General features: G+C 58.5%; 54 protein-coding genes (2 of these 54 only partly in view). 30 read left to right on the top strand and 24 right to left on the bottom strand.

All coding sequences use genetic code 11. The annotated features are described in order from the left end of the window. Positions 1-852, bottom strand: the 5' portion of a protein-coding gene (argH, locus tag AABE20_RS02465) for an argininosuccinate lyase (RefSeq protein ID WP_338331654.1). It extends 597 nt beyond the left edge of the window; 852 of the gene's 1,449 nt are visible here — the first part of the coding sequence; the start codon lies at positions 850-852; the stop codon falls past the left edge of the window. A 245-nt stretch (positions 853-1,097) separates the two neighbouring features. Here argH and AABE20_RS02460 point away from each other — a divergent pair, with 245 nt between their 5' ends. The 6 genes from AABE20_RS02460 (at position 1,098) to AABE20_RS02435 (ending at position 5,003) form a co-directional block, all read left to right on the top strand. Then, positions 1,098-1,406 (top strand): hypothetical protein, encoded by a 309-nt coding sequence (locus AABE20_RS02460; RefSeq protein WP_338331653.1) that lies wholly within the window; start codon positions 1,098-1,100, stop codon positions 1,404-1,406. A 76-nt stretch (positions 1,407-1,482) separates the two neighbouring features. After that, positions 1,483-2,253, top strand: a complete 771-nt coding sequence (locus AABE20_RS02455; RefSeq protein WP_338331652.1) for an N-formylglutamate amidohydrolase — start codon at positions 1,483-1,485, stop codon at positions 2,251-2,253. Continuing rightward, positions 2,250-3,119, top strand: a complete 870-nt coding sequence (locus tag AABE20_RS02450; RefSeq protein WP_338331651.1) for a shikimate dehydrogenase — start codon at positions 2,250-2,252, stop codon at positions 3,117-3,119. The genes AABE20_RS02455 and AABE20_RS02450 overlap by 4 nt, the downstream gene beginning before the upstream one ends. 39 nt (positions 3,120-3,158) lie before the next feature. Beyond that, a complete protein-coding gene (gene coaE / locus AABE20_RS02445) occupies positions 3,159-3,746 on the top strand; it encodes a dephospho-CoA kinase (protein ID WP_338331650.1) in 588 nt (195 codons plus the stop codon). After that, a complete protein-coding gene (dnaQ, locus tag AABE20_RS02440; RefSeq protein ID WP_338331649.1) occupies positions 3,743-4,417 on the top strand; it encodes a DNA polymerase III subunit epsilon in 675 nt (224 codons plus the stop codon). Before coaE ends, dnaQ begins: the two co-directional genes overlap by 4 nt. Before the next feature lie 97 nt (positions 4,418-4,514). Further along, positions 4,515-5,003, top strand: coding sequence for a hypothetical protein (locus AABE20_RS02435; protein ID WP_338331648.1), 489 nt, complete (start codon positions 4,515-4,517; stop codon positions 5,001-5,003). A 246-nt stretch (positions 5,004-5,249) separates the two neighbouring features. Here AABE20_RS02435 and AABE20_RS02430 read toward each other — a convergent pair whose 3' ends face one another. The 5 genes from AABE20_RS02430 to purM form a co-directional block, all read right to left on the bottom strand. After that, a complete protein-coding gene (locus AABE20_RS02430; protein ID WP_338331647.1) occupies positions 5,250-7,139 on the bottom strand; it encodes a heparinase II/III family protein in 1,890 nt (629 codons plus the stop codon). A 101-nt stretch (positions 7,140-7,240) separates the two neighbouring features. Beyond that, positions 7,241-7,903 carry a ribulose-phosphate 3-epimerase gene (gene rpe, locus AABE20_RS02425; protein WP_338331646.1) on the bottom strand — a complete coding sequence of 221 codons (663 nt, stop codon included), beginning with the start codon at positions 7,901-7,903 and terminating at the stop codon, positions 7,241-7,243. Positions 7,904-7,997: 94 nt separating this feature from the next. After that, a complete protein-coding gene (locus tag AABE20_RS02420) occupies positions 7,998-9,320 on the bottom strand; it encodes an RsmB/NOP family class I SAM-dependent RNA methyltransferase (RefSeq protein ID WP_338331645.1) in 1,323 nt (440 codons plus the stop codon). A 40-nt stretch (positions 9,321-9,360) separates the two neighbouring features. Continuing rightward, complete coding sequence (gene purN / locus AABE20_RS02415; RefSeq protein WP_338331644.1) at positions 9,361-9,984, bottom strand: phosphoribosylglycinamide formyltransferase; 624 nt, start codon at positions 9,982-9,984, stop codon at positions 9,361-9,363. Then, positions 9,981-11,063, bottom strand: a complete 1,083-nt coding sequence (purM, locus tag AABE20_RS02410; protein ID WP_338331643.1) for a phosphoribosylformylglycinamidine cyclo-ligase — start codon at positions 11,061-11,063, stop codon at positions 9,981-9,983. The genes purN and purM overlap by 4 nt, the downstream gene beginning before the upstream one ends. 107 nt (positions 11,064-11,170) lie before the next feature. Here purM and AABE20_RS02405 point away from each other — a divergent pair, with 107 nt between their 5' ends. From AABE20_RS02405 to AABE20_RS02370, 8 genes are all read left to right on the top strand, one after another. Further along, positions 11,171-11,947 (top strand): P-loop NTPase family protein, encoded by a 777-nt coding sequence (locus AABE20_RS02405; protein WP_338331642.1) that lies wholly within the window; start codon positions 11,171-11,173, stop codon positions 11,945-11,947. A gap of 161 nt (positions 11,948-12,108) precedes the next feature. Beyond that, the gene (locus AABE20_RS02400) at positions 12,109-14,394 is read left to right on the top strand and encodes an RNA degradosome polyphosphate kinase (RefSeq protein WP_338331641.1); all 2,286 of its coding nucleotides are present in this window, start codon (positions 12,109-12,111) and stop codon (positions 14,392-14,394) included. A 90-nt stretch (positions 14,395-14,484) separates the two neighbouring features. Beyond that, positions 14,485-15,975 (top strand): Ppx/GppA phosphatase family protein, encoded by a 1,491-nt coding sequence (locus tag AABE20_RS02395; RefSeq protein WP_338331640.1) that lies wholly within the window; start codon positions 14,485-14,487, stop codon positions 15,973-15,975. Positions 15,976-16,147: 172 nt separating this feature from the next. Beyond that, the gene (locus tag AABE20_RS02390; protein ID WP_338331639.1) at positions 16,148-18,466 is read left to right on the top strand and encodes an adenylate/guanylate cyclase domain-containing protein; all 2,319 of its coding nucleotides are present in this window, start codon (positions 16,148-16,150) and stop codon (positions 18,464-18,466) included. Next, positions 18,463-19,362 carry an MlaE family ABC transporter permease gene (locus AABE20_RS02385; protein WP_338331638.1) on the top strand — a complete coding sequence of 300 codons (900 nt, stop codon included), beginning with the start codon at positions 18,463-18,465 and terminating at the stop codon, positions 19,360-19,362. The genes AABE20_RS02390 and AABE20_RS02385 overlap by 4 nt, the downstream gene beginning before the upstream one ends. A gap of 1 nt (position 19,363) precedes the next feature. Then, positions 19,364-20,065 (top strand): P-loop NTPase family protein, encoded by a 702-nt coding sequence (locus AABE20_RS02380; protein ID WP_338331637.1) that lies wholly within the window; start codon positions 19,364-19,366, stop codon positions 20,063-20,065. Continuing rightward, positions 20,065-21,015, top strand: coding sequence for an MlaD family protein (locus tag AABE20_RS02375; protein ID WP_338331636.1), 951 nt, complete (start codon positions 20,065-20,067; stop codon positions 21,013-21,015). Before AABE20_RS02380 ends, AABE20_RS02375 begins: the two co-directional genes overlap by 1 nt. Continuing rightward, positions 21,012-21,947 carry a hypothetical protein gene (locus tag AABE20_RS02370; RefSeq protein ID WP_338331635.1) on the top strand — a complete coding sequence of 312 codons (936 nt, stop codon included), beginning with the start codon at positions 21,012-21,014 and terminating at the stop codon, positions 21,945-21,947. Before AABE20_RS02375 ends, AABE20_RS02370 begins: the two co-directional genes overlap by 4 nt. Positions 21,948-22,078: 131 nt before the next feature. Here the strand turns inward: AABE20_RS02370 and AABE20_RS02365 are convergent, their stop codons facing one another. Beyond that, a complete protein-coding gene (locus tag AABE20_RS02365; protein WP_338331634.1) occupies positions 22,079-23,542 on the bottom strand; it encodes a hypothetical protein in 1,464 nt (487 codons plus the stop codon). A gap of 437 nt (positions 23,543-23,979) precedes the next feature. Then, entirely contained in the window at positions 23,980-24,300 is a 321-nt protein-coding gene (locus AABE20_RS14360) for a GtrA family protein (protein ID WP_408740582.1), read from the bottom strand. Here AABE20_RS14360 and AABE20_RS02360 point away from each other — a divergent pair. Then, entirely contained in the window at positions 24,283-25,320 is a 1,038-nt protein-coding gene (locus tag AABE20_RS02360) for a glycosyltransferase family 2 protein (protein WP_338331633.1), read from the top strand. The genes AABE20_RS14360 and AABE20_RS02360 overlap by 18 nt on opposite strands. Positions 25,321-25,379: 59 nt before the next feature. Here AABE20_RS02360 and AABE20_RS02355 read toward each other — a convergent pair whose 3' ends face one another. Beyond that, positions 25,380-26,849: a glucosyltransferase domain-containing protein gene (locus AABE20_RS02355; RefSeq protein ID WP_338331632.1), complete on the bottom strand. Its 1,470-nt coding sequence runs from the start codon at positions 26,847-26,849 to the stop codon at positions 25,380-25,382. Between the two features lie 465 nt (positions 26,850-27,314). Here AABE20_RS02355 and AABE20_RS02350 point away from each other — a divergent pair, with 465 nt between their 5' ends. Next, positions 27,315-28,322, top strand: coding sequence for an ion channel (locus AABE20_RS02350; RefSeq protein WP_338331631.1), 1,008 nt, complete (start codon positions 27,315-27,317; stop codon positions 28,320-28,322). A 79-nt stretch (positions 28,323-28,401) separates the two neighbouring features. On the opposite strand, the gene AABE20_RS02345 is transcribed toward AABE20_RS02350, so the two are convergent. Further along, positions 28,402-30,585, bottom strand: a complete 2,184-nt coding sequence (locus AABE20_RS02345) for an FUSC family protein (RefSeq protein WP_338331630.1) — start codon at positions 30,583-30,585, stop codon at positions 28,402-28,404. Positions 30,586-30,826: 241 nt separating this feature from the next. Between AABE20_RS02345 and AABE20_RS02340 the strand changes: the two genes are divergently transcribed. Further along, positions 30,827-31,198, top strand: a complete 372-nt coding sequence (locus AABE20_RS02340; protein WP_198912024.1) for a YidB family protein — start codon at positions 30,827-30,829, stop codon at positions 31,196-31,198. Between the two features lie 76 nt (positions 31,199-31,274). After that, positions 31,275-31,805 carry a hypothetical protein gene (locus AABE20_RS02335; protein WP_338331629.1) on the top strand — a complete coding sequence of 177 codons (531 nt, stop codon included), beginning with the start codon at positions 31,275-31,277 and terminating at the stop codon, positions 31,803-31,805. A gap of 25 nt (positions 31,806-31,830) precedes the next feature. Here the strand turns inward: AABE20_RS02335 and ccmI are convergent, their stop codons facing one another. Genes ccmI through AABE20_RS02300 form a run of 7 tightly spaced genes read right to left on the bottom strand, consistent with a single transcriptional unit; the run spans position 31,831 to position 37,090 of the window. Then, positions 31,831-32,562, bottom strand: coding sequence for a c-type cytochrome biogenesis protein CcmI (gene ccmI, locus AABE20_RS02330; RefSeq protein ID WP_338331628.1), 732 nt, complete (start codon positions 32,560-32,562; stop codon positions 31,831-31,833). Between the two features lie 4 nt (positions 32,563-32,566). After that, positions 32,567-33,040 (bottom strand): cytochrome c-type biogenesis protein, encoded by a 474-nt coding sequence (locus tag AABE20_RS02325; RefSeq protein ID WP_338331627.1) that lies wholly within the window; start codon positions 33,038-33,040, stop codon positions 32,567-32,569. Continuing rightward, positions 33,037-33,612, bottom strand: a complete 576-nt coding sequence (locus tag AABE20_RS02320) for a DsbE family thiol:disulfide interchange protein (RefSeq protein ID WP_338331626.1) — start codon at positions 33,610-33,612, stop codon at positions 33,037-33,039. The genes AABE20_RS02325 and AABE20_RS02320 overlap by 4 nt, the downstream gene beginning before the upstream one ends. Next, positions 33,609-35,594, bottom strand: coding sequence for a heme lyase CcmF/NrfE family subunit (locus AABE20_RS02315; protein ID WP_338331625.1), 1,986 nt, complete (start codon positions 35,592-35,594; stop codon positions 33,609-33,611). The genes AABE20_RS02320 and AABE20_RS02315 overlap by 4 nt, the downstream gene beginning before the upstream one ends. A gap of 37 nt (positions 35,595-35,631) precedes the next feature. Beyond that, on the bottom strand, positions 35,632-36,162 hold the full coding sequence (gene ccmE, locus AABE20_RS02310; protein WP_165990658.1) for a cytochrome c maturation protein CcmE: 531 nt from the start codon (positions 36,160-36,162) through the stop codon (positions 35,632-35,634). Next, positions 36,159-36,320: a hypothetical protein gene (locus tag AABE20_RS02305; RefSeq protein WP_338331624.1), complete on the bottom strand. Its 162-nt coding sequence runs from the start codon at positions 36,318-36,320 to the stop codon at positions 36,159-36,161. Before AABE20_RS02305 ends, ccmE begins: the two co-directional genes overlap by 4 nt. Next, positions 36,317-37,090 (bottom strand): heme ABC transporter permease, encoded by a 774-nt coding sequence (locus AABE20_RS02300; RefSeq protein ID WP_338331623.1) that lies wholly within the window; start codon positions 37,088-37,090, stop codon positions 36,317-36,319. The genes AABE20_RS02305 and AABE20_RS02300 overlap by 4 nt, the downstream gene beginning before the upstream one ends. 180 nt (positions 37,091-37,270) lie before the next feature. Between AABE20_RS02300 and AABE20_RS02295 the strand changes: the two genes are divergently transcribed. Further along, positions 37,271-37,564 (top strand): YciI family protein, encoded by a 294-nt coding sequence (locus tag AABE20_RS02295; RefSeq protein WP_338331622.1) that lies wholly within the window; start codon positions 37,271-37,273, stop codon positions 37,562-37,564. A 1-nt stretch (position 37,565) separates the two neighbouring features. Continuing rightward, positions 37,566-37,985 (top strand): EVE domain-containing protein, encoded by a 420-nt coding sequence (locus tag AABE20_RS02290; protein WP_338331621.1) that lies wholly within the window; start codon positions 37,566-37,568, stop codon positions 37,983-37,985. A gap of 88 nt (positions 37,986-38,073) precedes the next feature. On the opposite strand, the gene AABE20_RS02285 is transcribed toward AABE20_RS02290, so the two are convergent. Continuing rightward, complete coding sequence (locus AABE20_RS02285; protein ID WP_338331620.1) at positions 38,074-38,409, bottom strand: protein tyrosine phosphatase family protein; 336 nt, start codon at positions 38,407-38,409, stop codon at positions 38,074-38,076. Between the two features lie 107 nt (positions 38,410-38,516). After that, on the bottom strand, positions 38,517-39,215 hold the full coding sequence (locus AABE20_RS02280) for a hypothetical protein (RefSeq protein ID WP_338331619.1): 699 nt from the start codon (positions 39,213-39,215) through the stop codon (positions 38,517-38,519). Between the two features lie 247 nt (positions 39,216-39,462). Here AABE20_RS02280 and AABE20_RS02275 point away from each other — a divergent pair, with 247 nt between their 5' ends. Beyond that, entirely contained in the window at positions 39,463-40,287 is an 825-nt protein-coding gene (locus AABE20_RS02275) for an EcsC family protein (RefSeq protein WP_338331859.1), read from the top strand. Positions 40,288-40,355: 68 nt separating this feature from the next. Here AABE20_RS02275 and AABE20_RS02270 read toward each other — a convergent pair whose 3' ends face one another. Both AABE20_RS02270 and AABE20_RS02265 read right to left on the bottom strand, forming a co-directional pair. Further along, positions 40,356-40,526, bottom strand: coding sequence for a hypothetical protein (locus AABE20_RS02270; RefSeq protein ID WP_338331618.1), 171 nt, complete (start codon positions 40,524-40,526; stop codon positions 40,356-40,358). Between the two features lie 26 nt (positions 40,527-40,552). Next, positions 40,553-41,527 carry a 2-hydroxyacid dehydrogenase gene (locus tag AABE20_RS02265; protein WP_338331617.1) on the bottom strand — a complete coding sequence of 325 codons (975 nt, stop codon included), beginning with the start codon at positions 41,525-41,527 and terminating at the stop codon, positions 40,553-40,555. Positions 41,528-41,704: 177 nt separating this feature from the next. On the opposite strand from AABE20_RS02265, the gene aat reads away from it, so the two are divergent. The 4 genes from aat (at position 41,705) to AABE20_RS02245 (ending at position 44,530) form a co-directional block, all read left to right on the top strand. Then, positions 41,705-42,346 (top strand): leucyl/phenylalanyl-tRNA--protein transferase, encoded by a 642-nt coding sequence (gene aat, locus AABE20_RS02260; RefSeq protein ID WP_338331616.1) that lies wholly within the window; start codon positions 41,705-41,707, stop codon positions 42,344-42,346. A gap of 75 nt (positions 42,347-42,421) precedes the next feature. Further along, positions 42,422-43,216, top strand: coding sequence for a DUF4412 domain-containing protein (locus AABE20_RS02255; RefSeq protein ID WP_408740576.1), 795 nt, complete (start codon positions 42,422-42,424; stop codon positions 43,214-43,216). Beyond that, entirely contained in the window at positions 43,216-43,884 is a 669-nt protein-coding gene (locus AABE20_RS02250) for a hypothetical protein (RefSeq protein ID WP_338331615.1), read from the top strand. The genes AABE20_RS02255 and AABE20_RS02250 overlap by 1 nt, the downstream gene beginning before the upstream one ends. 46 nt (positions 43,885-43,930) lie before the next feature. Then, entirely contained in the window at positions 43,931-44,530 is a 600-nt protein-coding gene (locus AABE20_RS02245; RefSeq protein ID WP_338331614.1) for a hypothetical protein, read from the top strand. Positions 44,531-44,605: 75 nt separating this feature from the next. Here the strand turns inward: AABE20_RS02245 and AABE20_RS02240 are convergent, their stop codons facing one another. Continuing rightward, entirely contained in the window at positions 44,606-47,869 is a 3,264-nt protein-coding gene (locus AABE20_RS02240; protein ID WP_338331613.1) for an AsmA-like C-terminal region-containing protein, read from the bottom strand. A gap of 38 nt (positions 47,870-47,907) precedes the next feature. On the opposite strand from AABE20_RS02240, the gene AABE20_RS02235 reads away from it, so the two are divergent. Continuing rightward, entirely contained in the window at positions 47,908-51,039 is a 3,132-nt protein-coding gene (locus AABE20_RS02235; RefSeq protein ID WP_338331612.1) for a bifunctional [glutamine synthetase] adenylyltransferase/[glutamine synthetase]-adenylyl-L-tyrosine phosphorylase, read from the top strand. Positions 51,040-51,064: 25 nt separating this feature from the next. Then, positions 51,065-51,553 (top strand): thioredoxin-dependent thiol peroxidase, encoded by a 489-nt coding sequence (bcp, locus tag AABE20_RS02230; RefSeq protein WP_338331611.1) that lies wholly within the window; start codon positions 51,065-51,067, stop codon positions 51,551-51,553. A 49-nt stretch (positions 51,554-51,602) separates the two neighbouring features. On the opposite strand, the gene AABE20_RS02225 is transcribed toward bcp, so the two are convergent. After that, positions 51,603-51,989, bottom strand: a complete 387-nt coding sequence (locus tag AABE20_RS02225; protein ID WP_338331610.1) for a hypothetical protein — start codon at positions 51,987-51,989, stop codon at positions 51,603-51,605. A gap of 127 nt (positions 51,990-52,116) precedes the next feature. After that, positions 52,117-53,385, bottom strand: a complete 1,269-nt coding sequence (locus tag AABE20_RS02220) for an MFS transporter (RefSeq protein WP_338331609.1) — start codon at positions 53,383-53,385, stop codon at positions 52,117-52,119. Between the two features lie 193 nt (positions 53,386-53,578). On the opposite strand from AABE20_RS02220, the gene AABE20_RS02215 reads away from it, so the two are divergent. The 3 genes in view from AABE20_RS02215 to AABE20_RS02205 are tightly spaced (at most 21 nt apart) and all read left to right on the top strand, a layout consistent with a single transcriptional unit that may run on beyond the window. Continuing rightward, positions 53,579-54,850, top strand: coding sequence for a DNA recombination protein RmuC (locus AABE20_RS02215; RefSeq protein WP_338331608.1), 1,272 nt, complete (start codon positions 53,579-53,581; stop codon positions 54,848-54,850). Positions 54,851-54,871: 21 nt separating this feature from the next. Beyond that, on the top strand, positions 54,872-55,585 hold the full coding sequence (locus AABE20_RS02210; RefSeq protein ID WP_338331607.1) for a response regulator transcription factor: 714 nt from the start codon (positions 54,872-54,874) through the stop codon (positions 55,583-55,585). Further along, positions 55,572-56,528 carry the 5' portion of a sensor histidine kinase gene (locus tag AABE20_RS02205; RefSeq protein WP_338331606.1) on the top strand. The gene runs 417 nt beyond the window's last position, so only the first 957 of its 1,374 coding nucleotides appear in the window; the start codon lies at positions 55,572-55,574; its stop codon lies beyond the right edge, outside the window. Before AABE20_RS02210 ends, AABE20_RS02205 begins: the two co-directional genes overlap by 14 nt.

The raw sequence follows: 56,528 nt of genomic DNA, 5'->3' as shown, positions 1-56,528 counted from the left end.
CCGGATGAAGGAAAAGGGGGAGGAACACCAGATCACAATTTCTTCGGCCATGCGGGAGAGGTGCATGGCCATGATGGACAGGGCGGACAGGTATTCAAGCGCAAAATCCCGGTCGGAGACCGCATCGAGCGAATTGGCCGTCGGACGGTCAAAGTGCAGCAAGGTGGCCGTCATCTTCCGGTCAATGGGGAAGGACGTGCCAGCAAGGGCGGCCGAACCAAGGGGGCATTCGTTCAGGCGGCGGCGCGTGTCGGCCAGACGGCCACGGTCGCGGGCCAGCATTTCCACATAGGCCATAAGGTGGTGGCCAAATGTGACCGGCTGCGCGGTTTGCAGGTGCGTAAAGCCGGGCATGGGGTCGGCGGCATGGTCGCGCGCGCGCTCGGCCAGTGCGCGCATGAGGGATGCAACCTGCTGGTCCAGCCCGTCTATGGCGTCGCGCACCCACAGGCGGAAGTCGGTTGCCACCTGATCATTGCGCGAGCGCGCGGTGTGCAGGCGTTTGCCAGCCTCGCCAATCCGTTCGGACAGGCGGGCTTCGATATTCATGTGAATGTCTTCCAGCGCTTCGGAAAAAGCAAAGTCGCCTGCTGCAATTTCCGCGCCAATTTCGGTCAGTCCCTTGCGGATTGCCGCTTCATCCTCGCGGGAGATGATGCCAACATGCGCCAGCATGGCCGCATGGGCCAGAGATCCTGCAATATCCTGCTGCCACAGAGCTTTATCAAAGCTGATGGAGGCGTTGATGGCCTGCATGATGTCCGAAGGTCCACCCGCAAATCGTCCGCCCCACTGCGCATTGGCATTGGCTGTGGTGGCTGCTTGGGCCGGGGGCTGGTTCTTCAAAGACATGGTTGGCTGACCTGTTCGTTTGCATGTATTGTTGAGCCGCAGCCATAATACCGCAGAGGGCTGAATGCAAAGCCCATCCTACCGGCGCATGCCTTGGTGCGTAAACCACCATTCGTGCGTCAGATCATGCCAGTGCTGCGGTGTGGGCGGGCTTTTTATGCCCGATGGGGGGTGCGTGGGGGTGGCTGCATGCCCATTTCTCTGCTTATAAAGTGTGTAAATTACAAAGGGTTCAGGAAAAAACCATGGCTCACGAACTTGCAACTTTTGGAGTGATCGACCCCGCAGCCAATGTGCTGCTCGAAGTGATCAGGGCAGAAAACCCGGTGACCGCCGTGCGCCGGCTGGAAGAAAAGATGCGTGGGCCAGAATACGTGGCCGCCCGCAGCTACAGCGAAGGTGGCGAAGAATCGCTCGATGGCACGGACCCGGCCTATCTGGTCTACGCGCTGGATGGCAGCGGTCTGGACGCGGAAGGTCTGGGTGGTGAGGACGCAGGCCGCGTAAGGGCAGAGGCCGATCTGGCGGCTGTTATTGTGTCTTCCGCCCAATAAGGCGCTTTTTTTTTGGACTTTGGATGGGGTGCGGGCATGCCCCCATCTGACCAGACTGGCAAATGCCTGAGACCAGATGACAGAAACATTGGCTGAGAGCTTCAGGGTTTACGGGCGCGATTCAGGCCAGCCTTTTGTGCTGGTGAGTGACCATGCGGGGCAGGCCATCCCCCCCGCACTGGAGGGGCTGGGCCTGAGCGCGGATGAGCGTGCGCGCCATATCGGGTGGGATATCGGCATAGATGGTGTGGGCCGCAAATTGGCCGATGCCCTGCCTGCCGTGCTGATCGAGCAGGTCTATTCCCGTCTGGTTATTGACTGCAACCGCGCGCCCGGCCACCCAACCTCCATTGTCACGCAAAGCGATGGCACACTGGTCCCGCGGAACCAGATGTTGAGCGCGCAGGATGCAGCATGGCGCGAACAGGCCATTTTGCACCCCTACCACCAGCGGATCACGCAGGAAATTGACGCCCGGCTGGCCCAAAACCGCCCCGTGGTGGTGGTGGCCCTGCACAGCTTTACCCCCGTCATGCGTGGGCAGGAGCGCCCGTGGCATGCTGGCCTGCTGCATAACCACGACCCGCGCCTTGCGCATATCATGATCGATCTGCTCCGGGCGGAGGGGCTGGTTGTGGGGGATAATGAACCCTACGCCCTGACCGATACATCGGATTACACCATTCCCCTGCACGGCGAACAACGCGCATTGCCGCATATTGAAATTGAAATCCGTCAGGACCTGATTGCCCACCCCGCCGGTCAGGCGGAATGGGCCACCCGGCTGGCCTGCCTGCTCCCCAGAGCATGGCAGATTTTTTGCACAAGGTACGAACAGCGGCCATGACCACATCTTTACCCACCTCCGCGCCACAGATCATTACCGGCAAGGCCAGACTGGCCGGGGTGCTGGGCTGGCCGGTCGAACATTCCCGCTCGCCTGCGCTGCACAACTACTGGCTGCGGCGTTATGGGGTGGATGGCGCCTATGTGCCCCTGCCCACGCCCCCCGAATATTTTGTGGCCGCCGTGCTGGGGCTACAGGCTGCGGGTTTTCGGGGCGCCAATGTGACCATCCCCCACAAGGAGGCCGCCTATCAACTGGCCGATGTGCTTGATGCCTCCGCCCGGCGGGCTGGGGCAGTCAACACGCTTGTGTTCCGCGAGGATGGCAAAATTCTTGGCCTTTCAACCGATGGCGGCGGGTTTGTCGCCAGTCTGGAGGCCAGCAACCTGTCCCCCAGACCCCAGACCCGCGCCCTGCTGCTGGGGGCCGGTGGGGCCGCGCGCTCCGTGGCGGCCGCCTTGCAGGACAGAGGGGTCAGGGTTGCCATAACCAACCGCACGCAGGAGCGGGCCGAGGCACTGGCCGCAGCGCTCCCCGGTACGGATGTGCTGCCATGGCATGTGTGGGAGCCGCGGTTGGGAGAATTCGCCCTGCTGGTCAATACGACCTCGCTAGGTATGGAGGGGGGGCCGGACCCGGCGTTCAGCCCCTCTTTGGTGCATGCATCAGACCATCTGGTTGTGGCGGATATTGTGTATGTTCCCCGCGTGACCCCCCTGCTGGCCGCGGCAGCGGGGCAGGGGCTGCGCACGGTGGGGGGCCTGGGCATGCTTTTGCATCAGGCGCGCCTGGGCTTTAAGGAATGGTTTGGTGTTGACCCGCAGGTGGATGACGCAACGCAGGACTATGTTCTGAACAGCTTCTGAAGCACAGTCCATGCCTTCTGATCAGAGCAGGGTTTGCGCATGAGGATACTGGGCCTGACCGGCGGCATGGGTATGGGCAAGAGCACGGTTGCCACCATGTTGCGCCGTGCAGGGCTGCCTGTGTTTGATGCGGATGCGGTGGTCCATGCTCTTCAGGCCCCTCACGGTGCCGCATTGGCCCCCATAGCGCGGTTGGTGCCCACGGTTGTAACGGATGGTCGGCTGGACCGGGCTGCACTGCGGCAGGCCGTGCTGGACCACCCGGCCCTGCTGAAAAAACTGGAAGCCATTATGCACCCGCTGGTGCGCCGTGCGCGCGCAAGGTTTTTGCGCCACCACCGCCAAACGGGTGCGGCCTGCGTCGTGCTGGATATTCCCCTGCTGTTTGAAACACGGGCGGATAGGCTGTGCGACAGGGTGGTTGTGGTTTCCGCCCCCGCATGGGTGCAGCGCAGGCGGGTGGCGCTGCGGCGGAACATGCCCCATACACAGGCCCGCAGACTGATAGCCTGCCAGATGCCCGATGCCCGCAGGCGGCAAAAGGCGGATACCGTGATTCGCACAGGGTTATCCATGAAGGAAACAGAGCGGCAGGTCCGCCGCTTTATCGGGAGTTTGAGGGCATGAAGCGATCCATCCTGTTTGATACGGAAACAACAGGTCTGGACCCCGCCACCGGAGATAGGGTGATTGAAATTGCAGCCCTTGAACTGGTGGGTGACCTGCCAACGGGCAATAGCTACCACACCCTGCTTGACCCCGAGCGTGATGTGCCTGAAGAGGCCAGCCGCGTGCATGGCTTTACGCGTGAAGACCTTGTAGGCAAGCCAAAATTTGCCGAGGTTGCGGACGATTTTCTGGCGTTTGTGGGGGATGATGCCCTGATCGCGCATAACGCCCGGTTTGACTTTGGCTTTATAAATGCCGAACTCAAACGTGCTGGCCGCAAACCGCTGGATATGGGCCGCATGGTGGATACGCTGGATATGGCGCGCGAGCGTTTTCCCGGTATGCCGAACAGCCTGGATGCCCTGTGCCGCCGTTTTGGCGTGGACCTGTCTGCGCGCACAACCCACAACGCGCTGCTGGACTGCAAACTGCTGGCCGAAGTTTATGTGGAGCTTATGGGCGGTCGGCAGCACGGCCTTGGGCTGATGGCGGATGGGGAGCAATCCCCCGCAGTGGTGTATGATGGGCCAACGCAACGCAGGATTGTAAAAGTCTGCCCCACAGCTGCCGAACTGGCCGTACACGCAGCGTTTGTGGAAAAGCTCAAAGACCCGATCTGGAATGCCTGAGCCGTTCAGCCATTCCACCATAGGCCTGCAATAAGGCTATGCAGAGGCAGCACCCTATGCCATGTTTTGGTGGTCCCGAATACAAGGAGCATTTTTGATGCGCTCAGCATCCCGTCGTTTTCTTGCGGCTTTGGCACTGTCCGGCGCATGGGCCTTGCCTGCAGGAGCAGAGACCGTTCTTGGCCCTGTCATGGCGGAGGTTACGTTCAAAACCCGCTCGGCCGATCTGGGGGTGGGGTACACATGGGGCAATGGTGTGCTGACCTATGGTGGGCATGAATACCCGTTTGAAATCAGCGGTGCTTCGGCTGCGGCTATTGGTTTTTCCTCCGGCAATAGTGTGGGCAAGGTCTACAACCTGCAACGGCTGGAAGATTTTGCAGGCACCTACTGGGCGCTCTCGGGCGAGACAACTGTGGGCAAGGGCGTTGCCGGGCATCTGATGGAAAATGACTCGGGTGTGCGTATCCGGCTGGATGAAATCCGCACAGGTGGGCGCCTTGCGGCCTCGCCGTCGCGCCTGAGCATCCGGTTTTTGCCTGTGCCTAAAGCAGCCGCGACAGACAGTTCCGCCAAAAAAGACTGAATAGGTCGGGCCACCGCAATAAGGGGGGAAGACCCTCGCCGTGCCCGATACTCACGCAGCCATATGTTAATAAGCCCGCCAAGACTCAGTCGGTCATGGCGGGCTTATTAACATATGGCCTTATCCTGCCTGCTGGTGGGCCGGGCTGTGCGGGCTTGGAGCCAGTGGTGCTGGCGTAAATTGCCGCAGGCACTATGGCGCAGAACTTACCCCTTGCTCACGGCCTGTGTTTTCACAACTGCCTCCTCATTCACTGACAAGGGAAAGCGCCCAGTGGATCGGTTTGGGCGGAGGGAACCCAGCCAGCGGGTGTGCGGGCGGCATGGTGCCGGGGCTTTGGGGGGGAAGTGGGAGTTCTGGCGCGTTTGCCGCAGGGGGCACTTCCGCACCCTCCCCAGCGCTCTCGGCAGCAGGGTGGTCCGTGCTGGCAGCACCTGGTTCTTCATCCAGCAGTGCAGGAGTGACCTCCAGCTTTAATTCCGGTTCAGCTTGTGCGGGGGTGTCGGCTGCGGTTTCCGGTTCATCCTGTGGTGCGGGGAGTGTGGTTTCATCCGCGCTGTCCTCAGGGGAAAGGGCAGGGGGAGCATCATCCTGCGGTGGCAGAGGGGGGGTAATGACCAGTTGGAGCGTGGTGGTTCTGCGCCCTTGGCCCAGATACACGCTTTCTTCCACCCGAACCTGCCCATCGGACTGGAAGAGCCAGCTTTCTTCCTCGCTGTGCAGCAGGTGGCCATTTTCGGTTGCTTCCACCATAATGTCGGGGTGCAGGTGGAAGCGTACGCAGGGGGCGCGGGCCAGTGTGGCCCCTTCCAGTTTTTCTTCCCCCCGCAGTGTCCGCCCATCCTTGCCCAGATAAAGCTGGCGGTGGTACACGCCTCCGCCCTGACTTTCGTACCCGTTATGGGTCATATCCAGCCAGTGCGCGCCATCCTGTGTTGCGTGGGTGCGGCTGACCTGTGGGGGCCTGCTGGTGGTGCCGTTGGCCTCGAACGTTATGGGGGACATGCCTGCCAGTTCTAGCACGGAATGCGCCGCAGGATAGCGCAGTGCTTCCGCCCAGCCCTTTTGCCTGCTGGCCCCACAGTTGACGATCAGCCGTTGCTTGCCCGATGAAAACTCGAACGAAAGCATGCCCGCATGGGCCGTGTGGTCAAAGCCTGCGGGGGCAGGGGCGGCTGCATCGGCAATAACCAGCGCGCGACCGCTGCTTAGGCGGGCAAACCCGCTTTCGGGCAGGCCTGCGGCCATAACCCGCGAGCGGGATGCACGGTTGAGTACAAGTTCCACCAATTGCGGGTCACGCTCGTGGCTTCCATTAAACAGGGCCAACCCACCATCGGCATGGCGCAGGGCGCGCAGGGCGGGAACGGTGCGGTTGGCGGCATCGACCAACGTGGTGGGGAGCGGCAGGCGCGCGACCTGAAGAATGTACAGCATTTCGGCCAGTTCCTTTACTGTCAGGAACAGGTCTTCGGGGCTGCGGGTCATATGGCCACCATCAGGCAGGATCTGGCTGGTTATGACCTCATCAATCAAACGCAGGTAGCGGGTTAAAAATTCCGGGTAGTCGGGAATGGAAACCGCAACGGCCAGCAACCCTTTGAGCGCGCACAAAGCCTGCCAGCCGTAAACGGCATCGGGCATGAGCGCCATGATGGAGCGTGCCTCCATCATAAGGGAGGCCATAAGGTTCTGGCGGAAGGCGTCATCCGCGGAGGCTGCAAAAAACTCGTAACAGCCCAGCCATGCGTATAGCCGCGCCCCGGTTATGGAAGGGTCTATAACCGCGCGTTCCGCCGCAGGTAAGCGGATCCAGTGTGACACAAGGGTCCGCGCCTTGATCCGTGCGGATTCCGCGCCAAGTTCGCGCAGGTCCTGTAGCCAGCCAAACCCCTGTAGCCACCGGCGGTAAGCGGCGGGCCATGTTGGGTCGTCCCATACGCCGGACTGGAGTGAGCGGGGTACACCTTCAAACTCGGTCCGGTTGCGGACCAGTTTTTCCCCCACTGTTGCATTGCCCGGCCACAGGTCGCGCAGCACAACGGCAGGTGCTGCGGGAACACGTGCAAAACCACCCAGCGGGTTGCGCATGGCATAGGCAAGGCGGGGGGCACGGGTCCAGCGGCGTAGGGGCATTAGATGAGTGTAACTCCAGAGCTGGGGTGTTAAAGGCGCTACTCTAATGGAACTTTATGACAGCATTTGGTGCATTTGCATGGAGCCGACCATGCGGCAGATCAAGCGGGACGGAGGGATGCAATAGCTGCGGCGTAGTCTGGCTTGCCGTAAACGGCACTCCCCGCGATCAGCACATCCGCACCGGCCTGTGTTGCCAGTGGTGCTGTTTTTGCATCTATTCCCCCATCAACCGCCAGACGGATGTCTCGCCCGCTGCGTGTGATCATATCCCGGATACGGCTGATTTTGGGGAGCTGGCTAGGCAGGAATTTTTGGCCACCAAAGCCGGGGTTTACGGTCATGACCAGAATAACGTCCACAAGGTCCATAACCTCGGCAATGGCCTCTGCCGGTGTTGCAGGGCACAGCACAATACCCGGCTTTGCCCCAAGCTGGCGGATTAACTGGAGCGAGCGGTGCGTATGCGGCCCGGCCTCTATGTGAATGAGAATCTGGTCCGCCCCGGCTTGGGCAAAAGCCTCCAAGTAGGGGTCCACGGGGGCAATCATCAGGTGTACGTCAAAAGGCAGGGTGGTGTGCCCGCGCAGAGCCTTGACCACGGCAGGCCCGAACGAAATATTGGGCACAAAATGGCCGTCCATCACATCCAGATGGATCCAGTCCGCCCCGGCCTGAGCCACGGCTTTTACTTCTTCTCCCAGCCGCGCAAAGTCAGCAGCCAGTATACTCGGGGCGATCAGGGGGAATGGTGCAGAACTCATTCCTTGTTTATCCGCAATAGCAGCCGACTGCGCAACTGGAGAAAAATGGTTTGTGCGCTTTTACGCAGCAACTACCCATGTAGGGGGCAGTTGCTCAGGCCGCGCGGGTAAAGCGGGCGGCAAAAAAGCCGTCCATTCCCCCTCTGTCCAGCCATAGGCCGGGGTGGGTGCGTAGCCAGCCCTCCGGGGTGAGCGCTTCTGGCAGAAAAGCAAGTTCCTCGGGCGTAAAGGGCATGGGCACCAGCCCCATGGCCTGTGCGGCGCGGGCACGGGCCGGACCTTCCTCCTCCTGCAAGGAGCACACGGCATAGACCAGCCTGCCGCCGGGGCGGAGCATGTCCCTTGCTGCGGCCAGCAGTTTGTCCTGCATGGCGGTCAGGGTGGTCAGGTCCCGTGGGCGTTTGACCCACAGCACATCGGGGTGGCGGCGGGCTGTGCCGGTGGCCGAGCACGGCGCATCCAGTAAAATGGCGTCCAGCGGGGCATCGGGCTGCCATGTGGCGGCGTCGGCCTGCAGGGTGCGAACCTCCAGACCAAGGCGGGCCATGTTTTCCTTCAGGCGGAGCAGGCGGGCGGGGTTGTTTTCCACCGCCGTGACCTGCGCACCCGTTATGGCGAGCTGGGCGGTTTTGCCACCCGGTGCTGCGCACAAATCGGCCACATATTCGTTGGCCTGTACGTTCAGCAGGCAGGCAGGCAGGGTTGCCGCGGCATCCTGCACCCAAAAAGTACCCTCTTCATATCCGGGTAGTTCCGTAACCCGTGTGCCTGCGGGCAGGCGGATAGAGCCGTTGGGGAGCGTTATGCCGCCCTCTGGCGCCTGTGCGCCGGGGCGTAAGGTAATGTCGAGCGGGGCTTCGTGGCTGATGCCCTGTGCAATGGCGCGGGGGACACCTTTGCCAAGTCCCGCCCAAGATGCCCACAGCCAGGAGGGAATATCCAGCCGGGGTTGGTCAAGCCCATCCAGCACGCTGGGGCCGCTGGTGGCAACGCGGCGCAGGACGGCGTTGGCCAACCCGGCAAAAGGGGCCAGCTTGCGCCTGCGGAGCAGGGAGACTGTGGTGCCAACGGCTGCGTGGGGTGGTGTTTCCAAAAACAGCAGTTGCGCGCAACCCATCATCAGCGCGACCCGCACGGGTTCGGGTGGCTCTTTTTTCAAAAACGGTTCCAGCACCGTGCGGAGCGTGCCCATGTGGCGCAGGGTTGCTGCCGCCAGACGGTGGGCCGCCGCCCGGTCACGCGCCTCGGCCTGATGGGCCGTGGCCGAGCGGGAGAGGCTGTTCTCCAGCATACGGCGGTGTTCTACAACGCCGCACAGAATATCAAACGCCACATCCCGCGTTGGGTCGGGCTGCGGGGGGGCAGGGCGGAACTTGCCACGCGGTTTGGAAGAGGATGGGCGCGCTGGTGTGGTCATGGGGGCAAAAAACCGTTCGGTAAGCAGGGGAGGTGGTGGCTTATGCCACCACAAGCGCGGCGCCGTTGGGCGCTGTTGCCGGGTTTTGCGTTAAAAAATGCTGCAAGGCCAGAGGATAAAGCCCATGCTCCTGCTGCAGAACGCGTGCGGCCAGCAAATCGGGCGTATCTCCCGGTAGAACAGGGACCGCCGCCTGACCCAGAATAGGCCCTTCGTCCATACCTTCCGTAACCAGATGCACCGTGCAGCCATGCACCCGCACACCACCGGCCAAAGCCCGTTCATGCGTATGCAGGCCGGGAAAGGAGGGCAGGAGGCTGGGGTGGATGTTCAGCATCCGCCCGGCCCATGTGGTGGTCAGGTAGGGGGTCAGCAGGCGCATATACCCGGCAAGGCAGACGGCCTGCGCCCCGGAGTTTTCCAAAGCGGTATGGATGGCCCGCTCGTGTGCTGTGCGGTCCTTGCCAAAAGCCCGGTGGTCTATTGCCTGGGCTGGCAGGCCCGCCGCACGTGCCATGTCCAGCCCAGGTGCGTCGGGGTTGTTGCTCAGAACAAGGCAGATGCGGGCGGGAAAAGCAGGGTCCTGCGCCGCTTTGATCAGGGCCGTGGCATTGCTGCCGCGCCCGCTGAGCAAAATGGCGACAGGTGTTTTATGCGTGCTCATGCTGCCCGAAAATCCGGGGTTGCCAGCATTTTAAGGTCAGGCTTGGCGTCCGGGCTTGCCGCGGCTGCAATGGAGCCAATGCGGAAGGCCTGTTCCCCGGCTTCGGCCAGCATGGCCAGAACTTTTTCCGGCTCGGGGGTAATCAGGATCATGCCAATACCGCAGTTGAACACACGCAGCATTTCCGCCCCATCCACATTGCCTGTGCGGGCCAGCCACTTGAACACGGGCGGCATGGGCCATGCCTGATCAATAACGGCGTCCAGCCCATCGGGCAGTACACGGGGCAGGTTGCCGGGCAGGCCGCCACCCGTAATATGGGCCGCACCATGGAGCAGACCCGCCTTGTGCAGGGCCAGAACAGGGCGGACGTACAGGCGGGTTGGCTCCAGAAAAGCCTCGCCCAGAGTGTTGCCGGGGGCAAAGGCTGCGGGGTCGGTCCATGTCAGATGGGCATCGGCCACAATGCGGCGCACCAGCGAAAAGCCGTTGGAATGCACACCGGATGAGGGAAGTGCGATGAGCGTATCGCCCGCCGCAATCGCTGCGGGCAGCAGGGCCGTGCGTTCTGCCGCACCAACGGAAAAACCCGCCAGATCGTAGTGGCCATCGGCATACATGCCGGGCATTTCGGCGGTTTCGCCCCCTACAAGGGCGCAGCCGGACTGTTCGCAGCCTTTGGCAATGCCGCGCACAACTTTGGCGGCAGAGGCAACGGACAGGCGGCCTGTGGCAAAATAGTCGAGGAAGAAAAGCGGCTCGGCCCCCTGCACAATCAGGTCGTTTACGCACATGGCCACAAGGTCGATCCCCACGGTTTCGTGCAGGTCGTTATCTATGGCGACAGTCAGCTTGGTGCCGACACCATCGGTGCAGGAAACCAGAACAGGGTCAATAAAGCCTGCGGCCTTCAGGTCGAACAGAGCGCCAAAGCCGCCAAGGCCACCCATGGTGCCGGGCCGGTCTGTTGCTTTGGCGGCAGGGCGAATGGCGTCAACAAGGGCTTCGCCTGCTTCAATGTCCACGCCGGAATCACGGTAGGTGAGGCCGGAGGAAGGGGTGCTAGGAGAAGACGTCATGGGTGCGCTCTTGGTCCGAATGAGAGTAAGGTCGATGCCGGGAACCAAGGTCACTCAGGATTCCCGCGAACAGTCTTTACGGCAGGAGACGCGGCGCGCAAAGCGGCATGACGCGGTTTGATGAAACAAAAGCATCTTCCTACCCCCCCAAAGAGGGCGGGAAGCAGCGTATAAGCGAAGGTGACGCGGTGGCGCAGATAGCCTTGCCATTTGTGTACCGCCCCCGATTCGGGCGGTCAGATTTTGTAGCGGCCCCTTCCAACGCCGCCGCACGCGCATGGGTGCTGGACGCGGAGGCCCCCTACCGCTGGCCCGAAGGCCGCATGGCATTGTGGGGTGAAGGGGGCACGGGCAAGACACATCTGCTCTCCATCTGGGCGGGGCGGTATGGCGCTCCTGTTATGGCGGGCGAGCGGCTGAACGAGCGCGAGGTCGCCGCCCTGTTTGAGGCAGGCGGGTTTAAGGCCGTGGCGCTGGATAATGCGGATTGCGTTCCCAGCGAGCATGATCTGCTGCACCTGATCAATCTGGTGCGTGAGCGCCGCGTGTTCCTGCTTATGGCTGGGCGTCTGTCGCCCGCGCGCTGGCCTGCCGTACTGCCCGACCTTGCCAGCCGCCTGCGCGCCACGTCCTCCGTGCCGCTGGGGCAGGCGGAGGAAGACCTTTTACACCGCTTGCTGCTGCGTTTGCTTGCGGAGCGGCAGATTGTTGTTGCACCACAGGTGACCGAATGGCTGCTGCGCCGCCTGCCGCGCCGCGCCAGTGCTGTGCGCGATTGCGTGGCAGCACTTGATCAGGCCGCCATGGCCTCGGGCGGAAAAGTGACCCGTGCACTGGCCGCCAGTGTGCTGGAAGGACTTTTTACGCACGATGGTGAGGCGTGAAACGAATATTTCAGTTTTATGACATGATGGCGATTTGACGCCTCTGAACATTCCGGGACTATGGTGTTTGGGATATGTTGACGGCTCATCCGGTTTATGGCGGCCCTTGGAATTGGGTCGGATAGTCGGGGACGTTGATGCACGAGAGGGAGCGCAGGCAAGTGGCGGCACAGGATAAAAAGAATACAACCCCCGTCAGTCGTACGCGTGCGCCCGCCAAACGAGCGCCCTCGCGCACCAGAACCACGGCCGGTTCCCGCGCCAAAAAAGTGGTCGAACAAAAAGTTACCCTGCAAACGCCCTCGCGCTTTATCAACCGCGAACTCTCATGGCTCGACTTCAACCAGCGTGTGGTGGAGGAGGCGGACAACGCCCGTAACCCGCTGCTGGAGCGGCTGCGTTTTCTGTCCATCAGTGCCAGCAATCTGGACGAATTTTATTCCGTGCGTGTGGCTGGCCTTGTTGGCCAGATCCGCGAGGGGCTGACCACGATCTCCCCCGATGGCCGCACCCCGGCCCAACAGTTGGAGGCCGTGCGCGAACGCTGCGCCCGCCTGTTGCGCGAGCAGCAGCGCATATGGGTGGAACTGCGCGGCCTGCTGGCCGAAGCCCATGTTACATTGTGCGAAACGCAGGACCTGAACGACGCGGACCGTGAATGGCTGGAAAAATGCTTTATGGACCGCATTTTTCCGGTACTCACGCCGCTGGCGGTCGACCCTGCGCATCCTCTGCCCTTTATTCCCAACATGGGGTTGGCTCTGGGTCTGCGCCTTTTGTATGAGGGTACGGGCCTGTTCGCCATGAACGCCCTTATTCTGCTGCCCGCGCAGGTTGAGCGTTTTATCCGCCTGCCTGCCTTGGGCACGCAGGTTGCGGGCGAGTCCGCGCGTGTGCGCTTTATCCGTCTGGAAGACCTGATCTCCCTGTTCATTGACCGGCTGTTTGCAGGGCTGGTTGTGGGCGAGAGCGGTGTGCTGCGTGTTGTGCGCGACACAGACGTGGAGTTTGAGGACGAAGCGGAAGACCTTGTCCGCTCGTACGAGAGTGCTCTCAAGCGCCGCCGCCGTGGAGTGGTCATCCATCTGGATATGGAAAAGCGCGTACCAGCCGAACTGGCGGACGCCATTGCCTCCGACCTTGACCTGCCGTCTGATGAAATTGCCGTGCATTCTGGCATGATCGGTGTTGCCGACCTCAAGCAGATGATTGTGGATGACAGGCCGGACCTGCTCTTCCCCCCCTACACACCGCGTTTTCCCGAACGGATACTCGACTTTAATGGCGACTGCTTTGCCGCCATCCGGGCCAAGGACCTGCTGGTCCACCACCCGTTTGAAAGTTTTGATGTGGTGGTGCAGTTTCTACGGCAGGCCGCGCTGGACCCCAATGTTATCGCCATCAAGCAGACCCTGTACCGCACATCTCGCGACTCCCCCATCGTCAAGGCGCTGATCGAGGCGGCCGAAGCGGGCAAGTCCGTAACCGCCATGGTGGAACTGCGCGCCCGCTTTGATGAGGAAGCCAATATCCGCCTCGCCCGTGCGCTCGAAGCCGCTGGCGTGCAGGTGGTGTTTGGGTTTGCCGACCTCAAGACCCACGCCAAACTCAGCCTTGTTGTGCGCCGCGAGGGCGCGCAGGTGCGTTCCTACGCCCATTTTGGCACAGGCAATTACCACCCCATTACGGCGCGGATTTATACCGATCTGTCGTTCTTTACCTGCAACCCCGCCCTTGCGCGGGATTCGGCACGGCTGTTCAATTACGTCACCGGCTACGCCATGCCCGCGCAGATGGAGGAAATTGCCTTTTCCCCCATTACCATCCGCAGCACCCTCAAGGCGTTGATCGAGGAGGAAATCGCGCATGTAAAAGCAGGCCGGTCGGGCACGATCTGGCTGAAAATGAACGCGCTGGTTGACCCCGATCTGATCGATTGCCTGTACCGTGCGTCCTGCGCGGGAGTTAAGATTGTGGGCGTCATACGCGGTATCTGCTGCCTGCGTCCCGGTGTTGCCGGACTTTCGGAAAACATCCGGATCAAATCCGTTGTGGGGCGCTTTTTGGAGCACTCGCGCATTTTTGCCTTTGGCAATGGCCACCGCCTGCCTTCGCGTCACGCCAAGGTTTATATTTCCTCCGCCGACTGGATGACCCGCAACATGGACTGGCGGGTGGAGAGCATGGTGCCCATTACCAACCCCACGGTACATGCGCAGGTGCTGGACCAGATTATGGTGTCCAACATGCGGGATAACCTGCAATCGTGGATACTGGAGCACAACGGCGTGTGGCGCAGGCTGAGTGCCGGGGCCAAGCCGTTTTCCTCCCACGAGTGGTTTATGACCCATCCGTCCCTCTCCGGGCGCGGGTCGGCAGCGCATGAGACCCTGACCAGAGCACCCGCATCCCTGTCTCAGACCAAAGACCTGATGCTGGATGACTGAAAACGGGGTTTCTTTTTCCCATATGTCGCGTATGTCTGTGCACTTTCATACTGCCGGGCAGCATAATGGCCTGTCCGGGAACGGCTGGTAATGGAGACGGACATGCAGCGTCGTTCAGCGGTGGTTGATCTTGGGTCCAATTCGGTCCGTCTGGTTGTGTTCGAGGGTGTCTCGCGCAATCCGCTGCCCATTTTTAACGAAAAAGCCGTTCTGCGGCTCGGGCGTGGGTTAACCACCACAGGCCGCCTGAATGATGAGGGCGTGGGCATGGCCATGGAGGTGCTCAGCCGCTTCCACGCCATTGCGCGTGCCATGCAGGCCGACCCGTTTGAGGTGCTGGCCACTGCCGCCGTGCGAGACGCCACAAATGGCCCGGCCTTTGTGGAAATGCTGCGCCAGAGCATGCCCGGCGTGCCCGTGCGCATTCTGTCCGGCAAGGAGGAAGCCGACCACTCCGCCATTGGCGTTATGTGTGGCATTCCCGGTGCGGACGGTCTGGTGGCGGATGTGGGGGGCGGGTCTCTCGAACTCATTCATCTGACCGAAACCGGACGGCACGACGCCACAACACTGCCTTTGGGCATGATCCGTCTGGCAGACCGCTGCGAGGGCGATCTGGAACAGGCCAAGCTGCTGACCGATCAGGATATTGATGGTGTCGAGTGGCTGTCCAGGGTCAAGGGGCAACCGCTTTATCTGGTGGGTGGCGCATTCCGCGCTCTTGCGCGCCTGCAAATTGCACGCACCCAGTACCCGCTCAACATTGTGCATTATTACACGCTGGATGTGCAGGAAGCGCGGGAGATGACCGGCTGGCTCCAGAACAGCTCCCGCCGCAGCCTTGAACGTCTGCCCGGTGCTCCGCGCAAACGGCTGGACGATATTCCGTTCGCTGCTGTGGTCCTGCGCAGGCTGATGAAAAAAATCCAGCCCAGCAAGATCGTGTTCTGCGTGGATGGCCTGCGCGAGGGCTGGTACATGATGAACGTAGCCCCCAGCTACCTGCCACAGGACCCGATGGAAAGCGTTGCGCGCGATATGTGCGCACGCTTTGGCCGCAGCAACACGCTGCCCGAAATCCTGTGGACATGGACAGGCTGCATCAAACCAGACGAAACACCAGAAGAGCAGCACCTGCGCCGCATAGCCTGCTGGTTGTCCGATATTGGGAGCCATGACCACCCCGAATACCGGGCCGAGCAGACATATTTGCGGATATTGCGCGTACAGGGTGCGGGGTTTGACCACCGGGCGCGCGTGTGGCTCTCCCTTGCTCTGGCGGTGCGGTACTCGGTGGATATGAGCGCACCTGCCCTTATGCCCTCCTTTACCCTGCTGAGTGATGAAGAACGGCGTGACGCCGTTGCCTGCGGTCTTGCGCTGCGGCTGGCCTACTCCCTGTCTGGCGGGGCAGGGAGTCTGCTGGAAGGGACATCCCTTGCGTGGGACGGGCTGGAACTGGTGCTGACCCTGACCTCCGCCCGTGTTGCCGTAAAGGGCGAGAGCGTGCGGCGCGGTCTGGAACGGCTTGGGCAGGCGCTGGGTGTGCAGACCCGCTTTGAGGTGGAACTGGCGGTCTGACCTGCCACCCTCCTTAAAGGGGTGGACAACTCCGTTGGTGACAGGCACGTTACCAAATAGCCATCTCTGTTGTATGGAGAGCCCACCTTTGCCATTGTGCCAGTGGTCTTGACTGGCGCTATGGTGGCAGGGACGTGAATGTTCATGACCAACAGGCAGTGGAATTTGGTGCGTGTCTTCTGAAGAGATCATAGACCCGACAGTCCAGCACAATGCATCCGTACGGCGGGTGCTGCTGCACATGGTTCTCCCCTTTGTACTGATCATCATGACCGTTTGCGCCATCGCGTGGGTGGGTATCAGTTCATACCGCACCACGAGCGAGGGCGTGTCGGTTCTGACGCGCGAACTCATGGAGGCGACCCAGCAGTATATCGGGCAGGAAGTTGGGGATTATATCGCTCCATCCGCCGCAGGGAACCTGATTGCTGGCGGCATGATCGAACACGCCCCCCCGCTTGTGTCGGACAAGGTGTTCTATTCCTACGGCAGCGTCATGCTGCAAAAAATTCCGCAGTTGCAGTCTTTTTATCTGGCTGATGACCAAGGGAATTTTACGCTGATCACCCGCTCCCCTGACAAGAATGTGCTGGACCATGTTCGCCTTGTTACGCAGTCGGGCGGCACAAAGGTTCTGCATCATGTTCTTTACAACACTGCGGGACAGAAAGTGCGGCAGTATGATGCCCCAGCCGGTGATTACGACCCGCGTGTGCGCCCGTGGTACAAAAACACGGCTGGTAAAGACACCATTCAGTGGACACAGCCTTACCTGTTCCCAACCGACAAACAGTTTGTCATGACCAGTTCGCTCCGTTTTCGGCGCGATGATGGGCATGAAATGGTGTTTGCTACCAATATCTCGCTCAATGAACTGAGTGCGTTTTTGGATAAAATCAAAATCGGCAAGTCTGGCAGCGCCATGATTGTGGATGGCGAGGGACGGATTATTGCGGGGCGTAATCTTACGCAGCACGCGGAAGCCGCCGGGTGGGACCCCGACAAAATGGTGCTCGACCCCAAGACCTACCCTGTTTTTGCGCTGGGTTATGATCATTACAGGGTGCGTGGTTTTGGCCCCAAGCATGTGGAATGGGACGGTAAAACCTATATTACCATGGCGTCCGCCCTGCCGCGTTATTCGCAGGGCTGGATTTTGCTCATTGTTGCCCCCGAAAATGATTTTGGCAGCTTTGCACACCAGAGCAGCCGCCAGAGCCTTCAGTTTGCCGGGATTGTTACGGTGTTTTCGCTGCTTCTGGGGGGCTTGTACATCCGCCAGTTGCGCAAGACTGAGGCCGGTAACCGTAGGCTGGCTGTGCAGCATTCTCAGGTCGCGCAGGAAAGTGGCGCTCTTCAGCAGGTTGCGGTCGCCCCCAACCTGTTCGACCCCACGGCTGAACCGCTGGTTATTACGGAGCAACTGGCGCAGGTCAGTGGTGCGCGCCGTGCCAGTCTGTGGCGGTTTTTGCACGATGGCGCGGCCATGGTGTGTGATGACACGTATGACCGGACCCAGAACACCCATTCCGGCGGGTTTGAGATGGGGCGGGAGGAACTGGGCAAGTTCTTTGGCGCGATTGAAGAAGGCTCTTCCTTCTCGGTCAACAACGCTGCCACGGATGAGCGTACAACACGCTTTGAACGGCTGGTCATGCGCGAGGTAGGCACCCGCGTGCTGGCCGTGTACCCCGTGCATGGTCCACATGGTACGTTGGGTATGCTGGCACTGGAAGACCCGGTCATGCTGCCGCATCTGCTGTATTTTGTAGAGCTTATGGCCAGCATTGCCGGTACGCGCTTTGCCGCGCAGAGCGCTCTGGAAGCTCAGCAGATGCCTGTGCTGGAAAATAAAGCGTCCACGCCTCTGGCCGTGCCGGGTAAACCCAAATCCGATAATCTGCTGATGCGCGCGGATGAAATGGCAGCGGTGACAGGGGCCAGCATCTACCCATCGGTTGCGGTGCTTGTTGTCAGTTTTTCTGACCCTGTTGTGGAAGGGAATAAGGAGACCACAACCCTTATCGCCCTGATCAACCAGTTGGCAACGCAGGTGCAGACCGTTGCGCAGGAAGAACACCTGTTTGCCGTAGAGGTAGCCGGGCACCGCATGATCTGCATGGCGGGCTGCACAACGGAGCCAGACCCCACAGCCCTGTTCCGCCTTGCCAATGCCGCACTCAAAATGCGGGAAACATTTATGGGAGCACTTGCTGCGGCCGATCTGGAGCCTGTGTTTACCATGGGTATGGATTTTGGCCCGGCTTTTGGTGGTGCTGTGGGGCAGTCGCCAACAGTGTTCAACCTGTGGGGGCAGACTGTATCCCTTGCGGAACTGATGGCCGAAAGCGCGATAGACCCCGGCACCATTCAGGTTACAGAGCGTGTTTACGCCAGTCTGCGTGACCGGTATCTGTTCCGCAGCCGTGGTTCGTTTTTTGTGCCACATCTGGGGCTTGGACGGGCCTATACGCTGGCGGCCCGCCGATGAGCGAGACTGAGCATCAGGTAACCCAATCCGTACCGCCGCCGACCGATACAACGCGGGACCCGGTTCTGGCAGGGCAGACGGGCGGGGGGCGGTTTTTTGCCCCTGTGCAATGGGGCCTTGGCAAGCTGGCATGGATCGGGCGGCTAACGCGCAGGCAGGCGCGTTTTCTGCTTATTATGCTTGGTGCGTCATGGGGCGTGATTTTTGAAAGCTTTCGTGCGCATTCATGGCGCAGGACGGTTCGGTACGAATTTATCAGCACCATGAACAACATCATTCGTGGTGGTCTTGTGGCCACCATGTTTGCCGGGGTGCTGACCGGGGTTGCCGCTGTTTCGCAGGTTATTTACTGGCTGGGTCTGACCGGGCTTGCCACCATGACCGGCTCGATCCTGATCAATATTGTGGTGCGCGAAATAGCCCCCATTCTGGTCGGGGTGCTCCTTTTGGGGCGTAACGGCATGCTCTCCACCACGGAGCTAGGGCTTTTGAGCATAGGGGGGGAAATCCGCTCCATGCAGGCTGTGGGCATAGACCCGTTTCTGCTGCTGGTGCTGCCCCGTACACTGGCTTTTACCGTGGCCGGGTTTACGCTGGGTATTCTGTTTTCGTTTGCATCCCTTGTGACCGGGTATGTGATGAGCCGCATGTCCGGGGTGATCAACAACCCGGTTTGGGTTTTTCTGGATGATGTGGCAACCGCCATGTCTGGTACGGATTACATTATTATTCCGCTCAAATTCATTACTGTCGGGTTTGTGGTCGGGCTTGGTGGGTGCCTGACCGGACTGACAGCCACAAACGAGGATTCACTGCGCACGTTGCTCCCCCGTGGTTTTTCCCGCGGGATGCTGATTGTGATGGTGGTGAGCGTTCTGTTCAGTCTGGATCTGTAAGATGGATGTGTACGCTTCCGGCCCCCTGCTTGAGCTGAATAAGGCCATTCCCTCGTTTGATGAAAGCGGGTTGCCGCCTGTTCCGTTCAGCATGAAGGTCATGCCGGGGGACTGCATGGTGGTGGAAGCGCGCGATATTGGGCACGCCACCATGTTTGCCGACCTGTGTTGTGGGCTTGTACCGCTTGATGATGGTCTGGTGCGGTTTATGGGGCTGGACTGGACCGATCTGGGCGACCGGGAGCTTAATGCCCTGCGTGGCCGTATTGGCCGTGTTACGCACAGGGCAAGCTGGCCGGAGTTTGTGCCAATACATCTTGCGATTGTGTTGCAGCAGTTGCACCATACAACCCGCCCGATTGACGATCTGGTGCAGGACGCGGCCCATCTGGCGGAAAGGTTTGGCCTGCCCGGCCTGCCAACGGAAAACCCGAGTTTTTTGCCCGAGGATGACCTGCTGCGCGTAAGCTGCGTGCGGGCATTTTTGGGGCGGCCCCATTTATTGCTGCTGGAAGACCCGCTTGAGGGCGGACCGGCAGAATTGAGCAATTCTTTTCTGGCTGCAATAACCGAAGCGCGCGACAGGGGCGCTGGGGTTATCTGGCTGGTAAGGAATAATGCAGTCTGGCAGGAATATCGGCAGGGTATTACGGCAACCTGGCGGCTTGCAGATGATGGTCTTGTAGCAGTACGGATGGGATAATGTTCCAACTCCGCTTACGACAGAAAGTAAAACCACTCATTTCTCTGCGTTACGCAGATGAATGGGTCGGGTTTCTCGTGCTTCTGAGCATACTCATTTTTGGGGGCGCGGTTATCGAAGCGGGCGTGCTGCGTGACTGGTTGACCCCACCTGCGCGGTTGCGTGTTGTGCTGCCTGCATCGGGCGTTGGTGGGTTGACCGTTGGTGGGGACGTGCAGCTTATGGGGGCGCATGCTGGCACCATCCGCAGCATCAAGCTCAATCCATCGGGCAATATGTACGCCATGGTTGATCTGGACCCACAGGCCAAGCCTTTTATCCGGCGCGATAGCACGGCTCTTATTCGCAAGCAGTTGATTGTGACCGGGGCGTCCTATCTGGACCTCAGCCGTGGGCATGGGGACCCGATGGACTGGAGCTACGCGGTTGTTTCGGCCACGCCTGCTCCCAACCCTGCGGACCAGATTACCGCGACCCTGAACAGTATTCAGGCAGAAATCATGCCTGCGCTGGCGAGTGCGCGGCACATGATGGCGCAGTTGGATGGCACCATTACCGACATGCACGCCGGTAAAGGCACAATTGGGCAGTTGATGACCAATGACCAGCTTATCCGCCAGTCCGAGGCGACCATTGCCTCTTTGGATGCTGTGATCGAACGGCTCAAACCGATTGAAAAGCAGGTTTCGGGGATCATGAGCAAAACAGATGCCACAATGGGCAACCTCAAATCCGCAACCAAGGACGTGAAGGACGCAACGCCCCACCTGCCAGCCATTGCCAGCAATGTGGAAGCCAGCACTGCGGACCTGCCAGCCATGCTGGCGCAGGCCCAGACCACGCTCTACGGCTTGCAGCAGTTGACCGACCAGTTGCGCGGTATGTGGCTACTGGGTGGGCATAAGGTAACGCAGCACAAACGTCTGGCGCCCAAGCAGGTGCGGCCATGAAACGCCTGACACATATGCTGGTTCTGGCGACCCCTCTGTTGCTGGCAGGGTGTGGTGCAAGCCAGACCAAACCCACCGCGCAGGATGACGCCGCGTGGGATCAGGCCATGCTGGCAGGGCGGGATTCGTTTGAACTGGGGCGCTACACGGTTGCTGTGTCGCAGTACCGTAAAGCCGCAAATCTTGCGCTGGTGCGTGATGATGGAACGGCTGTGGCCGAGGCCGGGTACGACCTTGCTGTCTCACAATTAGCGGCGAACACGCCGGAGCAGGCACTGCAAACAACGCAGGCAACCCGGCAGGCCGTGCAGTTGCGTGGCGCGCAGGATATGACTTCGCTGGATCTGGTGGAGGCGGCAAGCCATTACCGTCTTGGTCATTACGCGCAGGCAGTGGCCGCGGCGGGTCATGCCATGCAGTCGTCCGATACGGCATTGGCGGCGCGGGCGGCCCTTGTTATGGGGCTGGCTGCGGATGCACAGGGCGATCAGGGGCACTTGCAAACCGCGGCAACTTATTTGAACAGCCTTAAGCAGCCGTTATCCCTTACGCAGCAGGCAGATAGGGCTGAGGTGCAAGCACGAGTGCTAGGTCGGTCCAATCCTGCATTGGCCGAACACTTAGCGGAAGAAGCAGCAAACCTGCGCCAGAGTGAGGGGTCATACCACGATATGGCTCGCGCCCTTGCCCTTGCGGCACGGATTGCGGCCAGTCAGGGCGAGCAATCCAAGGCGCACGCATTCTGGGCGCGTGCAGCCCAGAGTGCTGCGGCACAATCTGGCAACCTTAACCGGATGGATGCGCAAACACTTGCGCATGGCAGCCTGACGAAAGGCAATGCAGTTCCACCAGCGGATGATGCGCAGGCATGGGCACGGAATGCGGGCAATATTGTCCTCAGCCCTTTTAGCGAGACAGACGGAACGCGGTAGTCTGGCGGCCTGTTCAACACAGAGCAGGCCATATGATTTTATTGTGTGAATAACACTGTGCGAGCACAATTTTTTATTGTGCTAAGGGGGAAGGTATTCTCCCCCTTTCCGCTGCCACTCATCACCAGAAGTTAGTGCTGGTGGGCGTTGCGTAAAATCTGTTCAAAATTGAAAATGGTAACATCTGGGTCTTTGGGCGCGTCCTTTAGGAGGCCGACACCAGCCGTTTCCAGCTTTGCAATGTTGGGAGAGTGTCTGGCGTTCAGAAGCATCCAGATCATGTTTGTGGGAACCCAAGGCCGCGAGGTGGATGGTAACCCAAATTCGAGATGTCTGGAAAAAGGAGATAGAGCCTGATCCCGATCAGATAAAACAAAGTAAACTGATGATGCATGGCTTAAATTATCAGTTTTTGAAAGATAATCAGATACCAATTTGAGTTCAGTCGATTGCTGAACAGCAAAGCCATTTTTCACGTTACTATAGGAAAGGTAAGAGCAGAGTATAAGAGTCATACTCATGCATGGCACCATAAGGTTATTACGTTTGATAACATTAAGCCACGCAGAGAGTGCGAGCGTGAAATACAGAAGCAAAAGGCTGGTTAATGCGACTTGCGATCGAAAAGTTGTAACACATTCCTGCACAACAAGATTGGGTAGAAAGGAAAGTGGAATTAACGCAATGAAGATAAGAAGTTTTTTGGAATTGAAAGTTTTATTGTTTTTGCAGGAATAATATATTCCTGAAGAGACGAACAAAAACATAAAAATAGATAATGCTATATTTTGTTTGGCGGATGCAAAATTCAGTGCGCTGCGTATGACTTTAAATAAGAACCATAGACATTTTTTTCCAATATCAGAGACAAGATTTGTCCGGGGGACATGGTAAAAATCATGAAATAGAAGGGGGGGGAGGATTTTGGTTGCTGCAAAGTCAATAACCAATGCTCCACCCATGATTGCACAAGTTATTGCTATGGATTTGAAAGACGGTAATGGCCTGTCTGATGCTAACCAGGCCGCCCCAGCAAAGACCCAGTACATCATGGCCGATGGCTGATAAATGCATATAGCCAGACTGAGGACAGCAAGCGCCTTTAAGCTATTTTTCCAGCAGAATTCTGTTGCGCCATGCAAGAGCAGAAAGCTTAAACCCGCAAAAAAAGCTGACCATGGGAAAAAGGCAGTCGTGGCCCATGCGGCATAAACCTGAAACGGTGGCATTAAGCCTATGCACGCAGCAAGTATGATGCAAACACGCGGTGGTAAGTTGGTTGTTTGCTTTATATGTTTCATAAAAAGCGTACACACTGCTGCAATTCCGGCTATGGAAATAAGCCTTATCCAGATTAAGTCAGCAGCATTGGGTGTTAAGGTGAAGGCATAATTGAGTAGGGCATAGACTGGCCTGCCATCCTCTACGATCATCCGTGTTACAGGTAATATTTGAGTGTGGGCGTCTTTTATATTGGTGTAGTCGTCTGAAAAACCATAAATTGTGGTTAAAACTGAAATATAAATAACAATAAAAAAGGATAGATAGGCTACATACGGTGTTGTATTTTTTGTGATGTATTTACTCAATGTCATCACATAACTATCCCTTAAAATGACGAATTTTAGCCGCTTCTATCAGGTGGCTATACACAAGTCCACTGGGCTTTTTATTGGAATGCTCATGATGTGGCTAAGCATTTTCGGTCTGATGCGCTAATGGCAAAAGGTCAGCTTTGCCGCGCTTTCCTAGCCCCTAAAATGGGATGTATTTGCACTGCGGGATATGGCGGCTGTGGTGGGTGCCATTGAGGGGGGTAACATATGGCATGGGTTGGGAGCGTTGCCGCTGGAGGTTTCTCACAACCTGTTGGGTACGCTGGCCCCCGTGGATGATGTGCCAGTATGGGCATAGTGTTGTTGAGGCTAAGCGTGCTTAATATGGGCTTACAAGCCTGAGCAGGAGACATTAAGGTAGGAACCCTGTTGCTCAGAAGAGCCTTTTGTGCTCGAAAAGCATCAAAGATAGTTGTCTAGGTGTGGTGTTTGGGAGGATTTTTGAAAGCCCATAGCTTCATTAATGTGAATGAAAAAACAGGCCAAAGGAAAGAAAATAATATGGCTGAGGTTTCTATATTAAAGCCGTAGCGGGTCGTTACGCCAACAAAAACTGTGTTGGTGGCTACGCCGCATAAAACGATTGTAATATATTTCCAGAATGTTTTTTTGTGAGATGCTTCTGGTGTAAATGACCAGTAAAAGTTTAAGAAATAATTATAGACTGTCGCTAAAAGGTAGGACAATCCGTTGCAATATTCTTTCGGGAAGTGTGAGTAATGAATAAAAATCCACAAGAACCCAACATAGAGCAGGAGCGTGCTAATTCCGATTATTGCGTATTTCAGGAATTGGATGACGGTGGGGGGCAGCAATTCAAAAAAATCCAAAGTGTTTGTGTCATTCTTCCGATCTATAACGAAGCGGATAATATCAGTTTCGTATCGAAAGATATTTTATCAAAATTATTGGAAAACAGCTATAATGCACACATACTTTTTGTCAATGATGGGAGTAAGGATAATTCTTTAAGGATTGTGAAGCATTTATGCAGTCAAAACCCTAGAATACATTATATTTCTTTTTCGCGAAATTTTGGCAAGGAAGCCGCGCTTATGGCGGGGTTGCAGGAATGCCGAGATCATTATGATGCGATCGCCTATATGGATAGTGACGGCCAGCATACCGTGGATGACCTGTTAATGCTTATTCAGCATACAGAAAACACCGGCTGTGATTTGACCTGTGGCGCAAGGGCAGACAGAAACTATCAAAATGGTTTGCAACGTTTTCTTTCCAATAGTTTTTATAGGTGTTTTCATTTTCTAACAAACCAAAGCATTGAAAAAGGCGTTGGTGATTTTAATGTTATGCGCTCCAAAGTTGTTTTAGCTTTATGTGAGTTCAAGGAAAGAGATCTCTTCATGAAAGGAATTATTTCATGGATAGGTTTTAGAAGAGAAATTGTTAATATTCATATTGTCGATAGGAAGGGGGGAGTATCAAAGTCTTCCACCCTGCGCATGGTAAAACTGGCTGTTTCGGCCATTATGTCATTCAGTTCATGGCCATTAAGACTTTGGTCGTTTGTTGGATTTTTCTCGTCTTTCCTGTCTTTTCTTTATCTCTGTTTCATTATTTTTCAGAAAATTCATTTTGGAATTAATATTCCCGGTTATGCAACAATTATAGTTATTCTGTTGGGTCTGGGTGGAATACAGCTACTTTCTGTAGGGATTATAGGTGAGTATATTTCCAGAATGTATGAGTCCTCCCAAAATAGGCCACGATACATTATTGATGAGCGGTCTTCGTGATTGCTCTATCTCTCCTTCCCTGTTTGGTCAAAGCGGGGAAAGGAGAGATTTGGGCTGTATTACTTGGAGATATGGCCTTTTTCTAAAATGTTATTAAAATCTATAATTGTCATATCGGGGTTTTGAGGGGCGTCCGAAAGAGCGCCAACATGGGCTGTGGCAAGTTTTTCTATATTTGGTGCATGTCTGGCATTGAGAATAACCCAAAGCATGCTGGTCAGGCTCCATGTTTCCGAAGTGCTGGGCCGCCCAAACTCATCATATCTTACAAAAGGTGCTAGAGATTTTTCTTTACTGGATGGAACAAGATATAGAACCGACGTATCTTTCAGGTCGTTTATTCCAGCAAGATAAGTAGATACAAGTTGTAGTTCGGCAGATTGAGGCCGTGTGATTTCGTTTTTTACATCACTGTAAGCAAACCAGATACATCCAAGAAGCACCAAGCTCATAAGAGTTGTTGTCATTTTTTTGTGTTTTTGGACATCAGATAACGCCAGGGCCGCTACGACAAAATATAACAAAAGCAGGCTGCTCAAGGCAGGCTGGGTCCGATATGTCGGCCAATTTTCTTGTACAAGCAGATTGGGTAGATACGTGAGCGGTAACAGACCAAGGCAGATCAGAATTTTCCAGTAGGGTGAGTTCTGGCTTTGTTTAATATCAATGAAAAACCCGGCTAATATAAATATAAGAACGAAAATAGAGAGTATTATGCTGCCCTTGGCGTAAGGCAGAGCTAGCGCATTTGGCATGACATGGAGCAAAAACCATGTGGTTTTTTTTCCGATATGGGACACAAGGCCAATACGCGCGAGTGAGGGTGTGTGCGGAAATAATAGCAATGGCAGAGTTTTGGTTGCGACAAAATCGACAACTAAAGCACCAGCCATGACGGAACTTGTGGTGACGATGTTTTTAATACGGGGGAGGGGGCTGCCGGATGCCACCCAGGTCATTCCAACAAAGACCCAGTACATCATGGCGGCAGGCTGATAAATGCACATGGCGATGCTCAGAAGGGTCAGGGACCCTATAAAATTTTTCCAAAGATCTCTGGACGGGCGTTGCAGAGCACGAAAACTCATGCCCGCCAAAAATGCAGCCCAAGGATAAAAAGCGGTTACAGACCATGCTGCATAAAGCTGGAAAGCAGGTAACAACCCAACGCATGCTGCGGTTATTATACAAACGGCCAATGGAAATTGAGTTTGTTCCCGAAGGTGTCTGAAAAATAACGTGCATAGAGCACTAATGCCCGCAATGGATATAAAACGGACCCAGCATAAATCAGCGGCGTCTGTTACATAGATGTAAATATAACTAAAAAGAGCATATACAGGCCGTCCTCCACTCACCATCATCTGCATGAGAGATGCCATATTCTTATGGGCACCTTCTATGTAGGTATAATCATCAGTAAATCCATACGTTGATGTTAGGACGCTGTGATAAATAATGGCAAAGAAAAGAAGATACGCAAAATAGATTATTTTATAATTTGCGATATGATTGTGTATTTTTGTCACGCATCATCTCTTTTCATTAGAGGTTCCCTGCATTTTTGCAGGGTTTATCGAACACTTGAACACGGTTCTATACATTTTTTGATGCCCAGAGAAGCCTTGTGTGCAGGCTGGTACAGCAATGACTTGCCACAACATTCACGACTTGTTGTGGCAGAAGATTGGAATATAAGCCTGTTTTTTGTGAAAAAATTGGCACCAAAACACTGACTATGCCGTGTGTTGAGGGCCTCTGTTTTATCTGTGCGCGCCTGTTGTGCCGGGTGTGTATTGGAGAAAAGATCAAGTTGTAGTGTGGGGGTGATGGTCCATGTGGCGATTTTCTTGAAAGATACGGCACTTAAAAAATAATCGCAAGTTAAGCAGGTCTTCCATGCAGAATCCAAGGAGCACAGATGCCGGTATGCTGTGTAACACCGCAAGAATGCGCCGGCCGGTCTGCATGGCTGTGCGCGCGGAGCGGTGATTATGAAAAGACTTTTCCACCATTACAGAAAACGCAGCCGTAAAGGGGAGGCGGAACGCTATACCAAGCTGGAGGATGTAGCGCCTGATCCTGCTGGTAAAGAAGGGAAGCGTTTCCATTTAAGCACCAAGGAAGCGGTCAGGCGTTTTCGCGCTCATGCTCTGGTGGAAGAAAAAAGCCACCGCGATGTTGTGCGCGTGGGCCTGAAGGACAGTGTATGGAGTGACCTTTACCACCATGCGCTCACGGCAAGCTGGCCAGCTTTTGCCGCTATTTCCGTGGTGTCGTACATCGTTATCAATCTTGTATTTGCGTTGCTGTATATGGCGGCGCCGGGGCAGATCACCGGTCTGTCCCATGGCATGCTGCTGTCTTTGTTCTTTTTTAGCGTACAAACACTCTCGACTGTTGGTTACGGAACCATGAGTCCGATAGGGGCGTATGCCAACGCTGTTGTCTCGGTCGAGGCCTTTGTGGGCATGATGCTGACAGCACTTGCAACCGGTGTGGTGTTTGCCCGTTTTGCCCGCCCCCGTGCGCGGCTGATGTTTAGCAATATGGCTGTTATCAGTAACGAAGGGGGGATCCCAGCCCTGTGTATCCGCATTGCCAACCTGCGGATGAGCGTAATTTTATCGGTTGATATTGAGGTTGCTCTATCCCGTCTGGTCATGAGCGATAATGGGCATCTGGTGCGCAAGTTTGACCAGCTTCTGCTTATGCAATCTCATGTGCCGGTTCTACGCTTTGCCTTTGTTATGGCGCACGTCATTACCCCTGACAGCCCCTTGCACGGCAGAACTGTTGCGGAACTGGAGAATGAGGAAGCCGAGATTATTGTGACCGTAACCGGCACGGACGAAGCACTGGGCCAGACCGTGTTTGCAAGAACGGCCTACAGGTTTGACCGGGTGCAGCATAACCATCGGTTTGTGGATATTGTGCTTTCCCGCCCCGATGGACGCATTACGGTGGATTACACCCGCTTCCATGATGTTGAGGCACACTAACAGGCAGGAGGTGTGCGCGGGCTGAAATGCCCGGCACACCCCCACCACAATCCCAAAATAAATTGTAACAAAAGGCGTTTCAGGTCGCTCGGTAGGGACGGGATGCGTCCAGGAATACGGCGTTTGCGTCCAGTTCGTGGGAGACCACAATCAGGTAGGCAATGGCGCGCGTGAGTTCGATACGTGTGGAAATATTAGGCTCGGCGGCTTCCATCCGCCGCAATGCGGTCGTTGCTACGCGTGCAGCGTGGGCCGTATGACCATATTTGCCTGTAAAGTGGCTCATCCGCTTCATAACAATTTCTATAGCCCGGCGTGCGGCCGGGGGGATCTGGTTGCGGTGCAGAAGTGCGCGCAGGCGGATAATGTTCAGACCTATGGTCATGGCCGCCAATGTGCCCTGCAGGCAGCCCTCGATTGTGGGGGAGGGCGTGGGGCCAGCATGGCGGATCAGGCGTGCAAAGCGGTCAATGTTGCGGCCAATCCAGTCCCGCGTCATGGGCATGGGTTCGGCAGAGGCCAGTGTACGCAGGTCTCGGAGCAGGGTCCGGCGCATGCGCCAGCGTTCTGCCGCACTGTTAAAAGGCAGAACAGCGCGGAAAATAAGCACCGCAAAAAACACACCCAGCAGAATGGCCCATGTGGAGTTGAACCATGTAACTTCGTCCACCCGCCCCTGATTGAGGGGGTGCACAAAATTAGGCAGCAGGAGTGTATAGGCTGCGGAGTGCAAAGCCGTGCTGGCGTTACGCGCGGCCAGCCCCCCGGCAAACATGGGAATGGCGAGTGTTGCCACCAGCATTTCGTAATTAGCCTGTGTGGGCAGGACAAAAAAGACCAGAAAAAACGCAACAAGTGCTGCCCATATGCCACCGATCATGAACTGTGTGGTGGCGACAACCGGGTTTTCCCGCGTGGCAAACAGCCCGCACACAATGGCTACGAACGTAATAAACCCAAGCCCCGTGGGCCATGCCGTACATTCCCACACCAGCCCGGCTGCACTCAGGGCTACGGCTGCGCGCACGCCATTATAAGCGGCCTCGCGCTTGTCCACATGCGACTGAAGGCGGAAGTGGAAGTGGTCTCCACGAATAAAATGCTGGCTGGCATCGTATTCCCGAATGGCCTGCTCCAGTTCGCCCAGTAGTTCGTCCATGGCGTTGTGCAGGATGCGCCCGTCCAGCAGGGCGGAAATCTGGGCGTGTTCGTCTTCCAGCGTAAAAGCGGAGCCAATTTCGTGCGTTAGGGCATCCACAATCTGCTGGTGGCATTCCGCGCGCAGCAGTTGCAGGTCACGCAGAATGCCACGCACCCCGGTTTCCGTGTTCAGGCGGTTGGGCAGGCTGCTTAGAAAAGTGCTGACGCGGGAGGCTGTCTCGCGGAAGATGGGCTGGTCGGTCTGCACGTATTGCAGGCGAACCGTCATGCCCAACCCGCGTGAGAGCAGGACAGATACAGCCGCCAGCGCCGCGCGGGCATGATCGCCTTCGTGCCCGTGCGGCCCCATTTCCGCTTCGGAGAATTCGATCTGGTCGTTAATTGAGAGGATGGGGCCAAACATGGCGCGTGAGCGGATGAGGGCCTCGTCATCTCCTGCCAGCAGGCTGGCTACGGCTTCGGACACATTGCTTAGGGCCGTACGGAGCTTATCGCGGATGTTGCGGCGTGCGGTTTCGGCCAGATTATGGGCAAACAGGCCCGCAACCGTACTTTCACACACAATGCCCAGCACAATATAAGTCGCGCGGGACATGGCGGTCATGAACACGTTTTCGGGGTGGGGAATGGCGCCTATGGCAATAATGGCCGTTGTATAGCCCGCCAGAACCAGCGCGTAGGAGCGGAAGTTACGCACAAGGGTTGCAAGCCCGCAGCACAGCCCCAGCCAGATGGAAAGAGCAGGGAAAAACAGCCATGCGGTCTGGTTGAAGGCCGAAATAAGGGTGATGGACATAACCACCCCAATGGCGGTGCCCACCAGACGCCAGCGTGCCTTGGACAGGCTCTCCCCGCGTGAGCCTTGCGCCACGATCCATACGGTCATGGCGGCCCATTGCGGGTCGTCCAGTTCCATCCACAAGGCAATAACAAGTGCGATCAGGGCGGCGGCTGTTGTGCGTAGTGCAAACCCGATTGCCGATGGTGTAGGCGCGAGTAGCCAGCTTAGGGGTATTTTGCGCTGCACACCGGGCGGCCCTAACGGGCGGAAGGTCCGCAGGCGACCGATCCTGTCAAGCAGGGGAAAAGAAAGACTGGGCACAATGGCTACTTTGTTGCAACAGAGGAAGGTGGGGAATCAGATTGTAACCGTAGCCCCTTTTCCCCTTTTTTCCTTGTGGGTTCAGACGCATATCAGCTATCGCTTCTCAAACGGGAAAGGGCGGTCTGGAGCCGGTTTGTGTTTATAAGTATTGCATGGATCTGTTATTCTATCCATGACCAAATTAGACCGCGCCAGCCGTTTGGCACCCTTGGTGGCGCATATGGGAAAGATGATGGATATGTCTGATTTTTTTCAGAATATTGTAGGTAAGGTTGAAAGTGTTCTGGGTGGGGATGTCCAGACCATTGTCAAACAGCAGCTTCAGTCCCTGACGCAGCCGCAGACAATTCAGGCCCTGCTGGACCGGGCTGATCAGGCCGGTCTGGGGGATAAAGTCCGCTCATGGATCAGCCAGAGCGGTAATGTGCCCGCCACACCGGATGAAATCCGCTCCATTCTGGGGAGCGGTGCTGTGCATGATCTGGTGGAAAAAACCGGCCTGCCAGCCGATGCCGTGGTGACGGCGCTGGTGCATTTTCTGCCAGATGCGGTGGACAAGCACACGCCCGATGGGGTGCTGCCCACAACAGACGCCACAAAGAACGCCTGATCCGTCAATCGGGTCGCACAGGTGTGATGCACGGCATTTTCGTGCATCACACGCCATATTCCGTTATGATACTGCCATGACCTTGGGTGAACGTATAACGCGGATGGATAGCTGGCTGCTGGATCAGGTATGCCAGCCTATTGCGGACAGGCTGCCGGAGCGCTTTCCGGCCTTTGATGCGGGGATGAGCTGCCAGTTTGGCTCCCTGCTGCTTTCCGCTGTCTCCATTATTGCCGTGTTCGTGCTGACCGGCATGAACGACTTTGGCGACATGATTTTTAACGTGCTGGTCTGGTGCCTGTGCGTGAGCTTTTTTGCCGTGTTGAGCCGCCTGCGGGTGCTGGTCAAACCGGGCAAACCCAACCCGCTGCGGCATATGCTCATCAGTGTGCGGATTATTTCCATCCCGTTCGCTTTGTATGTTGTGTATCAGGCACTGACCTCGCCCCTCACATTCGGGACGGCGGTGTGGTTCAACGCATTTTCAAATATTGTGTTTGTTGTGGGGCTGTATCTTATGTCGTGCCAGCCGCGTCCGCCGAAGATGCGCACAAAGGAAGATGTATGGGGCCGGAACTTTGCGCCCCAGCCCGGTGGTGGGTTTTAACAAACCATAAAGAACGCACACACGATCAGGGGTTTTCCTGATCGTGCTCACCTTGCGCAATGCGGCCCTGTACCGCAGGCCGCCAATCCGCGTCCTTGGGTGCTGCATCAAGCGCTTTGCGGAACAACTCTAGTGCTTGAGCCGTTACGTGGTGTTCAGCCCGTGTCATGGCTTCAGCCGTGCGGGCGGCAAGTTCGGGGTCAAAACCCAATGCCAGAGCATGGCCCCATGCATCCGCTGCCTGTGCGTAATGGTCGCCCGATGCCTGCAACTGGCCAAGAAGCAGGTAGCCCTGCCGCCTGTTGGGGTCATCCGCAGGTAAACCGGCAATGGCTTGCTGGAGTTGCGCAATAAGGGCATCGCTCTTGCGGTTTTGCATATGCTGGGCAACCAGCCGCGGTCCAAGCGGTTGTGCTGGCAGGCCGGGCGCGCCGTTGGTCAGGTAAAGGGCAATGGCAAGGGCTGGAGCGGCCGCAAGAGCAAACCAGCCAAGCATGGCCGAACTGTTGGCCCGTGCGGTAGAGGGGGCTGCATCTGCTACAAGAATGCGGCGCTGAATTTCCAGTATGGCAATGTCGTGTTCGGCCGGGGCAATCAGGCCTATGGCAAGGTCACGGTCCACTTCGGCCAGTTGGGCTTCGTGCAGGGCAAGGGCCGTGCTGCGTTCGTCCTGAATAACGCGGGTGCATGCCCAGAGAGTGTAAAAGGCCGGAGCCAGTGCAAACAGGCTGAGCAGCCCGATGGAAAGCCAGATCATGCTCTCAGTCCTTTGTCAGTCTGGCCAGACGGGCCTTTTCTTCTTCGGTCAGCGGAGGCGGCGGTGGGGCTGCGGCCCTGCGGCGGTAGAACATAAAGGCCGTGCCAACCCCCATAAGCAGGGCCAGAACCGGCATGCCCCACAGGAGTAACGTACCAACCGAAAGTGCTGGGCGCAGGCGGATGAAGTTACCATAACGGCTGACCATCCAGTCCATGACCTGCTGGTTGTTCTCGCCTTTGGCAACGTGTTCGCGCACAACGCGGCGCAGGTCGCGCGCCAGCCCTGCGCTGCTATCTTCAATCGATTCATTTTGGCACACAAGGCACCGCAGTTGCGCACCAATGGCCTGCGCGCGGGCTTCCTGCTGCGGGTTTGCCAGCATTTCGGACGGGTCATCAACTGCCAGAACCAGCGCCGGGGCTGCCATAAGGGCCAGCCCGACCAGTAAGGCTGCCAGTTTGCGGTGCAGGGTCATGGCGTTTGCAGCCTGTGGGCCAGTGGTAGCAGAACCTGTGTAAGGGTGGTTTCCGTTAACGGGGCTGCTGTATGCCAGCGAATAACACCCCCCGGTCCAACCAGAAAAGTTTCTGGCACACCCGAAATGCCCCATTCAATTCCGGCCCGTCCGGCGTGGTCATCGCCCAGCCGGGTAAAGGGGTTGCCTGAATGGCGCAAAAAACTGGCGGCGTTTTCGGGCTTGTCCTTGTAGGCAATGCCCCACATATCCAGCTTGTCCTTGAGCGTCATCAGGGTTGGCATTTCCGCAAGGCAGGGAATGCACCATGACGCAAAAAAGTTGACCAGCACGGGTTTGGTCAGGTGCTGTAGGTCCTGTGCGGTAAACCCGTCTGCGGGGGGCAGGGGGGCCAGCGTAAAGTCCGGCACGGGGCGGTCCAGCACAGGGGCGTTGATGTCATGCGGGTTGAAGGACCCGTGTTCCATGCCGTCCAGCATTTTCCAGAAAGCAACACCAGCAACACCGGCTCCGGCCAGCGGCAGGGCCATAAGCAGGCGGCGGCGGGTCAGGTTGTCCGAAGGTGTGGTCATGATACGCTCGCGGTTGCGGGGGAGGGTCTGGCCCGTTGGGGTGCGCCAACGCGCATGCGCCGGTCGGAAAGGGACAAAGCCCCGCCAAATGCCATGATCAGCGCACCCAGCCACATCCATGGCGCCAGCGGGTTGTAGTGCAGGCGCAGCACGTAGGTCGGGTTTGTGTCGGGGCCATGCCTGTCGCCCAGAACACCGTACAGGTCGGCCAGCATGTTGGTATGGATGGCAACGTTTGTTGTGGTCTGGTTCTGGCTGTTAAAGCTGCGCTTGGACGGGTGCATGACCGTAACCAGCTGGCCATTGTGCCGGACTTCCAGCGTTGCAACCATAGCGGTGTAGTTGGGGCCGGGTTCCTGCTCCACGGCCTTAAGGGTCCATGTGTACCCGGCAAGCTGTTCCGTGGTGCCAATGGGCACTTCCACAATTTTGTGCTGTGCCTGAGACATGGCGGCAAGGCCAAGCACGGTAATGCCTACGCCCGCATGGGCAATGGCCGTGCCAACAATGGCGCGTGGCAACATACGCGCGCGCTGGATGGAGGTCGCAACAGGTACGCGGAACAGCCGCGTACGCCCTGCCAGATCCGTAATACTGGAGGCAATAACCCATATGGCCGCCGCCGCACACAAAATGGCCAGCACGCCCGAGAGTTCAAAAACAGCAACCGCACAGGCAAGGGCTGCCACAATGGCTGCGATCCACAATTTTTGCAGCACCGGCCACAACTGCGCGCGCTTCCACGGCAGCATGGGACCAAACCCCATAAAGATGAACAGGGGCAGGGCGAGCGGGATTGTCGTTGCGTCAAAAAAGGGTTTGCCAACCGATATGGTGCGGTCAAACAGCAAGGACATGAAGGGCGGATACATGGTGCCGGTCAGCACCACAGCACACAGGGAGCACAGCAAAATATTGTTGAGCACCAACGCCCCCTCGCGAGAGACCGGGGCAAACAGCCCGCCTGCGGTCAGTGCCGGGGCGCGGTAGGCGAACAGTGCCAGAGAGCCACCAATAACAACGCCCAGAAGGCCCAGAATGAACACCCCGCGCGCCGGGTCGTTTGCAAAGGCATGCACGGAGTTCAAAATACCCGAACGCACAAGGAACGTGCCCGAAAGCGAGAACGAGAAAGTGGCAATGGCCAGCAGCACGGTCCAGATTTTAAGGGCTTCGCGCTTTTCCACCACAATGGCGGAGTGGATCAGGGCGGTGCCGGTCAGCCATGGAATGAGCGAGGCATTTTCCACCGGGTCCCAGAACCAGTAGCCCCCCCAGCCCAGTACATAATAGGACCACCATGACCCCATGGCGATGCCGCAGGTCAAAAAGCACCACGCAGCCACCGCCCACGGGCGCACCCAGCGGCCCCATGCTGCGTCCACCCGACCTTCAATCAGGGCGGCAATGGCAAAGGCGAACGGCACGGCAAAACCCACATACCCCGTGTACAGAATGGGGGGGTGGAAGGCCAGACCGGGGTCTTGCAGCAGGGGGTTCATGCCCTGCCCATCCATGGGGGCGGGCCAGATGCGGGCAAACGGGTCCGATGTGGTCAGGCAGAACAGTTCAAACCCCGTGGCCACAAGGCCCAGCACGGCAATAACGCGGGCACGCAGGGCGGAGGGCAGGTTCCGCCCGAAGGCGGCAACGGCTGCACCGCACAGGCCCAGAATAAGCGCCCAGAGCAGAATGGAGCCTTCATGGTTCCCCCATACGCCGGTAATTTTGTAGAGTAGGGGTTTGGAAACAGCACTGTTTTCCGCAATGTTCTGGACCGAAAAATCGTCCGTAACGGCTGCGTAAATCAGGCTGAGGAAGGACGCGCCAAGGGCGATCATCTGCCCAAGGGCAAGGCCGGGGGCCAGCGCCATAAGCCGCGCGTCACGCCGTGATGCACCAATAAGGGGAATAATACCTTGCACGGCAGCCAACACACAGGCCAGCGCAAGGGCGTAATGTCCGAGTTCGGGGCTTAACATATCTGGGGGGAGGCTCCCGTCTTCTTTTTCAGGCTGTTCAGTTTGGTGCAGCGGGGGCGGACAGAGTTTTGCTTGCGTCCTGCACGGTCATGTTGTTCCAGCTTGCCGCACTGGGGGGCGGGCCAAAGCGGGGGTCCCATTTGCCGGATTTTTTCAAGGCTTCGGCCACTTCCTTGGGCATGTAGGTTTCATCATGCTTGGCCAGAACTTCGCTTGCCATAAATTCGTGCGGCGGTTGGACCGTGCCAATGGCGACCACACTCTGGCCCTCGCGGAACAGGTCGGGCAAAATCCCTTCGTAATGCACGGTAACGGCGGCCTGACCATCGGTTACGGCAAAGGTTGCGACCGGGGTTTCACCATGTTTTTCACGCTTGACCGAGCCAGCAACAACCATGCCGCCCAGCTTGACCGTACGGTCGGTTGGTGGGGGCGAGGCTTCAACCTGAGACGGTGTTACAAAAAAAACAATGTCGGAAGAAAAAGCCCGCAGGATCAGGGCTGCCGCAGTGCCAAGGCAGGCAACGCAGGCAATGACAAGCCAGAGGCGACGGGTCTTGCGGGTCATGGGGTAAGGGGTGTTCCTGCGTTGCGGTTATGGGTCTGCTCAAGGGCTGTCAGTCTGGCCCGGTCGCGTTTGAGCCTGAATGCCGCACCAAGGGAGAGAACAAGGGCCATAATGGCGGCCAGTCCGTAGCTGGCAACAATGTAGGGAAGGTGGGTCATGCGGCCCCTCCACCCCGGCGGGGGGAGGAAAGCAGGGCGCGAATACGACTTTCCATGACTGCCGCACGGGTGCGGGCAACAACAAGAGCGGCAAAGCCCAGAGAGAACCCAATGGTGGAAAGGGCAAGCGGCCACAGCATGGAAGCGGACATGGTGGGCGCTCCTGTTATGGTAATGCTGTCTGGCTGGTGCAATGTATTCCACCATTGCACACTGAACTTGATGATCGGCAGATCCACCGCCCCGGCCAGTGCCAGAATGGCTGCTGCCCGGTAGCCGCGCTGCGGGTCATCAAACGCGCGAATAAGGGCGATATGCCCAAGGTAGAGAAAAAACAGGACCAGCACGGAGGTCAGGCGCGCATCCCACACCCACCACGTGCCCCACATGGGTTTGCCCCAGATGGAGCCGGTTGCCAGGCATAATGCGGTAATGCAGGCCCCAACCGGGCCTATTTCCACCGCGGCAAGGTCTGCCAGCGGGTGGCGCCAGACCAGCGAGAGCAGGCCGCACAGGGCAAGCCCGGCATATCCGCCGGATGCCAGCATGGCGGCGGGCACATGCACATACATAATGCGCACGGAATCCCCCTGCTGCCAGTCGGCGGGGGAATAGAACAATCCCCAGCCCAGACCCACAAGCGTAAAGGCAATGGCAGGCCATGTCAGCCAGGGCTGAAGGCGCGCGCCCAGCTTGAGAAACCGGCCGGGGTTGGCATACCGGTGGAAAAAACTGCCAGTACGCGCGACAAAGGTCGGTGAGGCGCTCAAAAGTTGGTCCGCTCCGTCTGTCTGGTTTATGGGCAAGGGAATACACCCTTGTCCGTAGGGGGCGATATGTCTCAAAGTGGGACTGCTGCCGTCTCCTTTATATCATTATAAGCGTTCTGACACGATGCAGTTCTTCATGGGCGACCATGCCCGTAAGACACAACAGAAGGAAAAAGAGGCATGTTGTTTGCCATTATCTGTACGGATCGCCCCGACTCTCTGGCCCTGCGCATGGCTACCCGTGCGCAGCATCTGGCCTTTCTGGAGCTGAACAAGGCGGCCATCCAGTTTGGTGGTCCGCAGTTGGATGCAGACGGCAAACCCTGTGGCAGCCTAATCCTGCTTGAAGCCGAAGACCGTGCCAGTGCCGAAGGCTTTGCCGCAGCCGATCCCTACGCCAAGGTCGACCTGTTTGAGAGCGTGGTCGTGCGCCCGCTGCGCACGGTTTTCCGCGATGGGCAACTGGCTGAATAACATGGCATTCTGGCTGATAAAGAGCGAGCCTGACGCCTTTAGCTGGGACGAGCAGGTTGCAAACGATGTAGAGCCATGGACCGGAGTTCGGAATCATCAGGCCAAAAAGAACCTTGCCGCCATGGCCGTGGGGGACAGGGCTTTTTTCTACCATTCCAACGTGCAGCGCGCGATTGTGGGGGTGGTGGAGGTGGTGCGCGCAGCCTACCCCGACCCCACGGCCGAAACCGGGGTGTGGGTGTGTGTGGATGTTAAGGCGGTTGGCCCCATGCCCACGCCGGTAACGCTTGCCCAGATCAAGGCCGAACCGGGGCTGGAGGAACTGGCGTTGGTCCGGCAGTCCCGCCTGTCTGTCTGCCCTGTCTCGGCGGAGCATTGGCAGGAACTTTGCCAGATGGGCGGGTGGAGGGAGCAGGGCTGAAACCGCTCTGTTCACACCGTTATCAAATTATTGTGACAAAGGCCGCCCAACCGGGCGGCCTTTGTCATTTTGTGCGTGTTGGCGTGGATCAGCCCTGTGTGGCCAGCATCCATGCCTGCGCGGAACGGTTGCCGGAGCGACAATAGGCAAAATATGGCCCCGGCAGGGTGTTGAGCACTTCCTGCGTTTCAATCACCACGTCAGAGGTGGGGGGCACGCCTGACGCTATGGGAATGGCAATAAAGGTCAGCCCGGCTGCACGCACGGCTTCACCAATGGTTTCGGCTGTGGGCTGGCCTGCTTCCTCGCCATCGGGGCGGTTGCAGATAACGGTTTTGAACCCGGCTTCCTTGATTGTGGGAATATCGCTGAGTGCGATCTGGCCTGTTACGGCAAAGTTGGGGGCAATGGACTGGTACTTCATGGGGCCTGTAATCCTGTAAGCAGTGAGCCTGACCCGAGCAGGATGAGGGTTTTGGGCCTCAATGCAAGGGCTGTGCTGGCATGTTGGGTATGGGTCAGCCGTGGTGTTTAACGGTGAATAAAGTACATGTCGGAATAGAGGTTTTTAAGGGCGGCATGGTCTGCAAGGCAGTGGCGGACCAGCAGGGCGCGCAGGCTTACGGCGGCCTGTTGTACGGATGGGTCCGTGCTGTTGGTTTGCAAGGCAGGGTAGTGTGTCATGCAGGCCTTGAGCGTGGGGTTGTTCATGTCCACACCACTGCTGATTTTGGCCTTCAGCTCATCATAGTATTTGGAGACCTCGCTATCGGAGTTCCATTTGACCAGAGACGTATCCACTTTGCCGTTATGCATGAAGTAGGCAACGGTCATGAACCCGGTTTCTGGCGCATGGCTGCCCGCCTGAACGGTCATGTGGCAGGAGCGTTGGGAATAGGGCGGAAAGTTTACGTCCGGCATGGCGGTGGACGCCGTAACTTTTATGTGCGGCAGGCTGCCCTGCGGCGGGGCAGAAGCGTCCTGCATGTCCGCATCTCCGCCCATGTGGGCTTTCTGCCATGCTTGTGCCAGAAGTGGGTAGTAACGGATGGACTGGCACAGGCTTGGGTCCGTGCGGGCATCGGCCAGAGCCATGTCGTAGGTTTTCTGTTCTGGTGTGGCGCACGCGGCCAAGGCCAGAACAGAGGCAACGCAACTCAGGCGGCTTAGGCTACGGCCCGGCTTGGAGGCGTTTGCACGCGGAGAAAAAAAACGGAAAAAACCAGCCATGAGGAAAGCTCCTTAAAAGCGGCACGGCGTTAAGCCAGATTCTTCATGCGTTGTGTAAGGGCTTAAAGCCACGCTTACAACGTTGTTTGCGTGGGTACCGGGGGCGCGTTGTAACAGGTCATCTGTTTTTCATATGATCAGCCTGTTATGATCAGCGCGAATACATAGCATACGGCGCTCTGGCAGCGCCGGTTGTCGCATTTGCTGTAAATGAGGCAGGTAGCAGACAGGAAAGGCACGTATGAGCATGAAGGAAACAGCAGGCAACGCCCTGACTCCGCTAGCACTGAGTGGCCGCGACCTGGGGGAACTGGAAACAGCCCTGATCGCAGTTGAATCCGGGCGTGGCGTTCTGGTGCGTTTGGCGGACCTTATGGGCGGTGCTGTTGGCCATGCCGCACGTTTGGGCATGCGTGGTCTGGGTATGGCCCCCAACATGGAGCAAAAACTGCGCGGACTGGCCGAAACAGCCATTACCCGTGCGTTTGATGTTGCGGTGCTGGGCATGAAAGGCCCGACCGATACCGCCATGGAAGACTCGCGGTGGCGCACATCGGGCCTACAGGCCGCAGTGGCCGTGTCGGGGGCTGTGGGTGGTTTTGCTGGGCTTGCAGGGCTTGCGCCAGATATCGGGTTTACCACCCTGACCATCATGCGCGAGATTGCCCGTATTGCACGGGAGGAAGGCGAAGATCTGAGCGAGCCGGATGCCCGGCGCGCCTGCTTGGAAGTGTTTGCGCTCAAGGCGTTTCCCAACCGCCGGAATGGGGAAGAGAGCGAACTGGGCTATTTTTCGGCCCGTGCGGTTCTGCGTGGCCGCCCGGTTGTGATGCTGATCGCCGAAGTGGCCTCGCATTACGGTCTGGCGCTGGGGCAAAAAATTTCTGTCCAGCTTATGCCTGTTGCGGGCGCTTTGTGTGGTGCGTCACTCAATACGGCGTTTTTCAACCACTACCGTGCTTTGGCCCGCGCACATTTTACCATTCGCAGGCTGGAGCGTGAGCATGGCCCGGTGGTGCGCGATACCGCCCTTGCGCTGCGTGATAGCCTTGAAGGGCGCGAAAAGCTCTGAGTATTGGCTGACCGAGACCAGATGCAAAAACAGGGCCGCGTGATGCGGCCCTGTTTTGTATTGGCATGTTATTTTTTGGCGTGAGCGGGTGGGCCTGAGCGCTCTATAAAGGTCGCAAGAACGGCCATGCCCAAAAAGCTGATGCCCAGCACCCGCAAAGTGCCCTGATAATGAAAGGCCGGGTACCAGAGCAGCGCGCAAATACCAATACCAAGAACACAAAAGAGCCGCATGGTCATGGGGGTGGTTCTCCTTGGCTTTTGTCTTACGCGCTTACACCGGAGGGCAGGGGTTTGCCAGCCGCCAGTGCGCCAACATTATCGAGTGCCAGCATGCCCATGGCGGTCCGGGTTTCCACCGTAGCACTGCCTACGTGGGGGGTCATAAACAGGTTGGGTAAGGCCAGCAGAGCGGGGTTGGGGTTAGGCTCGTTATGGAAAACGTCCAGACCCGCAGCAAAAAGCTGGCCGGAGCGCAGGACTGCAATCAGTGCGCTTTCATCAATTAAGGAGCCACGGGCGGCGTTGACCAGCACGCTACCGCGCGGCAGCAGGCCCAGCGTATGGGCGTTGATGAGTGGCGGGACGGTGGGGGAGCCGGGCATGTGCAGGGTCAGAATGTCGCAGTGCGGCAGCATGTCCTCAAGCTTTTCAAAATAGGTGGCCCCAGCCTCCTCCGCCGCGTCCAGCCGCCGCCGGTTGTGGTAGAGAATGGACATATCAAACCCACGGGCGCGCTTTGCAACGGCCTGACCGATGCGGCCCATGCCCACAATGCCCAAACGCTTGCCGCTTACGCGGTGGCCCAGCATTTCCCCCATGCCCAGTGCGCGGCCCCATCCGGCTTTCATGAGCGTATAATATTCCGCAGCCCTGCGGCTGGCTGCCAGAATGAGCATGATCGCCAGATCGGCATTGCAGTCGGTCAGCACATCCGGGGTGTTGGAGACGGCAATATTGCGCGCCAGCAGGGCGGGCACATCAAGGTGGTCCAGCCCTACGCTTACCGTTGCAACAAGTTTTACACTCTCCGGCAGGGCAGCCACATCCGCGCCTTTAAGGGGGGATGTGTGCGTGACCAGCACGGCAAAGGGCTGGTAGGCATGCGCCAGTTCCAGCAGTTCAGCCGTGCTCAGGGCATGGTCTGGCGGCGGGGGGGCATCAAACTCGGTGCGGATACGGTTTTCTACGGCATCCAGCAGGCGGGTGGAGCGGATCAGGCGCGGGGCTTGGATGGTCACAAAAATCTCCATGGTGGTGCATGGTGGGCCGGGCAGGGATGTATTTATTCTTTGGGCAGGGTAGCATACCGCAGCAGGTGCGCCACACCACAAGCCGCCTATGGTTGATAACGAGTGCGGGAAAAACCGGTTGCACGGGACCAGACGCAGGGAAAAACACATGGGAGCAGACCCGGCATGGCAGATGGCCTAACACCCGAGCTTATGCTGGGGGCCTATGCCGCAGGGTTGTTCCCCATGGCGGAGGGGGAGGACGACCCGACCCTGAGCTGGTATGACCCCGACCCGCGCGGTATTCTGCCGCTGGAGGGTTTTCACGTTCCCCGGCGTTTGCGCCGCACGGTTTTGTCCGGCCGGTTCGAGGTGTGTGTGGACCGGGATTTTCCCGCTGTCATGCGTGGGTGCGCCGCCCCCGCCGCAGGGCGGGAAAGTACGTGGATCAACAGCCGTATTTACCAGTTGTTCTGTGCGCTCCACACCATGGGCTTTGGCCATAGTGTGGAATGCCGCGTGGATGGCGCACTTGTGGGCGGGCTGTATGGCGTAGCCCTTGGCGGTGTGTTTTTTGGCGAGAGCATGTTCAGCCGGGTCACCGATGCCTCCAAGGTAGCCCTTGTCCATCTGGTTGCCCGCCTGCGCCTGACTGGCTTTATCCTGCTCGATACGCAGTTCGGTACGGAGCACCTTGCCCGCTTTGGTGGGGTGGAAATACCGGCAGCAGAATACAAACAGCAGCTTGAGCGCGCGGTATGCATGCAGCCCTGCTGGTCCGATACGCTGACACCCGATATGCTCGAAGCCGAAATACGCAGCATGTAACGCTGCCACAAACCCTATAAGCCGGTGGGCTTAAACCGTGTGCTCAAACCGTGTGGGCCAAAAAAAGATATGGAGATGGACTTGGTGACAGACAGATTTTTACCGGCCTGCAAACGTGGCCTGCGTGTGCTTGGCCTGTGCGCCATAAGTGTTCCCTCCGTGTCTGCCATGATCGCCCCAGCCCTGTATGCCCAGATGGCCACCGACCACCCCCGCCTGACACCGGGGCGCGATGCGGTTATTGACTATGTTTTTCAGCCCCGCCCGACCGAGCAGGACCTACAGGCTGGCGCCAAGGCAGACACGCCCGTTGCAAGCCGCCATGTGCAGGTTCTGTATTCAGGGGATGGCGGGTTAATGCGGATTAACTACATGACCAGCATGGAGGGGGACCAAAGCCGTGGCGCGGTTATTATCAACCGTGCGGCGCAGGAGGTGCTGGTCATTATTAACGACCGGCGCGTTTACACCCGGCTGGTGCAGCAGGAGGGGATACGCAACCCTTTCCTGCTCGATATGTCCATGCAGTTCACCAAAACGGGGAGCGATGTGGTGGCAGGCCAGCCCTGCACCACATGGCAGGCGGTCTCCGCTCAGGGCAAGGCCTCAACCTGCGTAACGGATGACGGCTTTGTGCTCCAGCAGGATGGGGTGGATGTGGACGGGCTGAATGGCAGCCTGCGCGCCATGAAGGTCGCTTACGATACTGTGCCGGTCAGCGCCTTTGAACCCCCACAGGGTTTTCTGGAAGTAACCCCCCATTCCCCCCGTTCGGATGCACCAACCCAGCCCGAAACACCAGCAACTGGCGTTGGCCCCGCTACCAGCCTGCCCACAGGCAATACCAACCCAGAAGGGGAGACCCGGTAATGGTGCTCCGTTCCAAAAAAGGGCCGCATAGTGCTCTGGTCGTTGCGGCTTGTGGGCTGGCACTGGCCAGTCTGGCTGGTGGGCAGGCCCATGCGCAGCAGGTGGCGACGCCACAGCAAACACCTGCAACATCCGCCCATGCCGAGGGTGAACCACCGGCGGAAGCTCCAGCCATTACCCCTTCGGTAGATGTGGATGTGGAGTACGAACTGGCCTCCCCCCAAGGGGATGTCAGTACCCGCCAGCGTATGCGTTGGCAGGTTGCCACCCTGCGCCAGCGGCTGGACCCGGATAAATCCGCCGTATTCATGCTGACCTCATGGCGCGACAGAACTTTGAGCGTGGTGGATAACGGGCGCAAGCGGGTCAGTATCATGCCTGTGCCGGGCACACAGCAGTTAACCCCACCGGGGCAGCCCGCAATGGTCGGCTCCTATGCACGATTGGGGAGTTCCGTTGTGGCGGGTGAGCAGTGCACAGTATGGCGCACAAAAGATACGGATGGCCACCCAACGGATGCCTGTTACACAGCGGATGGGGTGTTGCTTCAGGTCGCGCAGGGGGGGCAGATTACGGTGCGCGCGCTGAGTGTGCAGCGTACAGCCCAGCCTGACAGCCTGTTTGTTATTCCCCCCGGATTGCGGCAGGAGGCTCCGGCACACCCCTGACGCAAGGGTATGTGGCCATTGGTGACAAAGGCAGGAAAGGCATGGAATGCACAACTCAACCTATGGCCGCACCGCGTTAGTCTTTGCGTTATGCGCAGCCTTTGGGGGGGCGCGCACAACCGCGCATGCACAGGCGGTAAATGGACCAACCACGGTCTGCATAACGGAGCAGGCCGCACAACAGCCGCAAACGCTGGTTGTTGTGCCCTCCGGTACTGTGTTCGCAACGGATGACGCCAGCAAGACCAACCCCACAGGGCATGCTGCTCCCGCACAGGCTATTGTTACGACCGAAACCATAACCCTGACCCACATGCAGCCCTGCATGGCGGCCGATGCGTCCAGCGTTGTCTCCCACACCCGGCACTGGCTGCGCGAGAAGGTACGGCCCCATAACGGGCTGGTCCTGCATGCCGTGGGCGAGGTCAGCGGAAATGGCGTGGACACCGATATGGCGGACGAGGATGCCTCCCTCCGTGATCTGATCCACGCGGGCGCGCTCAGCGTGTCTCTGAACCGGACCGTGCAGGACCCGGTTTTTTTGCAAGAAAGCGATGCAGACCTGCCAGATGCGGGGGATGGGGTGGATACATCCGCCTCGCGCGATGCCGCGTCTGACCTGCCCTCACAACGGCATGCGCACTAGCTATGGCGGTGGTGTCGGGCTGTTAGCCCCCGCATGGCATGAACAACCGCATGCAGTGCGGGAGGAGTATTCTGCTCAGAACATCTCGCGCAATGCGCCGGGCAGAAAAATGGAATAGGGGTTGATGTGCAGGGTCGGGTCTTCCAGATTGCCCGTAACCCCAAAGGTAATAGCCAGCAGCCCGCCATTTTTTTCCGGGCTGAACAGTCTGCCAATGCCCGGGAGTTTGCCGGGCAGGGTGTTAATGGCAAAAACCGGCACTACGGTGCCGTGCAGGTCAATACTGTTGCGGTCAAGGTTGACCTTGCCTTCCAGCGTAGCGCCAAGGGCGCCATTGCCTGTTGTGCCATCATGAATTTCCAGCACGCCATCTTCAAACGTTACGGGCATGTTGAAGTGCGTGACCAGAAAGTCGTTGGCGTCCTGCGCATTCAGCCAGCCGTAAAGAGAGATATTGCGGGCGACCTGCAAAGAGGTCGGCGCTTTTTTGAGCGTGAACGGAGTGATGCTGAGCTTGCCGCTAAATGGCGCGGCTGGTTCGGTATCATCAAACGTGCCGTCCAGTATGGCCTGCCCCCCTTTAACATCTGGCAGAATGCCAAAGGCTGCCAAAAATGCCCCCATGTCGGGAATATGGGCGTGTAGGGTGCGGTTGGCCCCGGTGGGGGTAAGGGTCATGCTCGCAGGTACGGGGCCACGCATGGTAAAGCGCATTTTTTCCAGCCGCAGGCCGTTATCTTCAAAATAGGCCTGTACGGTGCGCAGGGGCTGTTTGTTCTTGCTGTACCAGAGCTGGTTGGCGGTCAGGTCAATGGCCCATGCGGTGCCGGGCGGGCCGTGCAGTTTGCCGGTTGCTGCTTCTGGCACATGGTAGTTGGCCGGTTTTTTGGCCTCGATCGCATTCTGTTCGTGTTCATCCCTGCTCATGAGGGGGGAGAGGTCGAGCGTGTCGGCATAGACGCCAACATGGATCATGTTGCCAGACTGGTTATGTGGCAGCACCAATCTGGCATGGCCGTTTGAACGCGCGATTTTGAAGGATGAGATAATCAGTTCGGGTGCGTGACCGGCCCGCAACTGCGCCTTGCCAATAACGCTCAGGTCTGGCCCGGAAGCCTGAAGGTGGTCCACATTGGTGATCTGGCCCTTGTCCAGATCCAGTGTGGCAGTGGCCTGAGCGGGCTGCCCTGCTGTTTTGTGCCACATGGGAATACGGATGTCCGCACGGGCAAGGTCCAGATCAAGGCCAACCGTGCCTGTATGGTTGGCAAGTTGCTGGTAGTCCACCGCAAGGTCCGCGCTGCCACCAAAATGTTCACCTGTGGCAATGCCTGCGGCCAAGGCTGTATCTGGCGTGATGCGGGATGTCAGGTGGGCTTTTTCCGCCACCGCGTCTGGCGGCAGGGTGCGGAAATCCATGTCGTATGTCAGGTCGGATGGCAGGCCACCAATCACGCCATGCCCGGCAAGGGCAAGGCCGTCTGTGGTTACGTCCAGCCCGAAGCGGGCATTGGTCACATCGCGCCCGGCCACAACATTACCGATCGCGGCATGGGCCACATCGGCATGGCTTTGAATGGTCATGTCATTAATGGTCACGCGGCTGATCAGCGGCAGGCTCAGGCCCAGATGCAGGCTGGCCGCACCGCGCGGGTGGGTCAGGCTGAGCGGATGGCGGGAGAGCAGGTGCAGGCGTGGCTCGGCCAGCAGCGCAATCACATCCTGCAAAGGACCATGCAGGTCTGTCTCTATAATGCCGGTCTGGTCTTTTTTGGTCAGTCCCACAATGTCCATGGTGCCGGGGCCTGCCTCAATCCGGCCGGTGCCGGTCTGGCCCACGTTTTTGCCTGTCAGGTCCACCTGCTGGTAGCCGTGGTCAAAGTGGATGCTCAGCTTGTCCGGGTTTACAATATCCAGCCGTGCGTCCAGCCCCTGTAGGGGGGCAATGGGGCGCAGCCAGTGGATGGTCAGGCCCGTAGCGTCAATCCCGCCCTGTATGTTGGTCAGCTTTATGCCGTTCCAGCCTTGGGTGCTCCCCAACTCCGCCGTAGTGACAAGGTTGGTGGCTTCGCCAGTTGTTATGTTCTCCGTAACCCATTTTTTGCCCCCCTTGGCCGCAAGGGTGGGCCAGTAATAGGTCAGGTCCGCAAACGAGACATGGGGAATGGTGGTGGTGAGCCGGGCTTCTACGCTTTTGGGCTGCATAAGGTCGGATGCGTTAAGGAAACCGCTCAGGTTCACGCTCAATGCGCGCGTTGCATCATCGGGGGTGCCAGGGTTGCGCAGCAGCAGGTGCGCAAAGGGAATGGTCATCTGGGCTGGAACAGACTGTGTTTTGGTCTGGTTCAGTAACAAGACCATATTGGCCGTGCCGTGGTCTACCTCATAACGTGTGCCGCCTGCCTCCACATGGCCTGCGCCAATGGATGTGGTCAGTTCCAGTGCGTTGGGCAGCATCCATGGTGTTTTGGCTGCGGCGGTAAAATGCGTATCCGCCGTAATGCTCAGGGGGAGGTCTATTTTGGCCAGTTCGGGGCGCAGGGGGGCAAATGTGGCGGGGTTGAGTGCGTTGGTGCTCAGGCGCCACACAATCTGCCTGCCGTTATCGGCTGGTGCGCCATGGGCCTTCAGCACCAGCTGTGTGCCGGGGTCGTTTTGTGGGGCTATGCTCAACTGGACAGACCCGGTTACACCCGTGGCCCGCCCGACCGTGCGCAGGCGCAGGTCGACCCCAATGTTGGAGGCCAGCCAGTGGGTGCCGGTCAGACGGTCATCCATGCTTATGGTGGCGTCTTCTATGCGGGCGTGTTCCAGCCCGTAGGTTTCCAGCGTGTTGGTCTGCTGGGTCTGGGGGGCGGGCGGCAGGTCCAGATCAAACTCCACGCTACCATTATGGGCGCGGCGCAGGGCAAGGCGCACGCCTTTAATATTGATGCTACGCAACCGTATGCTGCCACGCAGCAGGGCCAGCGGGTCCAGCGTTACGTCCGCCTCGCGCACGGTGTTGGGGTGGGGGTTGCCCGGCGCAATAAAATTAAGGTCCTGCAAAACAACGGCTATGGGCACACCCATGCCCTCACGCAGGCCATTCCAGCGGAGTTCGGCATGGCCAAGGCGCAGGCTGACCGCAGGCGGCTGTGCATGACCACCCTTAATAATTGTAATCGGCAGAAAAGGCCGCACAAGCGGGGTAATATCGAGCGGGCCAAACGCCATACAGCCCAGAAGTGCTGCAATTCCCACCAATGGCGAGGCCACCAGAACACAGGCCCCAATGGCGAGTGCACGCGGAATTTTTGTTCTTGGGGGAGGGGAGGTCTCTTGACCGTTGGAAGTCAACGCAGCAAGCCTTTATGGTTCACAGTACGGGCCATATCATGACGCAGGCAGATCATTCTCTCTTCCGTGACGTAAGACAGACCCGCAGGCAAGGCCCGCGGACCTGGCCGGATGCAGACTGGCCTGCTCCAGCAGACAGCCACAGAGCCGCCGTGTTTGTTGAGGACATGCTGGAACTGGCCAGCCAGAGCGGTATTGCGGCATCGGTTATGGCGCTGCCGGGTGCGCGTGCGTTGATGTTGTGCCTTGGCGGGAACAGCCCATACCTGTCCGATCTGGCGCGGGAGGACATTCAAGCCTTTGCGGCGCTGCTGGACAAGGGGCCAGATAGCTGTGTGCTCGATGCGTTTGCAACATGCGCACAGTTTGACGCCACATCGGGGCGAGAGTATGTCGCGGCGTTCCTGCGGCATGCCAAAAAGCGTATAGCTTTTATTTGCGCTATTGCAGACCTTGGGGGCTTCTGGTCTTTGGAGGATGTAACGCAAACCCTCAGCCGTCTGGCGGAAACCGCGCTCGAACTCGCACTCAAACATATGCTGTGGCAAGCCAGCGAGGCCGGGCAGCTTGACCTGCCACACCCCGAAAATCCAACACAGGGGTGCGGTCTGGTGGTGCTGGCCATGGGCAAGCTGGGTGCGCGTGAGTTGAATTTTTCATCCGACATCGACCTGATAGTACTGTACGACCCCACAACGTATTCTCAGTCAGACGCGGTGCGACGTGTGTTTGTGCGTATGACTAACGATCTTGTTAGTCTGATGGAAGCGCGCGATGCGAATGGCTACGTTTTTCGTACCGATTTGCGGCTCAGACCCGACCCATCTTCCACGCCACCTGCGGTAACCGTACAGGCGGCCACGCTGTATTACGAGAGTCTGGGCCAGACATGGGAACGCGCGGCCATGATCAAGGCGCGGGCCGTGGCGGGGGACCTTACGTTGGGGCGGCGATTTTTGGCGGCCATAAGGCCCTTTATCTGGCGCAAGCACCTCGATTTTGCCCTGATCGATGATATTCACGACATGAAAGCCCGCATAGACCGCTACCGCAAGGCGGGGCGGACGGATCTGGCGCAATTACCCGATTCTGTTCTGGCTGACCCCGATGCCAGCCGGACGTGGCTTTTGGGCCATAACCTCAAGCTTGGCCAAGGCGGCATACGCGAAATTGAATTTATTGCGCAGGCCATGCAGTTGGTCTGGGGCGGGCGCGAACCCGGATTGCGGGACAAGACGACCTTTGGCGCGCTGAAAAAACTGGTGGGTTCGGGCAGACTGCCCCGGTCCGAGGCCGAGGTGCTGGCCCGCACCTACCGCTTTTTGCGCGATGCGGAACATCGCCTGCAAATGCGCGCCGACCACCAGACCCACAGCCTGCCAGAGACGGTGGCAGGGTTTGATGCCTTCGCTATTTTTATGAACTACCCCGATGGCGAGGCGCTGGCGCTGGACATGCTCCCCCGTATGCGGGAGGCACGGCGGATATTTGAGCGGCATTTTGTTATTCAGCCCGCACAGAACGGCATGGAAGCAGGCAGTGTGCTCATGCCCGGCCCCGAAGAGGGGCAGGTTGCGGAGCTTTTGGAAAAACACGGCTTTCCTCCCGCTCAGGTGGCGGAGGCCGCACAGGTTCTGGGGCGGTGGAGTGGGAACAGCCTGCGCGCCCTGCGCTCCGAGCGCGCCCATGCGCTGCTGCGTGCGCTGCTGCCAGCACTCCTGTCCAACTTTGGCCAACGCGGAAACCCACTGGCCTGCCTGCGCAGGTTTGACGCCCTGCTGGCGCGCCAGCACGCAGGCGTGCAACTGCTTTCGCTTTTTGAGCGTAACCCCGAACTGATCGACCGCATTGCCAGTATTTTTGATGCCTCGGCCTTTCTGGCGGACCATCTGGCGGATAAGCCCTCCGCACTGGAAGGCCTGCTGGCCCCCGAGCCGGAGGAAGGGCGCAATGTTGTCGCCCGGCTTAAAACACTGGCAGAGGAAGTGGCGGATGTGGAGGAGTTGCTCACCACCCTGCGCCCATTGTTGCGGGGGGAGGAGTTCCGCCTGTCTGTAGCCCTGCTGGAAGGGCGGATTGGTGAGGACGAGGCCGAGCGCGCGCGCACCTTGCTGGCTGATACAATTATGACCGTGATCAAACAGGCCGTGGAGCGTGACCATGTGCGGCGCTACGGCCGCGTGCCCGGCGGTGGCATGGCGGTTATTGCCATGGGCAAGGCTGGCTCGCGGGAGATGATGCCCGGCTCCGACCTTGACCTGCTGATGGTGTTTGACCACCCGGAGGATATTCAGGCCAGCCTTGTGCCCACCACCAAAGGGAGTGCGGAGGAGGGACTGGCATTTTCCCGCCCCCGGTCCGTGGCTGTGGGGCAGTATTACACCCGCCTTGCCCACGCTTTTATAGCCGCACTGACCGCACCGGGGCCGGAAGGCCCACTTTACGCGGTGGATATGCGGTTGCGCCCATCGGGGGCGGCTGGGCCGGTTGCCGTCCCGCGCACGGCGTTTTTGCGTTACCATGCGGAGGCCGCGTGGACGTGGGAGTGCATGGCCCTTACGCGGGCGCGTATTGTGGCGGCGCCACAACCGTTGCGGCGGGCTATGACGCAGGATCTGGACCGTGTGCTTGATGGCAGCATCCGCGTTACACCTCCAACACGCGCAGCTTTGCTGGCCGATGCCCGGACCATGCGTGAGCGTCTGGCGCGCGACCTGCCTGCCAGTTCGGTATGGGATATCAAGCGCCGGGCAGGGGGGCTTATGGAGGTGGAGTTCATAGCCCAGATTTTTCAGCTTGTTGCAGCCGATCCTGCGGCCCGCAGCCCGTCCACCCGGCTGGCGCTGGGGCGGCTTGAGCGGTGTGGCGTGCTGAATGCGGCAGATGCAAAACTGTTAAAGCAGGCGGATTTTTTCTGGCGGCGTCTGCAGGCTCTGCTGCGTTTGCTGTGTGGTCCCGTTCCCCCCAAGGAACTGGAGACGGATATGGTGCCCGCAGCCCTGAACATTCTGCTCAGGAATATGAAGGCCCGCACCCTGCCCGAACTGATGGAACGGACCAACCAGTTGGCCCGGGACGTGCGGACCTGTTTTGAAAAGCTGGTGGGGCCGGTTGCCACCACAGGTTCAGCCGAACGGCCCGAGGGGCGGGTGCCAGACACAGGCCAGTAGACACACACTACAGGAGTTTAAGATTATGGAAAAAAGTCACACATTAAAGGTAGGGGACCAGGCGCCAGCCTTCACCATGGCAGCCAGCGGTGGGCGCACGGTGCAGAGCGCAGCCCTGAAGGGTAAGCCCTATGTGCTGTACTTTTACCCCAAGGCGGATACGCCGGGCTGCACCAAGGAAGCCTGCGGGTTTAATGAAAACCTGCAAGCGTTTGAACACGCCGGGTTAAGCGTTATTGGCGTCTCGCGCGATCCGGTTAAAAAGCTGGATTCCTTTGCCACCAAATACAGCCTGACATTCCCCCTTGCCTCCGACGAGGCCGGGCATGTGACGGAGGCATATGGCGTATGGGTGGAAAAATCCATGTATGGCCGGACCTATATGGGCATAGAGCGCGCCACATTCCTGATCGACGCCAACGGCCACATTGCGCATATCTGGCCCAAGGTCAAAGTCACGGGTCATGTGGAGGATGTGCTGGCACAGGCCCGCACACTGGCTGGTGCCGCCTGAGGCCCTCCAGCCAGTAGCAAAAAGGGGGCAGGCTCAGGCGGGGCAGACCTTACCAGCCGGGGTAATAGCCGCCGGGAGCTGCGTAATAGTACCCCGGAGGTGGCCCCATGGGCGCAACCGGCACCATGTAGACGCGTGGCGGAGGTGGCGGCGGCGGGGGTGGCGGTCCATACCCGTAACCATAGCTATAGCCGCCGGGGCCACCGCTCATGGCAGCCCCCGCGAGCGCTCCAACAGCCAGACCGCCAATAAGTGCCCCTGCAATGGCGCCACCGTCACCCCGGTGGTGGTGGCCACCCCAGCCCGGCCCACCGCGCCCCCAGCCGGGGCCACCGCCACCCCAGCGTCCGGGTTGCGCCTGAGCGGAGGGCAGAGCTGCCAGACCAAGACCCGCAATAACGGGTAAGGCCATCAGAAATTGTGTCATGCGGCGCATCAAACGTGCCTCCTTGGAGCAGGGTGTCAGGCTGCTCCATGTTTTTTGTTCCTCCTTAAATATCGATCCGCTTGTGGCAAATTAAAGGCTGTTCCCTGTCCTTTTGTTGAAAAAAGCAGGCGTGGGGTCAGGGTGTGCTGTCGGGGATTGCACTGGTTTTGCTGAGCGTTAGAGCGGTTGCAAGGGTTACCAGCGCGCAGGCGGACACGTACCATGCAAACCAGTTTTCATGGCCGACATGCTTGCACCACAGGGCAATATACTCGGTTGTGCCCCCAAAAATGGAGACGGTCAGCGCATAGGGCAGGGCCACACCCAGTGCGCGCACACGGGTGGGGAACAGTTCCGCCTTAACAATGGCGTTAATGGACGTGTAGCCAGAGGCCATGAACAGGGCTGCCACAATCAACCCGAATGCCACCCAACCCGATGTGGTGTGGGAGAGGGCGTTCAGCAGCGGTATGGTGCCAAGGCTTGCCCCCACGCCAAAAAACAGCAGCAGGGGTTTGCGCCCCACCCGGTCGGAGACCGCGCCAAACAGGGGCTGCATGGCGGCAAATACAAACAGGCTGGCAGCGGAAATAAGGGTTGCCGTTTCCTTGGAAAAACCAAGGGAGTTGGCAAGGTATTTCTGCATGTAAATCGTGTAGGTGTAAAAAGCGACCGTGCCGCCAAGGGTCAGCCCGCAGACCCGCAACACGGATGGCCAATGTGCGAGCATAACGCGCACTCCGCCCTTGCTCTGCTGCCTGCTTGTGTTTTCAAAGCTCTCGCTTTCCACCATCTGGCGGCGGAGCCAGAACACCAGAACCGCACCGCACGCCCCGATCAGGAAGGGGATGCGCCAGCCCCAGCTGGCAATTTGCTCGGGGGTTAAAAACACATATTGCATGACCAGCAGCACACACAGGGCCAGCAGTTGGCCCATGACCAGTGTGACGTACAGGAACCCGGACCAGAAGCCCCGGTGCTGTGGGGTGGAAACTTCGGCCAGATACGTGGCGGAGGCCCCATATTCTCCACCCAGACTTAACCCCTGCACAAGCCGTGCGAGCACAAGAATAACCGGGGCCACAACCCCGATCTGCTCATAGGTGGGGCATAGGGCAATGGCCAGAGACCCAAAACACATGGCCAGAACAGAAAAGGTCAGCGCCTTGCGCCGCCCGTACCTGTCTGCCGCCATGCCCAGCAGCCACCCCCCAATGGGGCGCATAAAAAAACCAACGGCAAATACAGCCGCAGCATTGAGCAATTCGGCCGTTGGGCTGCCGTGGGGGAAAAACGCATGGGCAAAGTAAATGGTGAAGGAGGAATAGACGTACCAGTCAAAATATTCGAGCAGGTTCCCGGCTGATCCTGCCAGAATACCCCGAATGCGTTGTGCCGTGTTCAAGCTGCGTTCTCCACTCTTGGGCTTTTGGGTTTGTTGGTGAACAAGGCACCGTGGGCAGGGGTCTTATCATTACCGCACTATGCCTGTCATTACGTTCGCGGCATGAGAGACGTTGCGTGGCGGCACTCTTTTTTGTGCAAAAACAGGCGGCAAGGGTGCTTGCTCTTGGCCGGAACATCAGACACAACAGGGCATGGGTTCTGTAATTGTTCTTGTATGTGTGGCGGTCACGGCTCTTTTGCTGGGTGTGGTGCTGGCCTTTGTGGTGCGTAAACCACCAGCAAAAAGTGCTGATAGTGATTTGCTGGCGCGGCTGTACGTTGTGATGGAGCGTGAGGCTGCCGCCGCCCGCGCTGATTCGTCGGCCCAGAGAGCCGCCATGAACGAAATGGAGCGTGCGTTTGGCGAACGGCTGGAGCGCATGCGTACCGAACTGGCCGAGCAGCTTGGCAACCTGTCTGGCGGGCTGGGGCGCGAGCAGGCGGAGGCCCGCGCGGCCCAGTCCGAGGCGCTGCGCAATATGGCGGAAGCCTCCGCCCAGCAACTCGCAGCCATCCGCCACGCAGTAACCGAGCAACTGCACGAGGCGGTGGAGCGGCAGATGCACACATCGTTCCAGCGGGTGCTGGAACAGTTTACCGCCATGCAGAAGGCAATGGGCGAGGTCCGCGCCATGACCGCCCAGATCAGTGACCTCAAGCGGTTGTTCAGTAACGTCAAAACCCGTGGGGGCTGGGGGGAGGCGCAGCTCCGCGCCATTTTGGATGATGTGCTGCCACCGGGCACCTATGAGAGCAATGTGCGGCTGGGACCGGGGAACGACGTGGTGGAATTTGCCATTCGCATGCCGGTCAAAACCGAAACCCCGCCCCTTATGCCCGTGGACAGCAAGTTCCCGACCGAAGCATACGAAAAACTGCTGAATGCGGCGGAAGAAGGCGATGGGGTGGGGGAAAAAGCAGCCCGCAAGTCGTTGGAAAATACGGTACGGGTGGAGGCGCGTAAAATTGCCACCAAATACATCCAACCTCCCGCAACGGTCGAGTTTGCCGTGCTCTATTTGCCAACAGATGGGCTTTATACCGAAGTCGCCCGTATTCCGGGGTTGATAGATGATGTCGGGCGGCAGTTCCGGGTTATGGTTATGGGGCCAGCCCTTATGCCCGCCATGCTGCGCACCATTCATCTGGGCTATGTAACCCTTGCGCTGGAAGAGCGGACGGAAAGCATTGCCCGCCTGCTGGGCGCCACCCGGCAGGAAATGCTGAAAATGGATACGGTGCTGGACAAGCTGGCGCGGAATGCGCAGGCTATGTCCTTTTCAATTGAAGAGGCCAGACGGCGCACCAGAGTGGTCACGCGCAGGCTTAAGGAGCTTGATAACCCGGTTGCGACCGAGGACGAAGGCGAAGAGTCTGAAATTGAATTTAGTGGCCATGAGAAGGGTAGCACTGCAACAGGGTAGAACACGAACGAGAGGGCAGGTATGTCTGAAGATGATACGCTACCCCCTTTTTTGGAAGGGCGGACGGTTCTCCTTATCGAGGATGACGGCAGAATTGCTGAGGAAATTGTGGGGGAACTCACAGGTCGCGGCTTTACCGTTCACCATGAGGAAACCGGCACTGCAGGGCTGGATGCCGCCTTGCGGGGCGAGGCAGATGTTATGGTGGTCGACCGGCTGTTGCCCGGGCGCGATGGCCTGTCTGTTATAGAAACCATGCGCCAGCAGGGGATTCGCGCGCCAGCGCTGGTTCTGTCTGCCCTGTCCGCCGTGGATGACCGTGTAACGGGCCTTAAGGCGGGGGGGGATGACTACCTGACCAAACCCTTCGCCATGGAAGAACTGGTTGCGCGCATAGAAGCCCTGCTCCGCAGGCCCGATGATACGCGCAACACCAAACTGCGCGCCGGACCGTTGGAAATGGACCTGATTGAACGCCGGGTCTGGCGGGACGGGCGCGAGATTGATCTGCTCCCGCGTGAGTTCAGGCTGCTTGAATACCTTATGCGCAGGCCCGGTCAGGTTTTGACCCGCTCCATGCTGCTGGAGGATGTCTGGCAGTACCGGTTTATCCCACGCACCAATCTGGTTGATGTGCACATAGGTAAACTGCGCAGGAAGGTTGATGCGCCGGGCGAGGAACCCCTCATCCAGAGCATTCGTGGTACGGGGTTCCAGCTGCGTGTTTCTGACTGAGGTTTTTCGGACAGCCACATTCCGGATTACTCTTATGGCGCTGGCGGCCATGGCCGGGGTCATGCTTATGCAGTTCGGTCTGGTGTACGCCCAGATGGAGGCGGTCGAATCCCGTCGTTCCACCGAGTTGCTGCAAGGCGAGGCGGAATTGCTGGCCCAGATGTCTCCCGAGCATCTGGAATATGTTATTCGTCGCCGTGCCACGGATGATCTGCGGCTGATCATTAACAGTGCTGGGCTGTTTGATGCAGGACATGCGCTTATTGCGGGGGACCTGCATACGTGGCCAAAGGGGCTGAAGGCGGACGGCAAGCCCCATAATATCGAGATTTATCCCGAGGAAGGTGCCGCCTACCCACTGCGCCTGCTGGCGGTCACTTTGCCAGACCACACCATTTTGGTGCTGGGGCGCAGTTTTCACCTTCTGGCGGAGCAGAAGTTCATGCTCCGCCATGCCATGCTGGTGGCGGCGGTTCCCACCTTTTTGTTCGCGCTGTTCCTTGGTGTGGCCCTCAGCCACCGTGCGCTGTCCCGCGTTAAGGAAATGCACGAGGCCATAGACCGCATTATGGCGGGCGATATTCATGAACGCCTGCCAGCCAACCGTGAGCGTGATGATCTGGAGCGGCTGGCGGGCAGTGTAAACCGTATGCTCGACCGGCTGGAACATCTGATGGACGGCATGCGCGCGGTCGGGAACGATATTGCGCATGACCTGCGCACTCCGCTCTCCCGCGTGCGGGCAAAGCTGGAGCGCGCGCAGTCGGGCGAGCGGGACCCCGAGCAACTGGAAGCGGCCATAGGCCGGGCGGTGGACGATCTGGACCAGTGCCTTGGCATTATTACCGCCCTGCTCAGGATTGCGGAAATAGAGAACAGCCGCCGCATGGCCGGTTTTGCGCAGGTCAGGCTTCGTGAACTGATGGATGATGTGTTCGACCTT

It is taken from the genome of Acetobacter zythi (assembly GCF_963921165.1).
Classification (GTDB): Bacteria; Pseudomonadota; Alphaproteobacteria; order Acetobacterales; family Acetobacteraceae; genus Acetobacter.
This window is presented reverse-complemented; position numbering and strand designations above follow the sequence as displayed.

Bases quoted from the DNA above. Each gene is read 5' to 3' on its own strand.
- AABE20_RS02460 (WP_338331653.1), top strand. From the start codon at position 1,098: ATGGCTCACGAACTTGCAACTTTTGGAGTGATCGACCCCGCAGCCAAT.
- AABE20_RS02455 (WP_338331652.1), top strand. From the start codon at position 1,483: ATGACAGAAACATTGGCTGAGAGCTTCAGGGTTTACGGGCGCGATTCA.
- AABE20_RS02450 (WP_338331651.1), top strand. From the start codon at position 2,250: ATGACCACATCTTTACCCACCTCCGCGCCACAGATCATTACCGGCAAG.
- coaE (WP_338331650.1), top strand. From the start codon at position 3,159: ATGAGGATACTGGGCCTGACCGGCGGCATGGGTATGGGCAAGAGCACG.
- dnaQ (WP_338331649.1), top strand. From the start codon at position 3,743: ATGAAGCGATCCATCCTGTTTGATACGGAAACAACAGGTCTGGACCCC.
- AABE20_RS02435 (WP_338331648.1), top strand. From the start codon at position 4,515: ATGCGCTCAGCATCCCGTCGTTTTCTTGCGGCTTTGGCACTGTCCGGC.
- AABE20_RS02430 (WP_338331647.1), bottom strand. From the start codon at position 7,139: ATGCCCCTACGCCGCTGGACCCGTGCCCCCCGCCTTGCCTATGCCATG.
- rpe (WP_338331646.1), bottom strand. From the start codon at position 7,903: ATGAGTTCTGCACCATTCCCCCTGATCGCCCCGAGTATACTGGCTGCT.
- AABE20_RS02420 (WP_338331645.1), bottom strand. From the start codon at position 9,320: ATGACCACACCAGCGCGCCCATCCTCTTCCAAACCGCGTGGCAAGTTC.
- purN (WP_338331644.1), bottom strand. From the start codon at position 9,984: ATGAGCACGCATAAAACACCTGTCGCCATTTTGCTCAGCGGGCGCGGC.
- purM (WP_338331643.1), bottom strand. From the start codon at position 11,063: ATGACGTCTTCTCCTAGCACCCCTTCCTCCGGCCTCACCTACCGTGAT.
- AABE20_RS02405 (WP_338331642.1), top strand. From the start codon at position 11,171: ATGACGCGGTTTGATGAAACAAAAGCATCTTCCTACCCCCCCAAAGAG.
- AABE20_RS02395 (WP_338331640.1), top strand. From the start codon at position 14,485: ATGGAGACGGACATGCAGCGTCGTTCAGCGGTGGTTGATCTTGGGTCC.
- AABE20_RS02385 (WP_338331638.1), top strand. From the start codon at position 18,463: ATGAGCGAGACTGAGCATCAGGTAACCCAATCCGTACCGCCGCCGACC.
- AABE20_RS02380 (WP_338331637.1), top strand. From the start codon at position 19,364: ATGGATGTGTACGCTTCCGGCCCCCTGCTTGAGCTGAATAAGGCCATT.
- AABE20_RS02375 (WP_338331636.1), top strand. From the start codon at position 20,065: ATGTTCCAACTCCGCTTACGACAGAAAGTAAAACCACTCATTTCTCTG.
- AABE20_RS02370 (WP_338331635.1), top strand. From the start codon at position 21,012: ATGAAACGCCTGACACATATGCTGGTTCTGGCGACCCCTCTGTTGCTG.
- AABE20_RS02365 (WP_338331634.1), bottom strand. From the start codon at position 23,542: ATGACATTGAGTAAATACATCACAAAAAATACAACACCGTATGTAGCC.
- AABE20_RS02360 (WP_338331633.1), top strand. From the start codon at position 24,283: ATGAATAAAAATCCACAAGAACCCAACATAGAGCAGGAGCGTGCTAAT.
- AABE20_RS02350 (WP_338331631.1), top strand. From the start codon at position 27,315: ATGAAAAGACTTTTCCACCATTACAGAAAACGCAGCCGTAAAGGGGAG.
- AABE20_RS02340 (WP_198912024.1), top strand. From the start codon at position 30,827: ATGTCTGATTTTTTTCAGAATATTGTAGGTAAGGTTGAAAGTGTTCTG.
- AABE20_RS02335 (WP_338331629.1), top strand. From the start codon at position 31,275: ATGACCTTGGGTGAACGTATAACGCGGATGGATAGCTGGCTGCTGGAT.
- ccmI (WP_338331628.1), bottom strand. From the start codon at position 32,562: ATGATCTGGCTTTCCATCGGGCTGCTCAGCCTGTTTGCACTGGCTCCG.
- AABE20_RS02325 (WP_338331627.1), bottom strand. From the start codon at position 33,040: ATGACCCTGCACCGCAAACTGGCAGCCTTACTGGTCGGGCTGGCCCTT.
- AABE20_RS02320 (WP_338331626.1), bottom strand. From the start codon at position 33,612: ATGACCACACCTTCGGACAACCTGACCCGCCGCCGCCTGCTTATGGCC.
- AABE20_RS02315 (WP_338331625.1), bottom strand. From the start codon at position 35,594: ATGTTAAGCCCCGAACTCGGACATTACGCCCTTGCGCTGGCCTGTGTG.
- ccmE (WP_165990658.1), bottom strand. From the start codon at position 36,162: ATGACCCGCAAGACCCGTCGCCTCTGGCTTGTCATTGCCTGCGTTGCC.
- AABE20_RS02305 (WP_338331624.1), bottom strand. From the start codon at position 36,320: ATGACCCACCTTCCCTACATTGTTGCCAGCTACGGACTGGCCGCCATT.
- AABE20_RS02295 (WP_338331622.1), top strand. From the start codon at position 37,271: ATGTTGTTTGCCATTATCTGTACGGATCGCCCCGACTCTCTGGCCCTG.
- AABE20_RS02290 (WP_338331621.1), top strand. From the start codon at position 37,566: ATGGCATTCTGGCTGATAAAGAGCGAGCCTGACGCCTTTAGCTGGGAC.
- AABE20_RS02285 (WP_338331620.1), bottom strand. From the start codon at position 38,409: ATGAAGTACCAGTCCATTGCCCCCAACTTTGCCGTAACAGGCCAGATC.
- AABE20_RS02280 (WP_338331619.1), bottom strand. From the start codon at position 39,215: ATGGCTGGTTTTTTCCGTTTTTTTTCTCCGCGTGCAAACGCCTCCAAG.
- AABE20_RS02275 (WP_338331859.1), top strand. From the start codon at position 39,463: ATGAAGGAAACAGCAGGCAACGCCCTGACTCCGCTAGCACTGAGTGGC.
- AABE20_RS02270 (WP_338331618.1), bottom strand. From the start codon at position 40,526: ATGACCATGCGGCTCTTTTGTGTTCTTGGTATTGGTATTTGCGCGCTG.
- aat (WP_338331616.1), top strand. From the start codon at position 41,705: ATGGCAGATGGCCTAACACCCGAGCTTATGCTGGGGGCCTATGCCGCA.
- AABE20_RS02255 (WP_408740576.1), top strand. From the start codon at position 42,422: ATGGACTTGGTGACAGACAGATTTTTACCGGCCTGCAAACGTGGCCTG.
- AABE20_RS02250 (WP_338331615.1), top strand. From the start codon at position 43,216: ATGGTGCTCCGTTCCAAAAAAGGGCCGCATAGTGCTCTGGTCGTTGCG.
- AABE20_RS02245 (WP_338331614.1), top strand. From the start codon at position 43,931: ATGCACAACTCAACCTATGGCCGCACCGCGTTAGTCTTTGCGTTATGC.
- AABE20_RS02235 (WP_338331612.1), top strand. From the start codon at position 47,908: ATGACGCAGGCAGATCATTCTCTCTTCCGTGACGTAAGACAGACCCGC.
- bcp (WP_338331611.1), top strand. From the start codon at position 51,065: ATGGAAAAAAGTCACACATTAAAGGTAGGGGACCAGGCGCCAGCCTTC.
- AABE20_RS02225 (WP_338331610.1), bottom strand. From the start codon at position 51,989: ATGCGCCGCATGACACAATTTCTGATGGCCTTACCCGTTATTGCGGGT.
- AABE20_RS02215 (WP_338331608.1), top strand. From the start codon at position 53,579: ATGGGTTCTGTAATTGTTCTTGTATGTGTGGCGGTCACGGCTCTTTTG.
- AABE20_RS02210 (WP_338331607.1), top strand. From the start codon at position 54,872: ATGTCTGAAGATGATACGCTACCCCCTTTTTTGGAAGGGCGGACGGTT.